Annotated in this window: 29 protein-coding genes, 3 tRNA genes and 1 pseudogene; 15 read left to right on the top strand and 18 right to left on the bottom strand. The window is 68.4% G+C overall.

The window, feature by feature from the left end; all coding sequences use genetic code 11:
- Nucleotides 1-345: 345 nt before the first annotated feature.
- Nucleotides 346-1,329 carry a helix-turn-helix domain-containing protein gene (locus E1285_RS08565; protein WP_132149875.1) on the bottom strand — a complete coding sequence of 328 codons (984 nt, stop codon included), beginning with the start codon at nt 1,327-1,329 and terminating at the stop codon, nt 346-348.
- Between the two features lie 98 nt (nt 1,330-1,427).
- On the opposite strand from E1285_RS08565, the gene E1285_RS08560 reads away from it, so the two are divergent.
- Nucleotides 1,428-2,459: a saccharopine dehydrogenase NADP-binding domain-containing protein gene (locus E1285_RS08560; protein ID WP_132149873.1), complete on the top strand. Its 1,032-nt coding sequence runs from the start codon at nt 1,428-1,430 to the stop codon at nt 2,457-2,459.
- 88 nt (nt 2,460-2,547) lie between these two features.
- Nucleotides 2,548-3,054, top strand: a complete 507-nt coding sequence (locus E1285_RS08555; RefSeq protein WP_132149871.1) for a hypothetical protein — start codon at nt 2,548-2,550, stop codon at nt 3,052-3,054.
- Here the strand turns inward: E1285_RS08555 and E1285_RS08550 are convergent.
- The 4 genes from E1285_RS08550 to E1285_RS08535 form a co-directional block, all read right to left on the bottom strand.
- A complete protein-coding gene (locus tag E1285_RS08550; protein WP_132149869.1) occupies nt 3,051-4,190 on the bottom strand; it encodes an acetyl-CoA acetyltransferase in 1,140 nt (379 codons plus the stop codon). The two genes, E1285_RS08555 and E1285_RS08550, sit on opposite strands and share 4 nt — an antisense overlap.
- Nucleotides 4,187-4,477 carry an OB-fold domain-containing protein gene (locus E1285_RS47195; RefSeq protein WP_279509928.1) on the bottom strand — a complete coding sequence of 97 codons (291 nt, stop codon included), beginning with the start codon at nt 4,475-4,477 and terminating at the stop codon, nt 4,187-4,189. The genes E1285_RS08550 and E1285_RS47195 overlap by 4 nt, the downstream gene beginning before the upstream one ends.
- 131 nt (nt 4,478-4,608) lie before the next feature.
- Nucleotides 4,609-5,586, bottom strand: coding sequence for a cyclase family protein (locus E1285_RS08540; protein WP_132149865.1), 978 nt, complete (start codon nt 5,584-5,586; stop codon nt 4,609-4,611).
- A gap of 57 nt (nt 5,587-5,643) precedes the next feature.
- Nucleotides 5,644-7,203: a long-chain fatty acid--CoA ligase gene (locus E1285_RS08535; protein WP_132149863.1), complete on the bottom strand. Its 1,560-nt coding sequence runs from the start codon at nt 7,201-7,203 to the stop codon at nt 5,644-5,646.
- 390 nt (nt 7,204-7,593) lie between these two features.
- On the opposite strand from E1285_RS08535, the gene E1285_RS08530 reads away from it, so the two are divergent.
- Together E1285_RS08530 and E1285_RS08525 are read left to right on the top strand one after the other, a co-directional pair.
- Nucleotides 7,594-8,778 carry an alpha/beta fold hydrolase gene (locus tag E1285_RS08530; protein WP_132149861.1) on the top strand — a complete coding sequence of 395 codons (1,185 nt, stop codon included), beginning with the start codon at nt 7,594-7,596 and terminating at the stop codon, nt 8,776-8,778.
- A gap of 16 nt (nt 8,779-8,794) precedes the next feature.
- Entirely contained in the window at nt 8,795-10,474 is a 1,680-nt protein-coding gene (locus E1285_RS08525) for an AMP-dependent synthetase/ligase (RefSeq protein WP_132149859.1), read from the top strand.
- Between the two features lie 96 nt (nt 10,475-10,570).
- Here the strand turns inward: E1285_RS08525 and E1285_RS08520 are convergent, their stop codons facing one another.
- The gene (locus tag E1285_RS08520; protein ID WP_132149857.1) at nt 10,571-11,440 is read right to left on the bottom strand and encodes an IclR family transcriptional regulator; all 870 of its coding nucleotides are present in this window, start codon (nt 11,438-11,440) and stop codon (nt 10,571-10,573) included.
- A 208-nt stretch (nt 11,441-11,648) separates the two neighbouring features.
- Between E1285_RS08520 and E1285_RS08515 the strand changes: the two genes are divergently transcribed.
- Nucleotides 11,649-13,232: an AMP-binding protein gene (locus E1285_RS08515; protein WP_165966518.1), complete on the top strand. Its 1,584-nt coding sequence runs from the start codon at nt 11,649-11,651 to the stop codon at nt 13,230-13,232.
- A gap of 195 nt (nt 13,233-13,427) precedes the next feature.
- The gene (locus tag E1285_RS08510) at nt 13,428-14,888 is read left to right on the top strand and encodes an MFS transporter (RefSeq protein WP_132149853.1); all 1,461 of its coding nucleotides are present in this window, start codon (nt 13,428-13,430) and stop codon (nt 14,886-14,888) included.
- 694 nt (nt 14,889-15,582) lie between these two features.
- Here the strand turns inward: E1285_RS08510 and E1285_RS08505 are convergent.
- The 6 genes from E1285_RS08505 to E1285_RS08480 form a co-directional block, all read right to left on the bottom strand.
- Entirely contained in the window at nt 15,583-17,130 is a 1,548-nt protein-coding gene (locus E1285_RS08505) for an MGMT family protein (RefSeq protein WP_165966517.1), read from the bottom strand.
- A 141-nt stretch (nt 17,131-17,271) separates the two neighbouring features.
- Nucleotides 17,272-18,093, bottom strand: coding sequence for an IS21-like element helper ATPase IstB (gene istB / locus E1285_RS08500; protein WP_132149849.1), 822 nt, complete (start codon nt 18,091-18,093; stop codon nt 17,272-17,274).
- Entirely contained in the window at nt 18,093-19,358 is a 1,266-nt protein-coding gene (gene istA, locus E1285_RS08495; RefSeq protein WP_132149847.1) for an IS21 family transposase, read from the bottom strand. Before istA ends, istB begins: the two co-directional genes overlap by 1 nt.
- 52 nt (nt 19,359-19,410) lie before the next feature.
- Nucleotides 19,411-19,737: a hypothetical protein gene (locus E1285_RS08490; RefSeq protein ID WP_132149845.1), complete on the bottom strand. Its 327-nt coding sequence runs from the start codon at nt 19,735-19,737 to the stop codon at nt 19,411-19,413.
- A gap of 427 nt (nt 19,738-20,164) precedes the next feature.
- Complete coding sequence (locus E1285_RS08485; protein WP_132149843.1) at nt 20,165-20,752, bottom strand: TIGR03086 family metal-binding protein; 588 nt, start codon at nt 20,750-20,752, stop codon at nt 20,165-20,167.
- A gap of 126 nt (nt 20,753-20,878) precedes the next feature.
- The gene (locus E1285_RS08480) at nt 20,879-21,550 is read right to left on the bottom strand and encodes a hemerythrin domain-containing protein (protein WP_132149841.1); all 672 of its coding nucleotides are present in this window, start codon (nt 21,548-21,550) and stop codon (nt 20,879-20,881) included.
- A gap of 77 nt (nt 21,551-21,627) precedes the next feature.
- Here E1285_RS08480 and E1285_RS08475 point away from each other — a divergent pair, with 77 nt between their 5' ends.
- Complete coding sequence (locus E1285_RS08475; RefSeq protein ID WP_132149839.1) at nt 21,628-22,089, top strand: MarR family transcriptional regulator; 462 nt, start codon at nt 21,628-21,630, stop codon at nt 22,087-22,089.
- Nucleotides 22,090-22,101: 12 nt separating this feature from the next.
- A complete protein-coding gene (locus E1285_RS45425) occupies nt 22,102-22,257 on the top strand; it encodes a hypothetical protein (RefSeq protein WP_165966516.1) in 156 nt (51 codons plus the stop codon).
- 193 nt (nt 22,258-22,450) lie between these two features.
- On the opposite strand, the gene E1285_RS45420 is transcribed toward E1285_RS45425, so the two are convergent.
- Nucleotides 22,451-22,588: transfer RNA gene (locus E1285_RS45420), tRNA-Ser, on the bottom strand.
- Between the two features lie 406 nt (nt 22,589-22,994).
- Complete coding sequence (gene ltrA, locus E1285_RS08470; RefSeq protein WP_132149837.1) at nt 22,995-24,464, bottom strand: group II intron reverse transcriptase/maturase; 1,470 nt, start codon at nt 24,462-24,464, stop codon at nt 22,995-22,997.
- Nucleotides 24,465-25,398: 934 nt separating this feature from the next.
- Between ltrA and E1285_RS08465 the strand changes: the two genes are divergently transcribed.
- The 5 genes and pseudogenes from E1285_RS08465 to E1285_RS47190 all read left to right on the top strand — a co-directional run.
- Nucleotides 25,399-35,154 (top strand): neuraminidase-like domain-containing protein, encoded by a 9,756-nt coding sequence (locus E1285_RS08465; RefSeq protein WP_132149835.1) that lies wholly within the window; start codon nt 25,399-25,401, stop codon nt 35,152-35,154.
- Between the two features lie 78 nt (nt 35,155-35,232).
- Entirely contained in the window at nt 35,233-36,894 is a 1,662-nt protein-coding gene (locus E1285_RS08460; protein ID WP_132149833.1) for a hypothetical protein, read from the top strand.
- Nucleotides 36,891-37,412 carry a hypothetical protein gene (locus tag E1285_RS08455; protein ID WP_132149831.1) on the top strand — a complete coding sequence of 174 codons (522 nt, stop codon included), beginning with the start codon at nt 36,891-36,893 and terminating at the stop codon, nt 37,410-37,412. Before E1285_RS08460 ends, E1285_RS08455 begins: the two co-directional genes overlap by 4 nt.
- An 83-nt stretch (nt 37,413-37,495) precedes the next feature.
- Nucleotides 37,496-44,908, top strand: a complete 7,413-nt coding sequence (locus tag E1285_RS08450; protein ID WP_132149829.1) for a SpvB/TcaC N-terminal domain-containing protein — start codon at nt 37,496-37,498, stop codon at nt 44,906-44,908.
- A gap of 157 nt (nt 44,909-45,065) precedes the next feature.
- Nucleotides 45,066-45,221: pseudogene (locus E1285_RS47190) on the top strand (IS701 family transposase); the annotation flags it as partial.
- Nucleotides 45,222-45,301: 80 nt separating this feature from the next.
- Here the strand turns inward: E1285_RS47190 and E1285_RS08445 are convergent.
- The gene (locus E1285_RS08445; protein WP_165966515.1) at nt 45,302-48,316 is read right to left on the bottom strand and encodes an AAA domain-containing protein; all 3,015 of its coding nucleotides are present in this window, start codon (nt 48,314-48,316) and stop codon (nt 45,302-45,304) included.
- Nucleotides 48,317-49,136: 820 nt separating this feature from the next.
- Between E1285_RS08445 and E1285_RS08440 the strand changes: the two genes are divergently transcribed.
- Both E1285_RS08440 and E1285_RS08435 read left to right on the top strand, forming a co-directional pair.
- Nucleotides 49,137-49,484, top strand: coding sequence for a hypothetical protein (locus tag E1285_RS08440; protein WP_207946478.1), 348 nt, complete (start codon nt 49,137-49,139; stop codon nt 49,482-49,484).
- Between the two features lie 770 nt (nt 49,485-50,254).
- Entirely contained in the window at nt 50,255-50,485 is a 231-nt protein-coding gene (locus tag E1285_RS08435; RefSeq protein ID WP_132149825.1) for a hypothetical protein, read from the top strand.
- A gap of 49 nt (nt 50,486-50,534) precedes the next feature.
- Here E1285_RS08435 and E1285_RS08430 read toward each other — a convergent pair whose 3' ends face one another.
- The 3 genes from E1285_RS08430 to E1285_RS08420 all read right to left on the bottom strand — a co-directional run bounded on the left by E1285_RS08430 (nt 50,535) and on the right by E1285_RS08420 (nt 51,736).
- A complete protein-coding gene (locus E1285_RS08430) occupies nt 50,535-51,479 on the bottom strand; it encodes a tyrosine-type recombinase/integrase (protein WP_132149823.1) in 945 nt (314 codons plus the stop codon).
- A gap of 85 nt (nt 51,480-51,564) precedes the next feature.
- Nucleotides 51,565-51,638: transfer RNA gene (locus E1285_RS08425), tRNA-Phe, on the bottom strand.
- A gap of 20 nt (nt 51,639-51,658) precedes the next feature.
- Nucleotides 51,659-51,736: transfer RNA gene (locus E1285_RS08420), tRNA-Asp, on the bottom strand.
- Between the last annotated feature and the right edge of the window lie 149 nt (nt 51,737-51,885).

The following is a 51,885-nucleotide window of genomic DNA, read 5'->3' as shown; positions in this document are numbered from 1 at the left end:
CGGCCACCATCGCCATCAACGGCACCCACCAGACCTTCGCCCCCGCCATCCCCGACAAGCAGCAAGCCATCCTCAACGCGATCCAGAACCCAGACCCTCACGCACTAAGCGAATGAGCCAACTCAGGCCGTACGCAGCTGACCGTCTCCGGCTCGCCCAGGTACTCATGCAGTACGTGGCCTGTTCCCCACCGCATCCAGAGGCATTCCACGGCGGGCCGTGTCGAGCAGATCGGTGGTGAGAGGGCAACGGGGTTGGGGCTCCTGTCGGCTCCCACGAACTGGCGTCCGTCAACACTTCAAGGTCGTCAGCGAACGTCCCTTCTGCCGACTTTCGGATGATGGCTCAGGGGCGTTTGTCGGGTTGTCCGTTGCCGTCCGGGTAGGGGCGGGTCTGCGTTCGGAAAGTGCGGCGGTAGGTGTCCGGGGGGACGCCGAGCGTGCTTTTGAAATGGCGGCGCAATGTCGTGGCGGTGCCCATACCGGTGGTCGCCGCGATGGTGTCGATGCTGTCGTCGGTCTTCTCCAGCAGTTCCTGTGCATGGCGGATCCGCTGGGTCAGCACCCATTGCAGTGGGGTGGTGCCGGTCACCGCTTTGAAGTGGCGTCCCAGGTGGCGTGAACTCATTCGTGCCTGGCGGGCCAGGTCCTCTACTGTCAGCGGCTGGTCGAGCCGGTCGATGACCCAGGGGAACAGGGCGCCGAGCGGGTGATGGTCTTGGGCGGGTACCGGGCTCGTGACGAACTGGGCTTGGCCCCCGGCCCGGTGCGGTGCTACCACCAGGCGTCGAGCGACGGTGTTGGCGATCGACGAGCCGTGGTCGAGTCGGACGAGGTGCAGGCAGAGGTCCAGCGCCGCGGCCTTGCCGGCGGAGGTGAGGACGCTGCCGTTGTCCACGTAGAGCACGTCCGGGTCGACATCCACGCGGGGGTAGCGGGCGGCCAGGGCGTCGGTGTGCGCCCAGTGCGTGGTCGCGCGCTCTCCGTCCAGCAGGCCGGCCGCGGCCAGCACGAACGCCCCCGTACAGAGGGAGACCACGCGCGCCCCGGCCTGGTGGGCCGCGCGCACCGCGTCGACCAGGTCGGCGGGTGGGTCTTCGTCGACGTCGGCCCAGCCCGGGACGATCACGGTGTCGGCCTGCTGGAGCCGGTCGAGTCCGAGGTCTGGCTCTACCCGCAGCAGGCCCACGGATAGGGCGGCCGGCCCGCAGACGGCGACCTCGTACCAGGGGACCGTTACGCCTGCCGGGGCAGTGGCGAAGACCTCGAACGCCAGGGACAACTCGAAGTGCAGCATCCCGGTGGTAACGGCCAGCGCGACGGTCTTCATGTCCGAAATTGTACGGGTCATGGCGTTCTGGACACTCGCTGTCGGGTGCCCGCCGCGGTCAGGATGTCCGCATCGGATCATTCGAGCAGGGAGCGCCCATGGGGTCGGGACAAGTGGTGGCGGTGTTCGGCGCTTACGGCCACACCGGACGGTTCGTGGTCACGGAACTGCGGGAGCGCGGGTACGTCCCGATCGTGTCCGGCCGCGACGCCGGCAAGCTGCGGACGCTGGCGGCGTCCGATCCCCGGATCGAGGCCCGGACGGCGGAGATCGACGATCCGGACTCGCTCGACCGCGCGCTGGCCGGTGCGGCAGCGGTGATCAACTGTGCCGGGCCCTTCGCCGCGACCGTGGGCCCCGTGATCGACGCGGCGCTGCGCGCCGGGATCCCGTACGTGGACGTGGCCGCCGAGATCGAAGCCAACGTCGACACGTTCGCGCACTACGCCGCCCCCGCCCGCGCCGCGGGAGCGGTGATCGTCCCCGCGATGGCCTTCTTCGGCGGCCTCGGCGACCTGCTGGCCACCGCGGCGATGGGCGACTGGACGGCGGCCGACGAGGCGCACATCGCCTACGGGCTGAGCAGTTGGCACCCCACACAAGGGACGCGCGCCTCGGGCAAGGTCTCGCACGAGCGGCGGAACGGCGGACGCGTCCGCTACGCGAAGGGGCAACTGGAGTACCGCGCCGACGAACCGCCCACCCTGGAGTGGCCCTTCCCCGACCCGATGGGCACCCGGGCGGTCATCGGCGAGTTCACGATGGCCGACGTCGTCACTGTTCCCAGTCACCTGAACATCCCCGAGGTGTGCACCTACATGGCGATCGAGGCGGCCAGGGACCTGTCGGCCCCGGACACACCGCCGCCGGCCGCTGCCGACGAGAACGGACGGTCCGCGCAGACCTTCCTCGTCGACGTCGTCGTGCGCTCCGGCGACGGTGAACGGCGTGCCGTGGCAAGCGGCCAGGACATCTACGCCATCACCGCACCGCTCGTCGTGGAAGCGGTCGACCGCATCCTCAGCGGAAGGACCAGAACCGTCGGCGTCGCCTCGGCAGGCGAGATCTTCGACGCCCCGGACTTCCTCCACGCGCTGTCATCCCACATTTCCCTGCAACTACATCCGTAGCCGACAGGTCCCCAACGCTTTACTGGCGTAACGTGCCGTGACCTCCACTCGCCGCACCTGGCCGACCACCCTTGGCGTGTGGTGCGGCGTGAGCCTCCTTCTCCTGCTCGGACTGACGGTGGGAGGTGGCCTACTCGTCAACGGCATCGACGCCTACCGGGCCATTGAGGGCGGCGTACCGGGAGTCTTCGCGGCGGAGCGCATGGACGGCGGCGGCAGGGGCGACCGCTGGTGGGTGGGTGACTTCACCAGTGACGACGGCTCCGTGCGGTTGGAGGACGTCCGGCTCGCAGGAGTCGAACCCGATGCCGGAGCCCGGCCGCCGTCGCCCCTGAGCGCGGTCGCCAGCGGCGACGCAGATGCCGACCGCGTCTACCCGACCGGCAGCCGTCCGTGGCTCAAACCCCTCATCGGTGCCGTGCTGCTCCTGCTGTTCTGCCCGATCGGCTCTGTCCTGCTCGTGCGCAACTTCCGCACCTGGCGGCGGAGGCAGGCCGCCGTGCAGGCGTCTGGTGTCGGTGAGAAGTCGGACTCCAGGCGGTGTGCCCGGTCAGCGTGTCGTTGGCGACACGCGTCAGGCAGATCGGATCGTTAGGGCTCGAGCGAGAGGACGGCCGTCGCGTGGGCTGCCAGGGTCATGCCCATGCCGTGGACCAGCGAGTGGGCGGCGCCGGGTATCTGGCGCTCGGCGGCTGTGCCGCGGAGCTGCTCGATAGCGTCCAGGAGCAGGTACAGGCCCAGCATCCCTGGGTGGAGATGGGACAGGCCTCCGCCACTGGGGTTGACGGCAAGCGTGCCGCCCGGGGCGATGTTCCCGTCGGCGAGGAAGGGCCCGCCCTCACCCTTGGGGCAGAATCCGATGTCCTCGAGCAGGATCAGCAGGCTGATGGTGAAGGCGTCGTAGATGTGCGCGGTGTCGATGTCGCTGAGGTCGAGTCCAGCCATGCGGAGCGCGCGGGACGCTGAGACCCCTGCGCGAGTGGAGGTCAGGTCGGGCATGGCGAGGATATTGCGGTGGTTGCTCTCCTCAGCGACCCCACGCACGTAGATCGGGTGTTGGGGCAGGTGCCCGGCACGCGCCGCCGAGGTCACGATCACGGCCGCGCCGCCGTCGGTGACCTGGCAGCAGTCGTACTTGTGGAGCGGTGAGGCGATCATGGGGGAGGAGAGCACGTCCGCGACGGTGATCGGGTCGCTGAAGCGCGCCTTCGGGTTGCGGATCGCCCACTCCCGCGCTGAGACCGCGGCGGCGGCGAGATGCTCGCCGGTCGTCCCGAACTCGGACATGTGGCGATGCGCGATCATGCCGAAGCTCCCGACCGGGTGGATCAGGCCGTACGGCTCCTCGAACACCAGCTTCTCCGACATGCTGATCAGTCTTCCGCCGTCCGAGCGCTGGGTGCTGCCGTAGGTCACCAGGGCGACCTCGCACAGCCCTGCGTCGATGGCTGCGGCCGCGTGGGCCAGATGGGCGATGAAGGAGCATCCGCCGATGTTGCTCGAGTCCAGGTAGCGCGGTTGCAGTCCCATGTACTCGCACACGCTGAGGGCGGGAAAGGCATGGTAGGCGGAGGCGACGAAGACCGCGTCGATGTCGTGCTTGCGCAGCCCGGCATCGGCGATCGCGCGCCGGGACGCTTCGGCCGCAAGGCCGAGGGGTGAGCGGCCGTGGCCCGGCGCGATGTCCGCTTCGCCGGCTCCGGCGATGGCCGCGAGGCTGCGGACGCTCACGTGGTCTCCTGTGCGGCGGGGCGGAATCGTGGCAGAACGACGTTCCCGGGGCCGGGCTCGAAGCGGGCCTTGACGCGCATGCCGACGGCGAGGGCGCCCTCTTCGTAGTCACGCAGGTCGGCGAGTACGCGAACGCCCTCGTCGAGGTCGACGAGGACCAAGGTGTAGGGGACCTCGTCCGCGAATCCCGCTGCGCCCGGACGGTGCTGCACCGTGAAGGTGTGTATGACACCGCGGCCTGAGGATGTCCTGTTCACCAGTGCGGTTGACCAGCATGAGGGGCACATCGTCCGCGGGTAGGACGGGACGGCGCCGCACTCGGCACACTGCTGGTAGAGGATGGCGCCGCCTTCCGCGGCCTCGAACCAGGACTCTTCCTCGCCACGTGGAAAAGGGACGGGTTTGGTCTCAGCCATGCTCAGAACACCGCCACCGGGGCCAGTGGCGATCCGACCGCCCTGGTGATGCGCAGTGGCGGACCCGAGAACATGAACTCCCACCGTCCCTCCTCGGAGCATGCCTGCGCCAGCGGCTCGAGGTCGAAGATCTCCCCTACCCACAGGCCCATGTAGACGAGAAAGACGATGTGGAGCGGCTGGTTGGTGTCGGGGGTCTCGTTGGGCCGCACCTCCATCCCCCATGTGTCGGTGGCCAGGGCGGCGATCTTTCGGTCGCCGACCCAGGGCACGGCGTCCAAGCCCAGTCCCGGCGCCGCGCCGCCGGCGTAGTCACCCCATGAGCCTCGGTCTCGGACCTCGGCCATCTGGCCGGTGCGGACGAAGACGAAGTCGCCGCGCCCGACGGAGACGCCCTGCCGGCGCTCGCACTCCTCCAGGTCCGCAGAGGTGACGGCGTAGCCCGACGGGAGCCACCGGACGCCCTTGGCTGCGGGGACGTCCAACAGCACACCCCGACCGATCATCCGGGAACACCCGCCGGTGATGTCGTTCTTCAGCGCGCCCTTGCTGCCCACCTGGTCGGCGGTGAAGCCGTTGTACATCTTGCCCTCGAAAAAGATGTGGGCCAGGGCGTCCCACTGCGTGCCACTCTGCAGCGGCATGATCAAGATGTCATCGGTCCCACGCATGTGGCGGTCCTGCCCGCCGTAGAAGTCGCGGACCATCGTGCCGGCCGCCACGTCCCCTCCGTCACGGATCATCAGATGGATGGGGTTGAAGCGGCCCAGGCCCCCGCCGCCCGACTGCGGCCCCTGATCGTCGATCGGCAGTCCCATCTCCGCGATCCGGCCGGTGCGTACCAGTCCGGCAGCCTTGACGACGTCCTCGGGCTTGATGTGGTTGAGCGTGCCGAACTCGTCGTCGTCACCCCATTTGCCCCAGTTACCGTACTTGTCGCCAAGTGCCCGGACGGTGGCAATGTTCGGTGTGGTGTTCACGGTGCTCCTATTGATGAGACAATGTCTCGCTAGAGTTCGATCTCGACCGGGTGTTGATCAGGTCTGCGCAGCGGCCGGAGATTCCGGGTCGGCGGCGGTCGTCGACTCCCCGCCCGCACCGAACCGGCGCAGCTGGGTCTTGAGGAGCTTGCCCGACGCGTTCCGGGGGAGCGCCGACACGAATCTGTACTCGGCCGGCTGCTTGAACCGTGCGAGGCGCCCGGCCGCATGACGACGGAGGTGCTCCGCGTTCGCCGCCGAGGCCGGCTGAAGCACCACGTAGGCCAAAGGCACCTCCCCCCACCTCGGGTGGGCCGTGCCGACGACGGCGGCGTCAGCGACGTCCGGATGCTCGAGCAGGCACTGCTCCACTTCGGCCGACGAGATGTTCTCGCCGCCGCTGATGATGATGTCCTTGAGGCGGTCGACGACCCGGACGTAGCCGTCCTCGGTCAGCACTCCGCCGTCACCGGTATGGAGCCAGCCGTCGCGGATGGCAGCCGTCGCGTCCGGGCGGTTCCAGTACTCCCGGATCACGTTCGGGCCGCGGATGATGATCTCGCCGTGCTCGCCCGCGCGGAGTTCGCGGCCCGCTTCGTCGACGACACGGACGTCCACGAAGAGCCCCGGCTTCCCGGAGAAGCCGATCCGCTCGGTGACGTCCTCGGGCATCGTCAGGCTGATCATCGCCGCCGCCTCGGTCATGCCGTATCCGTTGCAGACCGGGACACCACGCCGGGCGTACAACCGGATGACGTCGTCCTTGACCGGCGCCCCACCGCAATACACCCAGGCGACCGAGCTGAGGTCGGCCTCGTCGAATCCGTCTTGGGCGGCGATCATCTCCAGCATGACCGACGCGCCGAAGAACGAGTTCACCCGGTAATCCGGAATCAGCGCGAGGATCCGGGCGGGATCGAATCCGCGTTCCAGGACGACCGTCCCCCCTTTGAGGAACGTGTTGAGGAAGTTCACGTTGATCCCGCCGATGTGGAACAGCGGGGCGGCTACCAGGGCGACGTGATCCGGTCCGTACGCATGCGTGCAGTCGTGCGAGACGACGGCCGCGATGATGTTGTCGTAGGTGATCATCGCGCCCTTCGGGCGGCCTTCGGTGCCTGAGGTGTACATCAGGACGGCCAGCTCCGTGCCGGCGGTCGCGACGGGCGGCGGGTTCGACCCGTCGCCCGCCAGACCAGCGAGCAGGGGTTCTGCGTCCAGATCGTTGGGAATGAGTTCCGTGCCCGGGAGGTCGGCCGCGATGCTCTCGACGGCCGGCCCGAAGGCGGTGTCGTACACCAGGAACTTCGCCCCGGAATCCTCGACGATGAACTGGATTTCCGGGCCGGTCAGGCGCCAGTTGATCGGCGTCATCACCGCACCGATCCGGGCGCAGCCGAAGAGCACGGCGACGAACGCGGGGTGATTCACGCCCACGTAGGCGACCCGGTCTCCGCGAGCGGCACCGAGCTCGCTGAGTGCCGCCGCGACCCGTGCGCATTCCGCGTCGAGTTCCGCATAGGTCCAGGTCTCGCCCTCGAAGACCAGGGCGACGCGGTCGGGCATGCGCGTGGTCTGCCGCCAGAGCCATTCTCCGAATCCGGGAAGGTGCGACATGGATGGAACCTCCGGCTGTGCCTAGGGAATCGGTGTACGCCGTGCGGCCCGGACCGTCAGCGCGACCTTGCCTGGCGCGAGCCGCTCATCCAGCTGCCGCAAAGCCTCGGCGGCCCGTTCCAGTGGAATGTGATCGCGCCCGGAGGCTCGGCGTCCTCGCGTTGCTGAAAGAACTGGATGAGACAGTGTCTTAATTCGTGACCGTAGATGACGTGCGAACCACTGTCAACGGCCGCCCTCATTGGCCGGCGGCCGAGGTCACCCGAGGCGGCAATGCTGAGACGTCGTCTCCGCCGCGACCTGGCGACCGGAGCCGGAGGCCGTTGACGCCGCCCTGCAACGGGTGCCAGTATGCAGGAATAAGACACTGTCTCATTGGAGGTATCTCGCATGACGACCAGCGTGGCCACCGACGCACCCGCCTACGAGCCCCCGTTCGGCGCGTTCGAGTACTTTCCAGACAACCTCGAGTGGTCCACTCAGATGATCAGGCTCTTCTCCTACTGTTACGTGAGGGGAGCCGACTTCAGCGAAGTGCACTCGGTGGCCAAGTCCCTGCCAGTCGGTGACAACGCGGCCTGGGAGGCCGGCTTCGGCGCGTTGGCCGAGCGCATCGAGAGCGACGCCCGAGCCTCGCTGGCAGCCGGGCACACGGTGTCGGCACGCGACTACTTCCTCAGGGCGACGATCTATCACCGGATCTCCGGGCAGATGGCCGACATCGGCGGCGAGCACGAGGTCGCTCCCGGGTTGGAGGGGTCGATCCGGTGCTTCCGGGAGGCGGCCGCCCTCATGCATCCTGCCTTCGTTCCGGTCGAAGTGCCTTATGAGGGCGCGTCGCTGCCCGGATATCTCTGCGTGCCAGAGGCGGCGGATGGCGCGAAGGTGCCCGCGGTGATCGACTTCGGCGGTATCGACGCCTGGGCCGAGGAGCAGTACTTCAAGATCGGTGCCGCTCTGGTCGAGCGGGGCTACGCGGTCCTGCTGCTGAACGGCCCTGGCCAGGGCGAGGCCAAGACGCGCGGCATCCATGGGCGCCACGACTTCGAGGTCGCCGCCGCGGCCGCGGTGGACTTCATCGGGGCACGGCCCGGCGTCGACGCCGACCGCCTCGGCCTGATCGGGTCGAGCTTGGGCGGCTACTTCGCCGCGCGTGCGGCGGCGTTCGAGCCGCGGTTGAAGGCGACCGTCATCTGGGGGGCCGTGAACGGGAACTTCGCCCGGGTCTTCGATGAGGCGGCGGTCGCCGGACGCCGCGGATCACGGGTCCGGCAGCTTGAGCGATTCCTCGGTGTCGAAGGGCGGGGAGCGCTGATCGAGACCGCGTCGCTCTTCCAGCTGGGGCCCGACGTCATGCGCAACGTCTCGGCGCCGATCCTGATCATGCACGGAGAGAGTGACGCCCTGGTCCCGCCGTCCGATGCGCAGGCCGTCTACGACGACGTCGTCCACCCCGACAAGACACTGCTGATCTACCCGGCAGGCACGCCGGGCAGCGCCCATTGCCAGCTCGATTCCCTGGGAGTCGCCCAGCGCGACATGGGCGACTGGCTCGACGACAAACTCAGCGGGTGACCCCGGAGGCATGAGGATGACGACGAAGGACTCACCGGCGGCGACCAAGGTCCAGGCGCGCCTGGAAGAGGCCCGCACAGTATGCGACGTGCTTCTCAACGTCGTCGCGAAACACCCGGACCGGGTCGCGTTGCGCTCGTATGAGTCCGGCGCCGAGTGGACCTACGCCCAGGCGTACGCCCGGATCGGGGCGATCGCCGGACGGCTCCGGTCGCTGGGGGTGGGCCGGGGCGATGCGGTGGCGCTGATGATGCGCAATCTTCCAGAGTTCCACGTCGCCGACGCAGCGGCGATGGTCCTCGGCGCGGTGCCGTTCAGCGTTTACAACACCTCTTCGCCCGACCAGGTCCGGTTCCTGTTGTCCGATGCCGGGACCCGGCTTGTGGTGGCCGAGTCGTCGTTCGTCCCGGTGCTTCGCCAAGCGCAGTCCCTGGGCGCACCGATCACGCAGATCCTGGTGATCGACGAGCTCGTCGACGGCTGCGAGGACCTTCTGCGAGAGCTCGCCTCCGACGAGACGACGTTCGACTTCGGCTGCGCCGCCGACCTTCAGCCGGACGACCCGCTGACCATTATCTACACGTCGGGAACGATGGGGCCGCCGAAGGGCGTCGAGCTGACCCATGCCGGCATGCTCGCGCAGCTGCGTGCCGTGCACGCGGCCATGCCGCTGGCCGGTGGCGGGCGACAGGTCGGGTTCCTCCCGGCAGCACACGTCGCCGACAGGTGGAGCTCGCACTACTCGTCGTTCATGACGTACGGCAACACGTTGGTCACGGTCGCCGACGTCTCGAACCTCCCCGCCGCCGTCGCATCGACGCGTCCCACGTTCTTCGGTGCCCCGCCGCGGGTCTGGGAGAAGTTCAAGGCCGCGATCGAGGCGTCGTACTCCGGTGACCTGCTGGCCGACGTGGCGGCGGACCCGGCCATCGCCGCGGGAGTACGCGAGAGGCTCGGGCTGGCCGACACACGATGGATCATCACCGGCTCGGCGCCCACGCCGATAGCGGTGGTCGAGTTCTTCACCGCACTGGGACTGCCCCTCTGCGAGGTGTTGGGCATGTCGGAGACGTCAGGTTGCCCGGCGGGGAACACGCCCGACGCGATCCGTCCCGGAAGCGTCGGCCGGCCTTTCGCGCAGGTCGAAACCGCCATGGCGCCGGACGGTGAGCTGCTGATCCGGAGCCCGCAGGTCATGCGGGGCTACCGCGGTCTCCCCGAGCGCACGGCGGAGACGATCGATCCGGACGGCTGGCTCCACACAGGCGACATCGTCCGGATCGATGAGGACGGCTTCCTCTGGATCATCGACCGCAAGAAGGAGCTCATCATCAGCGCCGGCGGCAAGAACATGTCCCCGGCCAACATCGAGCTGGCGGTGCGTTCGGCGGGGACCTTGATCGGTCAGGTGTGCGTGATCGGTGATGGGAGACCGTACAACGTCGCACTGATCGTGCTGGAACCCGCGTCGATGGGCGGGCGGCCGGTCGTTGACGCGGGGCTGGCCGAGGAGGTACGTGCCCAGGTCGAGCGGGCCAACGTGAATCTCTCCCGCGTCGAACAGATCAAGAAGTTCACGATCCTGGCGGAGCAGTGGTCGCCGGGTGCCGAGCTCACGCCGACGATGAAGCTCAGGCGCCAGGTGATCGCCGAGCGCTACGCCGATGAGATCGACCGCCTGTACGAGGCCGAGTGACGGGGGCGCGCCACGGCGCCGCGGCCCCGCCCGGCCGCGAGGAGTGCGACCGTGGAGATCACGCAGGGAGGGCGGCCGCGGTTCTTGAGCCGCCCGTTACGGCACAGCGGTGTCAGCGTCCTCGTCGGCCGTGTAGCCGAGCCGGCGCGACAGCGTCTCGGCCGCCGCCCGTACGGCGGGGCCGATGACCGCCGCACGGTCGGCGCCCAGTCGATCGATCGGCGCGCTGAGCGTGATCGCTCCATGGCACCGGCCGCCGGCGTCGAAGAACGGGCTCGCCACGCCGCCGCCGCGGGCGACCCAGCCGCTCTTGGAGTAGGCGTAGCCCAGCTCACGGTCATGAGCCAGCTGCGCTCGGTAATGGTCGGCTTCGGTGATGCTGTCCGGCGTGTAGGCCGTCAGGCCCGCTGCGAGGATCTCGTCGACCTCGGAGTTCGGTAGCGCCGAGAGGATCGCACGTCCCGACGCGCCGGTCGTCAACGGGAACGGCTCATTGAGTTCGAGGATGTAGCGGATTCGCTGCGCGCAGTCGACCTTGTCTCGGAAGACCACCTGATGATCCTGCCGTACGGCGAGGTACGTGGTCTCGTCGAACTGCTCGGTGAGGCTCTCCAGAAGCGGCTTCGCCGCCCGCCACAGGGAGTCGCGCTGACGCACGGCGGCCGCCACCGCGAAAAACTCCGGCCCGACGGTGTAGGTCCCACGCTCCTCGCCGTGCTGCACCCATCCCAGGCTCTCGAGCTGGCGGAACAGCCGGCTGGCCGCGGACCGGTCGATGCCGGTGATGCGCTCGGCCTCGCGAGGTCCCACGCCGTTCTCCCGCCGACCGACAAGGTCGAGCAGGGCGATTACACGCGAGGCGACACTCGGCCCTTGGGGCGCCGCCTCGACGGCCCCGGTCGGCGTCTCCGAAGCCGCCGACCGCGGTCGGGCGCTGGTCGCCTTCTGTGGCCGCTCTGCCTTCATGACCGCGGTTCCCTCTCGACTCGTGCCCTCGCTCTTATCCGGCTCGTGCCGCCGCACCAGTCGATCATATGTCTCTCTGGCCAAGACATGCGATGTGAATGCCGCGTCACCGGACGCGTCGGACGCTGCGCGCCGGTACGAGGCCGTGTTGCCGCCACACAGACCCGACGGTACGTTGAATAAGACACCGTCTCACTCAGGAGAGTTCATGGACCTCGCCACTATGAACTTCCGTTCCTTCTTCGAGGAAGCGGCCGCGCACGTCCCAGAGCGTCCCTACCTCATCTGGACCGGGGACGACTCCGCCATGACCTACGCGGAGTTCGACACGGCGACCAACCGGGCCGCCAACGCCTGGACCGAGCTGGGCGTGAGGCCCGGCGACCGGGTCGCCTTCATGCTCGACAATTCACCGCAGTTCCTGGTCGCCTGGCTGGGGCTGGCCAAGATCGGAGCGTGCCTGGTCGCCATCAACACAGGTTTCCGCCACGACGAGGCGTCCTACCTGGTCGGGGACTCCGAGGCGCGGTTCGTCCTCACCAGCCCCGCCTACCTCCCCGTGCTCGACGGAGTACAGCGGGAGCACGCCACGCTCGGCAACGTGCTGACCCTGGAGGAGCACCCCGGCCATGACGCCTTCGCCGCGCTCCAGGCCGCGGCAGACACCATCGCGCCGAAAACCACCCCCCGTGGCGACGACCTCATCAGCCTGATCTACACCTCGGGCACGACCGGGCACCCCAAAGGCGTCATGCAGACGCACTCCAACTTCGTGCTCACCGGCCAGAGTTACCCGGCCTGGATGGGGATGGCGGACGGTGACCGCATCTATGCCTGCCTGCCGCTGTTCCACATCAATTCCCAGGCGTACTCGACCATGGGCGCCATCGGGGCGCGCGGCGCAGTCGTCCTCGCGCCCCGCTTCAGCGCCAGCCGGTTCTGGCCCGAGGTGCGCCGGCACCGGGCGGCGGCGTTCAACTACATCGGGGCGATGGCCGCCATCCTGTCGAAGAAGGAGCCCGCAGCCGACGATCGCGACCATTCGGTCCGGGTCGCCTACGGGGTCCCGGCCCACACCCACGAGACGCGCCTTGCTCTCGAGAAGCGGTTCGGCATGACCATCATCTCCGGATTCGGCATGAGCGAGACCACGTTCGGCCTTGCCGAGTCGTTGACCGGCGAGAGACGGCCGGACTCGATGGGCACGCCGCGTGACCACCCGGACCCGAACCTGCCCCGAACCGAGGCGCGCATCGTCGACGACGACGGCAACGATGTGCCGCCCGGCACCCACGGGGAGCTCCTGCTCCGGAACGCCGCCATGATGCGGGGCTACTTCAACGATCCCGCCAAGACCGCCGAGGCGCTCGACCCTGACGGATGGCTGCACACCGGCGACAACGCCTGGATGGATGAAGACGGCTTCTTCTACTTCGTCGACCGGAAGAAGGACATCGTTCGCCGCCGAGGCGAGAACATCTCGTCCTTGGAAGTCGAGCGTGTCGTCGAACAGCACCCCGGGGTCCTGGAAGCGGCCGTCATCGGAGTCCCTTCCGAGCTGTCCGACGAAGAGGTCCTCGCGTACGTCGTGCGCCGCCCCGGTGCGTACCCGGGACCCGAGGAGATCGTGGAGTGGTGCGCCGACCACCTGGCTCCCTTCAAGATCCCGCGATTCATCGAGTTCGTCGACCAGATGCCCAAGACACCCACCTCGAAGATCCAGAAGGACAAGCTGCGCCGGCTGCTCCCCGGCGTCCGGTACGACCGCGAGGCCGCCACCTCTACCGGCTGAATCGGCACATCTAGGCTGGGTGCCGGTCGTTCTGATGGGGAGCTCGGCGACACCGTCCTCAGGTGTCTCTCCTGGAAAGACAGGAGTTGAACTATCGCGACACCTTCATTGACGCGGCCTGTGGGCAGTGCCACACTAGCTCGACAAGACGCTGTCTCATTGTGTGCGACGGCCGAGTCAGTGATGGAGTAGCCAATGGAGCCCAAGGCAGAACCGATTCCTCCGGAGCGGCCGGGGACCGACTCGGACGAGAACTCCGCATCAACCCCGAGGGCAGAGGTCGCACGACTGACCATCGCGCTGGTCGCGGCGGCAATCTCCCTCGGATTCGGCGTCGGCACGTTCCTGGCGATGCTCCCGGGCTTGGCCGCCCTCGTCGGCCTGAACGCCGGACAACTCATCTGGCTCAGTGCGGCTCAACTGCTGTGTACGGTGGTCGCCGTTCCGATCGTGGGCCGCCTGGGCGACATGTTCGGTCACCGCCGCATGATGTTCCTCGCCGTGGCCGTCACGGGACTCGGCGGGTTGCTTCTGGCCACGGGCACGAGCTTCGCCGTCCTCCTCATCGGACGCGTCATGCAGGGCCTGATCGGAAGCATTTTCCCCCTCGGCGCCGCCCTGGTGCGGGATCGGCTCAGAACCTCGCGTGGTAACACGGTCATCGCGGCGTTCACCGCGTCGATGTTCCTCGGGTCGGTCGCCGGGCTGCTCACCGCGGCCGGACTCAGCGACGCCGAGAACGGGACGAGGTTGGCGTTCTGGATCGCCTTCGGGGTGTTCGCCGCAGCCGCGGCCATCACGCTCGGCGCCCCCGAGTCCGTCGTGCGCGCCAAGCGGAGCATGGACGTGCGCGGTGCCGTCGTGCTCGCCGTCGGACTCGGCGGCATCGTGCTCGGATTGAGCGAGGTCGAGCGCTCAGGGTGGGGCGACGCGCGCACCGCCGGTTACCTGGTGATCGGTCTGCTCATCCTGGTCGGATGGGTTCGGCTTCAGGCGAGCACGCGCCACCCGCTCATCGACGTCCGCGGAATGGCCAACCGGCGGGTGCTGCCGGGCGCCGCCATCGCCCTCGCCTACGGTGTCGCGCAGTACGGAGCGACGACCGCGACGGTCACGTTCATGGCCAGCCCGGCGGACAAGCTGGGGTACGGCCTCTCCATGTCGATCCGCGAGATCGCCCTTCTCCTGGCGCCCTGCGCGGTCGTGGCCTTCCTCTCCGCCGTCTGCGCGGCCCGTCTGGCCGCGCTGGCCGGCGCCCGGGCGGTGCTCGTCGGCGGCGGTGCACTGATCACTCTCGGCTTCATCTCGATGATCGCGTTCCACGACTCGACGACTTCGTTCACGGTGGCGCTGGTGATCCAGTTCGCCGGGCAGGGCATCGTGCAGGCGATGTGGCCCACCGTCCTGAGCGCCGCGGCAGAGGCGACGAAGCGGGGCGCCGTCACCAGCGTCGGCCAGTCGCTCGAGACTCTGGGCGGCGGACTCTCCAACGCCATCTTCGCCGCGATCTTCGGCACGCTCGTCATCGCGGGCACCGACGTCCCCACCGAGAGCGCGTACGAGTGGGTCTGGATCACCTGCGCGGGGATCACGGCTTTGATCATCCCGCTGGCGTACGTGCTGCGCACCATGCGCCGGTCCGCGACAGCCGAATAGCGCGACGAAGTCCTGTGGTTCGGCACCCGAACCACAGGACTTCATCGCGTATTGCCGCAGTACAACCGTTCGATGGGCGATGATCCGCTCATAGGGACGCCTTTGGCACGAACCCGGCCGTTCCCGGTGGATGGCGAGTGCAAGACTCTTCGCGCACTGAAGCTGGACGTCTCCGGCAGTGCGTCCACGTACTCATCGAGCGAACGGACCAGGTCCCAACTTCCTGACTGCATCCGGAACATGCCCAGATCAGGCGCGGCGAGCAGACGGAATGTGATGCAGGTGTCGGCCCTGGGACCCCGGCCGCACTTCGCCATAGCATTCCGATCCACCAGAAGGCCAGGGCACCCGCACGGCTCGCCCCTCCGGCCGACATCCAGGAACCGTACGCCATCACAGTGATGAATGAGCCGGCCGCCCATGCCCCAGAGTTTGAGTTCTGACGCAATCGCAGATGCGCCAGCAACGATGACGTGTACGGAACTGGCCTCGGTCAACACTTAAATGTTGTCTTAGCCTTGGGCCTCCCACTCCTGAACGTCGCCGCCCAGAACGTTCGCGACCGCGTCCGCAACTGCTGGGTCACCGGCCGTCACGCGCCACTCGTCTAGCGCGACGGGGATTCGGCCCTCTATAGGACCCGAGCGGAACCGCCCGACGACATCCCAGCCGATCCGTGCCCTGAGTTCTCCGCTCATGGCCTGTCGCTCACTGACGCTAGAAGGGCGTTGAACGCCTCAATGACGACGTTCGCCGTGTTGGGATCAGCCAGCACAGCGGACTCGACCGAGACACGTGCGCTGTAGTTCGCTCTCCGCATTTGATGGGGCACATCGGTCCAACCGGGAAGCCGCGAGAGGCTGACTGCGAGCTGAGAGAGTACTTGGGACGAGACTCCGTGGTCCCGCAGTTCGGCGAAGTTGATCGAGAGTAGGGATTTTGTTATGCCGACGTAGATGCTCCAAGCCGCCGCCTCGTCAGTGCCGACGCTGAACCGGGCCGTGACGGAGGGATACTCGCCTTCCCCGTAATGGTAACCGCGAAACGCCGCATGCCGTTCAGCGTGCCGGTACACCGCTAGAAGGGTATGTGCAACCTTGCCAGGGCAGTATCGCTTGATGGTTTGGAGGAGGCTTTCCTCGTCCCACCCAGGTTCCGCATGCGGTGTGTCGTCGCGGCGTCCGCCGGGGGGCTCCGGCGCGGGCCCCAAAGTGCCTGCCTCCGCCGGTGCGGAGTTGTAATCGATCGTCGGCGGCGCGGGGTCGCCAAGAGCCTGCTGGATGGCGAGCGCGATCGACTCGAGAAAGGCGATTGTCTCTTCCGCCTCATCGGCGGTGATCGGCAGCTTCTGATCGGGTTGATCAGGGTTGTGGTCAGCGGTGTGGGCGATGTTGTTCCTGCGGCGTGCGATCTCTCGCATCCTTGCCCGGACCTCATCGGAGGTCACCGGAGATGTCGGATCCTGATCTGTAAGTATCTCCGCTACCTTCACCCAGAGCTTGACCTCGCTGACGTGTGCGAACCCCTCCTGGATCTTCTCAGGGCTTTGGAAGGTCTTGTACTCGAACTCCCGCTCCAAGTGCGCCCGGAAGACCTCGGCCAGTGGCTCGGAGTGATGATGGATCTTCTCGAAGAGCGCCACAGGCATGGTCAGCTTGTCGAACTTGGCGGGGCGCGGTACGCCGGGACGCAGCGCAAGAACGACGCCCCGGTCGACGATCTCCCGGGTGACCCAGTGATCGATCGCCGCTACGGCCTGACTCCAGGCCGCCCGGTAGAGGTCGGTGACATCGAAGGCGCCCACCTTGAGATGTTCGAGGTTCTGGCCACCTTGGATGAGTTGGCGTGCATAGCTGATGTTCCGCTGGAACTGGTCGAAGGGCGCCGGAAGCTCGTTCGAGTCCTCCTGAGACTCAGAGAGAGGCGTGAGCACCTTCGCGTCCGGAAACATCTTTCGAAACTCGTCGACGGTGATCCGCCTTGTGCGATCTGCGCGGCCGGCGTCATCGAACGTGAGTCCCTCTTGCTGCAGGACATCCCGGGGGTCGTCAGGCCGCTCCGGGTCCGGCCAGCGGAATCCCGGTGAGATCTTGCCGTTCGCCTGTAGAACCCGGTGTGCTCCCTGGGCTCCCGACTCGGCCATAAATCCGCCCACCGACTGGGCCGCCATGCCAACCAACTCGGCGAGGTCTCCGTAGGTCGTCCAAGACCCGGGCGCCACCTGGGCGAGCGCCTCACGCACACGCCTCCAGCGAGGATCAACGTAGGTCCTGGTCTCGCTCGCTTGGCGCCGGGCACGGTACTCTGTCAACGGCGGCCGAATTCTGACCCCCTGGGGACGTCTGAAAGTTGACCCCCTGATGTTGTTGCTCGTTACGTGGTGTTACTGCTCGTCGTTGGTGGTGTTGGCCGCGGGGACGCGGCCCAGGTCGCGGTTCTTGAGGCGGTAGCTGTCTCCTTTCAGGCTGATGACCTCGGCGTGGTGGACCAGGCGGTCGATCATGGCGGCGGCGACGACGTCGTCGCCGAACACCTCGCCCCAGCGTCCGAAGGGCTTGTTGCTGGTCACGATCAGCGAGGCCCGTTCGTAGCGGGACGAGACCAGTTGGAAGAACAGGTTGGCGGCCTCGGCTTCGAAGGGGATGTAGCCGACCTCGTCGACGATCAGGACGGGGATGCGGGCGAGTTTGGTCAGCTCGTCCTGCAGGCGTCCGGCGGCGTGCGTGTCGGCCAAGCGGGCGACCCACTCAGCCGCGGTGGCGAAGGCGACGCGGTGGCCGGCCTGGCAGGCGCGGATGCCCAGCCCGATCGACAGGTGGGTCTTGCCGGTGCCGGGCGGGCCCAGGAACACCACGTTCTCGCGGGCGGCGACGAAGTCCAGGGTGCCCAGGTGGGCGATGGCCTCGCGTTTGGCCGAGCGCTGGTGGTCGAAGTCGAAGTCTTCCAGGGCTTTGCGGGCGGGGAAGCGGGCCGAGCGGATGCGGGCCTCGCCGCCGTGTGCCTCGCGGGCGGCGACCTCGCGTTGCAGGCAGGCGGCCAGGAACTCCTCGTGCGTCCAGGACTCGTCCCGGGCCCGTTCGGCCAGCCGCCCGGCGGCCGCGTGCAGCGACGGCGCCTTCAGCACCCGGGTGAGGTAGGCCAGCTCGGCCTCGACGTTGCGGCCGCTGGTGCTCACCGCGCCGGCTTTGGTGCTGCCCGACGCCATCACGCCACCCCCTCGATGTCCCTGTCGCCGATGCTCTGGACGCTGCTGTTGTCGATGCCGAGCAGGGTGTCGTAGTCGGCCAGCCGCCGCTGTTCGACCTCGGTGTCGGCGGGTGGCCGCGCTCTGTGCAGGCGTATCTGCCGCATCGCCGCGGCGGCCTGGGCGTGCGCGGGGTCGGTGATGGTCTGGTGCACGGCCCAGCACCGCGGATGGGTCGCCACCGGCTGCCCGCCGCAGGTGACCCGCACCTGCTCGGGGTCGGCGACGACCTCGACCAGCCGCCCGATCGCCGAGGGGTGCACCGAGTAGTCGTTGGAGGCGATCCGGACGTAGTGGTCACGGGCCAGCCGGGTCGAGGTGCGCCACCCCACCACCGGCGCGACCGGCGGCAGCGCCACCATCGCCGCCATGTCGGCCACGATCCGGTCGGCGGGCCGACACCCCAGCCGCCGGTGATGACGGACGTTGGCGCGATGCGCCAGCCAGCCGTCCAGCTGGGCGTTGAAGTCATCGGGGCCGGTGAACGAGCGGCCCGGCATGAACGAGGTCTCCAGGTACTCGTTGGCCCGCTCGACCAGGCCCTTGGCTTCGGGGTCGGCGGGGCGGCACTGCACAATCTTGATGCCCAGGGTGCCGCGGAACGCGCTGGCCTCGGCGGTCAGGACCGGCCGACCGCCCCGCCACTGCCCGATCGCGCCCTCGTTGTCCCACACCAGCGACCGGGGCGCCGCGTCCAGCATCCGCAGCAGCGCCCACATCCCGGCGAACAGGTCCCCGGCCGCCCGCGAGGGCAGCATCCGCGCCAGCATCCACCGCGAATACCCCGACACCATCACCAGCACCGGCGGGCTGGCCTGCTGCCCGGCCCCGACCGGCACCTTCGCCGGCGGGAACCACAGATCACACTGGGCCAGCTCACCGGGCTGATAGGCCGTCCGCGACGCCGGATCGGCCGGCCTGTACTGCGGCCGCAGCTGCCGGACCCGGTCCTTGAGCACCGTCATCGACCGCTCCCACCCGATCCGCTCAGCGATCACCGTGGCCGGCATGTCCGGGAACTCGGCCAAAAGCTCCCGAATCTGCGGTTCGGCCGCGTCCACGATCGACCCCTTACTCATCCGCCGGTACACCGGTGGCTCATCGGCCGCCAGCGCCCGCTTGACGGTGTTCTTCGAGATGCCCAGCCGCCGAGCGATCGCCTTGATCGGCATGCCCTCGGACCGGTGCAACCGGCGGATCTCCGCCCAGTCCTCCACCTTGATCACCCTCCACAGAGTGGGAGGGGTCAGATTTCGTCCGTCGCCTGGGGGTCAGTATTCACACGCCGTCGACATACTCACGCCCCAATGCCCGATAGAGTTCGTCCCCCGGAAAATCCTCCAGGGCCTGGATCCCGGTCTCAGTGATCGCCCAGCCGTTTCTCTTGGTCATCCAGCCGATCGACGCTGCCTCCCCGGTACGGAACCCCAGCTGCGAATGCCAGCGAATCTGACCGTGCGCGTTGGGCGCCTCATGCTCTGGGGCGATCGTGACCCGCGCTTCGACCGCATCGCGCACCTCGGCGGGCTTCAGCGGCCGTTCCTCGTCCCGCAATATCTCCATGGCCGCGCGGAAGATCGGCGCGATGTGCTCGGCGAAGGACATCGGGGGACTCCTTGACGTCGGGGGCCAGCTCTTCGGCGCATCGACTGGCCCCGCTCTGAGGCTTCCGTACTGACGCGACCACGGGCTGCTCGCCACCTATATTCGTACGACTTAGGGCCACGCGTGGCCAGGCCGAGGAAGAAACCAACGGCGATCAAGATCGAGTCCTGGGTGCTTTGTCCACCTCCGTTGTGGTGGCGCGGGTCAACTTTGATCGCGCTGCCGTACCTCCGCGCTTCGCGCGCATCTCACGACCGTGATTCCTGGTGTGGCCCTCATACCGCATGCCGGCTGACCCCGGCCACCTGCGAGGAATCGCTCGTGATCGCCGCTCAAGACGCCTTGAGGGAGCGTCCTCTTCTGCCGAGATGAGTGTGCCGGAGCACGTGACGTCCGGGCAGATAGAAGTCGGCGCGGCGAGCCGCGATCAGCGGGGCGTCGTCCAGGACGGGGGCTGTCGGCCGAGGAAGGCGACGAACCTGCTGATCGCCGGTGCGTGTGCCGGAACAGTCGCCGCGTCGGCCATCATGCCTTCTGCCCGAAGGGTCTGTTCGCCCAGGCCGTGTGCCGTGGTCAGTGCCGCTTCGGCGAGGTCTGGGGCCACGTTGATCGGCTGACCGGCCGCGACCGCCAGGTCCCAGCCATGGCCGAGCGTCTCTACGATCATGTACTCGGTAATGCCGGTACCGCTGGTCTCACCGAACGGCAGCGCGTAGGTGTCGGCCAGGTGGACCGGTGTCCAGGTACGGCCGGTCGTGGATCGCGCCGCGTCGAAGGCGTCGGCGTAGGGGACTCGCCGCAGGTCGGGGCCGGTAGCCTCTCGAGGGTCCGTCGGTCCGCCGGCGGGCAGCTGGCCGTACCAGGTAAGACCGTCGATGAGATGCGCTATGAGACCCTCGACGGTGAACTCCGGACACGGCGTGGCCGCGTCGCGTTGCTCCACCCGGATCCCCGCCACGACGCCACCCGCCCAGTCCATACACCCGTCAAGCAGGTCGAGCGTCGCAATCGGCACCAGCGGAGGCTATCGCGCCCGTGTCGAATGACACCACCCGGCGATCCATCCTCTTCTGCCGCCGACCGGATGCCCGCCACCGATCTTGAACCAGCTTCCGGACGTGCCGATGAGCGGGCAGCCGGCTCAAGCTTGAGGGGTATCGATGTCGTCATAGAGCCGGGTTCGGTCGGCCGGGGCGAGGGCGGCGGTGAGCTGGTTTAGCGTGTGCCTGGCCTCCGTTGCGGGACCGGCCCCGAGGACTTGGCGGGCGATGGATGCCCGAGAGGCCGGGGGTAGTGCGGGCAGCATTCGCTGCAGATCCGTCATCTGCTGCTCAGGCGTCCGGGACGCCTGGAAGTCGTGCATAACGCGCTGTAGTTCCTTGTCGCTGCATCGTTCATGTAAGGCGGGCATCGCGATCGTCTCCTCGGTGTCCAGATGGGTCAGGTAGGCGGAGATCAGTCCGTTCAGCGCCAGGTATACGCGGTGCTGGGCCTGGTCTCGCTGTTCGGGTGGAACGTCGGTCAGATGGCGGGCTTGTGCGTCCAGATCGTCCAGCGCGATCTCGAGGTGTTCGTGCTCGGTGTCGAGAGCCTTGGCGGCCGCCGGCGCTTGTTCGCGCAGCAGTGGGTGGATGAAGGAGTCCTCGTGTTCGGCGTGCTCGCGTAGCTCTCGCGTCATGTCCAGGCAGCGGCCGGTCAGCACGGAGAGTTCGGGGGTGTCGTCGGCGTCCGCGGAACCCAGCTCGATCGCCAGGGTGAACAGGCGTTGCCGCTGGCCCATGTGAACGTTGCGGTACAGATCGATCTTCGTCATGGCGTTTCCTTCCGTCCGACACCCGAGTAGACTGACATTAGGTTGCCATCATGCCAATATGTTGTCAAAGGGTGGAGATGTCCGACGAGATCGCGCTGCTGACCGCCGACGTGTTCGAGACGGCCGGAGCACTACGTCGCCTTGGTGAACGCACCGCCCATACCGAGGGGTTGACCCAAGCGCGCTGGCAAGTTCTGAGTGTGGTGTCCGAAACGCCGCTGACCGTGCCGCAGGCGGCCCGGCGCCTGGGAGTGAGCCGGCAGAATGTGCAGCGCGTCGCCAACGACCTCGTCACGCTCAAGCACGCGGTCTACGAAACCAACCCGGACCACCGTGGTTCTCCCCTGCTGGCCCTGTCCGCACACGGCCGCGAGGCCCTGAGCAAACTCACGGCTCGTGCCGAAACGGTCAACAGCACCCTCGCCCAGGCTCTCCCGCAGGACGGCGCCGCGACCGCCCGTGCCCTCTTGCGTCAGCTCCTTACCGAACTAGACCGCTTGGAAGGACAAGACGGCAGGCAAAGCGATTCTGAGTCCTGAAGGACTGGCCGGGTGTCTTATCTGGATGCGCCGGCGGACCGGACGGAGGTCGAGGAGATCACCGCAGAGCCCTACCTCATGATCGCGTTCAAGAAGCTGGTAGCCGAACTCGCGAAGCAACTCACCGACCAAGACACTGACCGACCGAACGCACTCTCATGCCGCTGAGCGGTCCTTGTCGTGTCGTCGCGCGTTACTGGCGTGAGCGTGGCGGTCGTGGAGATCGAGCCAGCGGATGGCATTGGATTTGGTGTGCCGATAGGCGGAAGGTGTTCGAGCGGTGTACATCCGCTTGAGGCCGCTTCGGGGCCGGAAACTAAAGCGCCTCTGACCGTATTTGTGCTGGTCAGAGGCTTGTAGGTGGGCAGGGGCGGGGTCGAACCGCCGACCTTCCGCTTTTCAGGTCACAACGTCTGAGCGCTGTACTGACCTGCGAAAACCCAGGTCGCTCACGAGCGAGTAGCCGATAAGCGGATTGTGTTCCCCGCCAAGCTACCACGTAGCGCTACAGGGTAACTACCCAACGCGTGCCAAGGGCAAGACTCCCGGAAGCTGCTGGTGGGCGGCTTGGAGCATGCGTGTGTACTCGGCGGGGGCGAAGCCGGCGCGTTCGTCTTTGCGGCGGCGGTAGCGGTAGATCAACCTGGATCGGTGGCCGGGCCGGAAGCAGACCATCCCGGCGATTGAGACCCGCGAACCGTGCTCACCGCCGTGCACCCTCACCTGCGGGCGGTGTCCCCGGCGGCTCCAGGAGCGTCCTTTGGGCGGCCTGAGCCCTTGGCCGGCCTCGTCGCTGAGTAGGCCCGGGGCGCGGTGCCGGGATTGCTCCCGGCCCGTTTCCCCGGACCTCTCGCCGAACCCGCCGTGCCCATTACTGGGCAACGGGCTCTCCACGGTCTCTGCCGTCAAGCGTTCTCGGGGACCCAGGGGTTGGGGATCTTGCTGCCTCGGTAGCGATACCGGGTGACCGGTATCTTGCTGATCTTCCGCAGCTCGATCTCGCCCGCTGTGATCGGCAGCCACCGCCCGTTGGGGGTGGTGAACCGTCTGCGGACGTCCTTCCAGCTCCAGTGATGCCGTTCGCGCAGCATGTTGACCACACGCCACCAGACGAGGGTGTCGATCGTGGTGAAGACGTGCTTTGCGACGGCGTGCCTGAAGTAGTGGGCCCATCCGACCGTGGCTCTGTTGAGATTGATAAGCACCACGGCCAGGTCTTGCTGCGACGTTCTGTGGGTGAGGTGACGGATCTTCGCCTTCAGCGACCGGAGCGGCCGGTCACCGATGAAGGTGTAGACATACCACTTGTCCGTCCCGTGCTTGCGGCGCCACTGGATGCGGAACCCCAAGAAGTCGACGCCCTCGCCCAGATGCACCACCCGGGTCTTGGCCGGTGACAGCCGCAACCCCATCGGTGCGAGCACCCCAGCGACCATCTCGCGCAGTGCCTCGGTGTCCTGCCTGGTCCCGTTGACCAGCACGACGAAATCGTCCGCATAGCGGACGAGCCGCCACGACGGCAGGCCCTTGGCCCGGCGCCATTCGCGCTTGCCGCCGGTGGACAGTTCCCCGCCCGGCTCCCATGCCCGGTGCAGATGCTCATCGAGCACCGACAAAGCGATGTTGGCCAGCAACGGGGACAAGATGCCCCCTTGCGGCGTCCCGGTAAAGGTGTCCTGCAGTTCGCCGAGCTCAGTCATCAGCCCGGCTTTCAAGAACTCCTTGACCAGCGCCAGTACCCGCTTGTCCTTGATCCTCTTCCGGACGCGGTCCATCAAAGCGGCGTGATCGATCTCGTCGAAGCACGCCGCGATGTCGGCGTCCAGCACCCAGCGATAGCGGTGGGTGCCGAAGTAGTGGATCTCAGCAATCGCGTCCTGAGCTCGCCGCTTGGGCCGAAACCCATAGGAGACCGGTTTGAAATCGGCCTCGAAGATCGGTTCCAGCACCAGCTTCAGCGCGGCCTGGACGACCCGGTCGGCGACCACGGGAATCCCTAGCCGCCGAACCTTTCCCGCCCCTCCCGGCTTGGGAATCTGCTTCTCCCGCACCGGAAGCGCACGGAACGCACCCGCCTTGAGCTGGGCACGCAGGTCCTCCAGGAACCCGGGAACACCGATCAGCTCTTCCACGTCGGCGGCCGTCAGACCGTCCACGCCAGGCGTCCTGGCACCCCGGTTGCCGGCGACCCGGTCGAACGCCACGATCAGCGTCGCCGGGTCATGCACGAGATTGAACAGATCATCGAACCGGCGGCCTGGATCAGCCGCCGCCCAACGGTGAAGCTTGGCCTGCATCTCCGATACCCGCCGGGACGGCCCCGACGGGGCCTCTTCCGGCAGAGCGCCGCTGTTCAGCGGTGCATCTTTCGGCATTGCAGCGTCCTTCCCTTCTCGATACCGCTGCCGCCCTTCCCCATGCTCCGGGCTCTCCCCGGCTCGGAGTACTACGGCGGCTCCGCCCCATCCGGCCCGTTCGGCGGTCGGTGCGCCTATCCCCACCGGTGGACTGGTGGCCCACCAGCGGGGAACCGCGACCGGATGGTTCCCGTGTTCACTGCGATTCGCTCGTCGGAGCAGGAGCCCGGCTGTGTCCCTGCGGCCTCACCACGAGTACGCCGTAGTCCTTCCTCGTGGCCTCCCGGACGGCTTCGAAAGACCGGCCAAGGAGTTCCCCACCGCCCACAGCGGGGTGGGTGCGCACCGCTTCCGGCCCAGATCCACCAGGTTCGAGCCGGTGTCTTCTTTAAGAGACGTAACGACGCCGGTTCCTCGCGTACTCCTCTCCGTCCCGCTTGCCGGACCCGCACCATCTGGCAGTACTGACACGTCCCGGCTTTGTCAGGGCCGCTCCCGCCCTCCCCGGCACCACCCGGATCAGGCTGCCCTCAGCTCCGCTGTCCTGCTACGACAGAACAAACGGCGAAGGTCTCTCACCTCCACTCGAACCACAGCGCCTCACGGCGCAATTCGAAGCAGATCCAGGCGCCCAGGTCCGCCGCGGTGTTTCCACGTGCGGCCACACCTGCTCTTTCCACACCTCGATGGCCTCCTCGTCGCGGCCGACGGCGGTCATCCCGCCGCCCCGGGGGTATCTGGCCATGTCACCGGCATACGCCCACACCAGCGGTCCGTCGACTTACCCGACCGCCATCACCCAATAACTCTGGTTAGGTCGAGGTTCGTTTGCCCTGGAGATGTTCCCGGCCTGGCCGAGCGGGATGCATCGTGACCAAAAAACGACCGCGCATGGGCGAATCGCTGATCATCGGCGGACGATGCTGTAAGGGTCGGAAGGAGTGCCGAGGGCATGGTTCAGGCAGACACGGCTCAGGACGTCGACTATTTCGAGAACCTGTTTTCACAGCACGATCTGGCGAAACTGCTGCACGTCGACTTTCACGATCCGGAGCTGCACGCGCGGTTCGTTGAGACGACGTCCGTTTCCGATGCGGACGTGGAGTCGCTCAAGGCGGCCCAGCGGCTGGCCCGGCTCGTCCCGCTCTCGGATCCCGTCGCCCGCGTGGCCGGGCACCTGCCGCATCGCGCCGTGGCGCGGCTGGCGGCGCGCGGCCTGACGTCCGCGCACCACATCGCCGAGATCCCGGAGTCCGGATTCGTCGGCGAGCATACCGACGCGTTCGGCGGGGACCGGCGGCTGGCCCGGGAGACGCACCGCCGCGCCGTCCAGGTGCGAGCCGCCGTCCGCCACGCCGCGGCGAACGTGCGCGATATCGCCTCGCCCTATTTCCAGGCCGTCCACGGCAATGTGGTCGATTCTGCGTTGACTGACTACGTCGAAAGCATTCCCGGCTACCAGGAATTGTTCGGGGGGCTCAACTACGTCGCGTGCGAAGAGTGTGGATCGATCTTCGGCCCCGCGGCCTACTTCTTCGACCTGTTGCGGATTACCGAGCGCTACATCACGAAGGAGAGCCCGGGCATTCCGCCGGAGTACAAGTTGCGCGAGCGCCGGCCGGATCTGTTCTCGCTTCCGCTCACGTGCGACAACACCAACTCCACTCTGCCCTACGTGGTGCTGGTCAACGATGTGCTCAAGCAGAACCTCGGGCCGGGCGTCGTTCGTGAACTGGCGACCGCCGTCTTCCCGTTCAACGTCCCCTATAACGAGCCTCGGACGCAGTTGACGAGCGCGCTCGCACGTCTGGGCACGCCCTTGGTGACGGGCGCGGCGGCACTGCTCGCGCGGGACCCCGAACGGCCGGTGCTGGACTCGTCCGCTCTCGCGGCCGCCGCGCTCGGCCTGTCGCCCGAGACCGTTCGGTTCGTCACCACTCCGCGTACCGCAGATGCCGACGTCGCGGCGGAGTACGGGCTCGCGGGGCTCGCCGAGCACCTGCCGGCGCGCGGTCCGGGTTCGATCACCGTCCGGGCCGCGGGCACGAGCGCGGCCGGCGCGGAAGGGCGGCTCGGCGAAGTCCTGCGGGTGGGCCAGCAGTTCGGCCTGACGGACGGGTCCCAGATCCGCACCGTCACGGAGATCGTCGACCAGGCCACGGTCAAGGTCGACGTGGCGTGGTCCGCCGACGCCATGGACTCGCCCTACACGATCTACCCGCTCCAGGATCTGACGACCGTGCGAATGTTCCGCGACCGTGCGGGCATCGCCGCCTTCGACGACCTGGCCGCCCTGTTCGGGCAACGGCTGAGCCCCGAGGAGCGGGGAACGGTCGGGGACCTGCTCTGGATCAACGCCACGGGCGAGTCGCCGAACCTCGAGGTCTCGTCGAACACGGGCGGGGACGAGGCCGATCCGGTATGGCGCATCGTCGGGCTCTCCGCCAAGCGACTCGATCGGCTGAGTCGGCTGCTGCGGTTGTCGCGGGCGATCGACGTCCCCATCGACGTCCTGGACTGGCTGATCGTCCAGGACGGGCCCGATCCGGCGGGCGCCGAAATCACGACCGGGCTCGTGCTGCGCATCGCGAGCCTGCGGCGGCTCGCCGAAGCGGTCGGCCTGCCGCTCGTGCGCGCCGCCGCGTTCGCCTACCCGCTGAAGACGATCGGCCGGGAGAGCGCGAGCGCGCTGGCCGACCCGTTCGACGAGATCTTCAACGCGGCGTCGGTGCGCCGCGGCGCGGACCCGTACGCCCCGGGCCCGCCGATCCCGTTCGACCCGGCGCGCCCGCTCGCGTGGGCAGTGGGGGCGGGAGACGACTGGTACGCCGACAAGGGGACCGTCGTCGCGGCCACCGAGACGACCGTGACCCTGGCGCAGGGCGCGTCGAGCGACGACGGCGCGTACGTCGGCCTGGCCGTGCGCATCACGTCCGGCACGGGGGCGGGGCAGCAGGCCGTCGTGAAGGCGTACGACGGGGCGTCCCACGTCGTCACCCTGTACGCTGCGTGGTCGACCGTTCCCGACACTTCGTCCGCGTACGTGGTCACGGCGCTGCCCGACGTCGCGAACCGGTTGTCGGCCGCGCTGCGCCTGCGGGTCGCCGACCTCCGGCTGCTCGGTGCCCATGTCGGCGGGGGCGAGGACGCGGTCGTCCTGCTCACGCTCGAGAACCTGACCGTGCTCTGGCGTCTGGCGACGCTGGCCGCGTGGACCCGGCTGACGACCGACGCGTTCCTGACCCTGCTCCGGCTCCTGAAGCTGCCGGTCGTACCGCCGACCCCCGAGGACGGGCTCGCGCAGCTCGAGACGATCGTGCAGGTGTCCACCTGGCTGTCGCGGATCAACCTCACGGTGTACGAGCTCGATTACGTGCTCACTGGCACGCGTAGCCGCTACCTGCGGCTGAGCTACGACCCGGCCGTCCTCCCGGCGGACGTCACGACCATCGCCCGCGATGGGGCGGGCACGCTGCTGACCGCCGGGACGCTGGAACAGGCGGGCTGCACACCGGAGGACGCGGCGCGGCTCGTCTCGGCGCTCCGGGCAGACGGCTTCATCGACGGCCGCGGCGTCGTGCTGCCGGCGCGCGACCGCTTCACGGCCGCGGCGGCGCGCTTCCCGATCGAGACGAGCCGCTTCGTGCGGGGCGGGATCGACGCCGACCAGGCGCATGCGGCGGTGGCGGAGCTGCGCGGGCAGCGGCCGCCGTACCTGGCCGCGTTGAACGCGGACACGAGCACGCTCACGTGGGACTACACGCCGGGCACCGGCCTGCCCGGACTGTTCTCGGGGATCGAGGGGACGGACGCCAAGCGGGCGATCGTCTCGGAGGTCCTGGAGGCCACCGCCCGGCGCATCTCGTTCACTGAGCTGGCGGGCCTGGCGCCGGTCCAGGCCGACGGCTTCGTGCGCGGCGACATCGGGGCCGCGCAGTCACGAGCCGTGTACGACGCGCTGGTCGCGATGCGGCCGCCGGTCCTCGAACCGACGGCCGTCGACGGCGTGGCGCTGCTCAGCGCCGACTATTCGGCACGGACACCGCTGCCCGGCCTGTTCGAGGGCCCGGGGACGGGGCAGCGGGCGACCGTGCGGGCCTACGACGGCTCCCGCCGGGTGGCGACGATCGACGGCACATGGCCGGACGTGCCCGACGCCTTCTCCACGTACGAGGTGCGTCGGATCCTCGCGACGGGAACCGCCAAGGGCGGCACCGGGGCGACGATTCGACTCGACGGCTCCGCATCGAGTGCCGACGGCGCGTACGTCGGCGACCACATCCGGCTGACGAACGGCCCGGGCCAGGACGAGCGCGGCCGCGTGGTCGCCTACGACGGTTCCACCCGTACGGCGACCGTGGCCCCTTCCTGGCGGGCGGTGCCGACGGACGCGACCGGGTATCAGGTGGATCGGGTCCTCACGAGCGGCAGCGCACGCGGCGGAACGCGGGACTCGATCACGCTGGCGGAGAGCGCCCTGCCCGAAGACTCGGTGTACAACGGCTGCGTCGTGGTGCTCGTCCCGGACGCCGACGCGACCCGGAAGGTCGCGGAGGTACGCGCCTCGCTGGAGTCGACCGCGACGCGCATCGGCATGGTGCGCGACGTGCTCGCCTGGGCGCGGATCGCGCAGCCGGTCTACGCCGCGCAGGCGCTCGGGTCGCTGCTGGCCGTGCCGCCGACTCGGCTCGGCCGGCTGCTGCCGCTCGCCACCGGGCGGTTCACGCTCGTCGACGACCTGCCGGGCCTGCTGACGCCGCCGACCGGCGGCACGGTCCCGGGCGATGTCGTCGCCCTCGTCGAGGATCTCAACAGGGCCGCGCTGGCGCGGGCGAAGGCGGGACTGGACGACGCCGCGCTCGCGGGGGTCGCGCGGCGGCCCGACCACTTCGGGCTCCATGATGGTGGAGACCGCACGCTCGCTTCGCTGCGGCTGCTGTCGGACATCCCGGTGTTCGCCGGGAAGGTCGGTACGGATGCGGCGTCACTCGTCTCCTATCTGGACGTCTGGACCTCCGTCGTCGGCGACGACGGCAAGCGTGCCTCCCTGTCGACGCTGACCGGGTGGGATCCGCGGCAGGTCGAGATCATCGGCCACCGGCTGGACGAGGCGCGGATCGGCTGGACGGGTATCTCCACGTTCCCGGGTCTGCTCCGCCTCCAGGTGCCGTTCGCCACCGCGGCCGACCTGTCTGCGGACGCGGCCTTCCTCGGGCGGATCGCGGAGGCGGCACGGCTGCCGAGCCTGGACGGCGGGGCCGGCGACGACGCCGTGTGGGCGGCGTATCTGTCGACCGCCGCAGAGGCGCTCGCGCTCGTCCCCACGCACTTCGGGGAGGTGGCGGCGCCGATCGCGGACGGGCTCGCACGCGAGCTGGCCGCCGCGACACGCGATGCGCTGCTCGGTTACGCGATCGTGGTGCTGGGCGAGACGCGGCCGGAGATCCGGACTCCGGCAGACCTCTTCGACTATCTACTGATCGACGTCGAGACGTCCGGCTGCGACACGACGTCGCCCATCGCGCAGGGCATCACGTCCATCCAGATGTACATGCAGCGCGTGCGTCTCGGACTCGAGGCGGGGGCGTCGGCGGAGAAGATCCGGGAGAAGTGGTGGGACTGGATCTCCACCTACCGGATGTGGGAGGCCAACCGGCGGGTCTTCCTGTACCCGGAGAACTACATCGAGCCGTCGCTCCGCAAGGGCGCCACGCCGGAGTTCCGCTCGCTCATCGACGAACTGCTGCAGGGACGTCTCGACGAGGAGCGGGTCGCGCAGTCGGTGACCAACTACTTCCACGCGTTCGAAGGGCTCGCGGAACTGGAGCACGTCGGCGCGTACAAGGTCGAGGACGATGTGCGAGAGGGCGGTCAGATCGACCAGCAGTCGTATGTCGTAGCCCGTACGAACACAACGCCGTACACCTACTATGTCCGCACTTTCACCCGCAGTCTGCTGGCGGACGCCAAGGCGGCGGACGGTTCCGCCGGCGAGTCGACCGTCTGGGAGCCGTGGTGGAAGGTCGACGCGACGATCGAAGCGCCGGAGGTGACCCCGGTCGTGGCGTTCGACCGGCTGTTCCTCTTCTGGAACGACGTCGAACCGACCAAGAGCTCGCGCGTCACACCCACGGACGGGGGCGGTGCCGCGACGGAGACCGAGTCGAGCTGGACGGCCACGCTGCGCTACACGTTCCGCGGCGCCACGGGTACGTGGGTCTCCTCGCAGGAGTTGGAGGAGCCGCTGGCGATCCGGGCCATGCCCAACTCCTACGGGCCGGTGTCCGACCCGCTGGTCGCGAAGGCGTACGGGAGGACGCAAGCCTATTGGACCCGGCCGTACGCCCAGCGGATTCCCCGCGGGCTGCCTGCGGCCGGCACCCTTTCGTTCATCGCGGGCTTCAACGCCGCCAAGGGAACCGACACCGTGCTCGAACGGCAGGTGAAGGCGGGAGACTCCATCTGGGTGGGCGGCGAGACCCGCCGGGTGGTGAACGTGACGGTGCCGAGCCAGCAACTCCTGGTCGACCCGCCGTTCACGGTGCAGGCGCAGAAGGCGCCGTTCAAGGTCATCCCACGCGACGAGCACCTCTCCTCGTTCCCCCCCTTTACCGGGCCGGGGCGGGTCCAGATCACCGCGGGGTTCCCGCAGGTCATCGGAAACTCGGAAACGCGATTCGAGCGCGATTTCACCGTGGGCGACGGAATGCAGGTGGGCGAGGACACCCGCACGGTCGTGACTGTTCTCAGCGCGACATCGCTCATCGTGGACCGCCCCTGGACGGTCTCGAGCGGCAAAACGGGTACCGGCCAGATCACGATCTTCGACGGCATCAGCAACGTCTCCGGGGAGGGAACGCATTTCACGACCGAGCTGGCGGCCGGGGACGACATCATCGCGGACGGCCAGCGGCGTTCCGTCTACAAGATCCAGAGCGATACCACGCTGATGGTGACCAAACCGTTCTCGGTATCGGGCGGCAAGAAGACGGTCCCGTACACGATCGCGGCGGAGCTGAAGTACACGGCCATCCCGCGCAACCGGGGCGACGAGCGGCTGATGGTGTTCTACGGGCCGAACCTGGACGTGAAGTCCGAACTGCCGAAGCCCGGCAACGACGGGCACAAGAGCAACCCCGGAGACGACCCGTTCATCGGCCGCCTGAATCAGTTCAACGCTGGGCTTTATTCCGCGCTGACGCTCGCGAGCAGCGTCAAGAGATCGTTCGGAGACGTGCCGGGAGACGTGACCGGCCAGCCGACGCTGCTGCTCGGCCAGGCGCTCGACCAGCAGACGGTGCGTCTTTTCGCGCCGGGCGCGAAGACCGAGGTGGCGAACACCACGACGCCGATGCGGGCCGCGCTGGACCGCGAGAACGACGTCCTCTTCGTCCGCGAAGAGGACCGGCCGCTCATCGCGCTCTACTGGGGCAACAGCACGCCCGGGACGACGCAGAACCAAGCCACGATGGGAAATCCGGGGGATCGCGCACTGGCCTATCACCTCGGCAGCGACTCGTCATTGTACGGCTACGGCAACCAGATCGGCTGGTATCTGTTCAACGCCGCAGGGCAGTCCTTCTGGATCGCGTGCGACGACGTGAAGGCGCGTACCGTCGCGCCGTCCACGTTCGTACGCCCCTTCCTGCAGCCGGCCGCCGAGTCCGACATGCTCGTGGAGTTCGGGCCGTACACGACCGCCGACGCACCGCTCGGCGACGCCGAGTACCGTTTCAGCCGCCTCACGACGGGCGTCGTCCCCGCGCTCAAGGCGCGGCTGCTGGCCGGCGGCTTCGACCTCCTGCTCTCACTCGGTTCGCAGTCGCTGCCCGAGCCGCCGTTCTCGCGTTTCTACCAGGTGCCGAGCAGCGACACACCGCCGTCCGCGGTGGACGCGGACCACCTGCCGCCACCACTCATGGACTTCGACGGCGCGTACGGCGCGTACTTCTGGGAGGTTTTCTTCCACCTGCCCTTGCTGGTGGCCGAGCAGCTCAAGTCGAATCAGAGCTTCGCCGACGCCAAGCGCTGGTACGAGCACATCTACAACCCGCAGGCGCAGCCCTCGAACGGGGACGACGGCGAGACCCGCTACTGGCGGTTCCGCCCGTTCCGTGAGGGGATGACGCTGCCTGGGCTGCGCGAGATCCTGCAGAACCGGTTCGAGATCACGGCCTACAACGACGACCCCTTCGACCCGGACGCCATCGCGCGGCTGCGCATCTCCGCCTACGCGAAGGCCACGGTCCTCAAGTACGTCGACAACCTGATCGAGTGGGGCGACGCGCTCTTCCGCCGGTTCACGCGCGAGTCCGTGGCCCAGGCGACGGACCTGTACGTCCTCGCCTCGCGACTGCTCGGCCGCCGGCCCGAGGTGGTGGGCGACCCGCCCCCGCGGCCGCCGCAGTCGTTCGACGACATCGCCGCGCGTTACCCGCGCGAGATCCCGCAGTTCCTGCTCGAGCTCGAGAACAGTTCACTCGTCCCGGCGAGCGGCGAGGGCCTGCGCTACGCCGACGCCCCGATCAACGACATCAACGCGTACTTCTGCGTACCGGAGAACGCGGAGCTGACCGGCTACTGGGATCGTGTCGACGACCGGCTGTACAAGATCCGGCACTGCCTCGACATCGACGGCGTCAAGCGCGCCCTCGCGCTGTTCGCACCGCCCATCGACGTCCACGGCCTGGTGGCGAGGTACGGCGCCGAGGGCGCGGTGGGCGGCGGCACCGGCCTGGCGGGCGGCCCGATCCCGCTCTTCCGATTCTCCCGGCTCATCGAGTACGCCAAGACGCTGACCGAGGACGTCATCCGGCTCGGCTCGTCGCTGCTGTCCGCCCTCGAACGCAAGGACGCGGAGGCGCTGGCCACCCTCCAGGTGACGCAGGAGGGCCGCGTCCTCGACCTGACGAGCGCCATTCGCCGGCAGCAGCTCGACCTCGTCGACAAGCAGCGGGCGGCGATCCAGGAGGCGCGCGACAGCGCGGCCTACCGCAGCGAGTACTACGACGATCTCATCGGCGCCGGCTACAACGCGGCCGAGATCGCCCAGATCGCCTATCTCATGACGGGGATGGCCTCCCAGGGAGCGGCGACGGTCGTGCGGTCGGCGTCGGCCATCGCCTACGCCGTACCGCAGGCGGGATCGCCGTTCGCGATGACCTACGGCGGCCAGCAACTGGGGAACAACCTCGAGCAGGCGTCGGCAGCGCTGGACAGCCTCAACCAGTTCATGGGCGTCGGCGCCGAGGTGTTGGGCCTGTCCGGGCAGTACACGAGGCGGTCCGAGGACTGGGAACTGCAGAAGTCGCTGGCCGACTTCGACGTCGCCCAATTCGACGCTCAACTCGCCGCCAACGCGACGGACAAGACGATCGCCCAGAACGAGCTCGACCTGGTCGCGACGCAGGCCCGGCAGAACGCCGCGGTCGGCGACTTCTACCGCACGAAGTTCACGAACGAGGCGCTGTACGCGTGGATGGCCGGCCGACTGTCCACCACATACTTCCAGTCCTACACGCTGGCGCTCGACCTCGCCCGCATGGCCCAGCGCGCGCTGCAGTACGAGTTCCGTACGGATACGACGTTCGTCAACGCGGGCACCTGGGACGATCTGCGCCGGGGACTCACGGCCGGCGAGTCGCTGATGCTGGCGCTCGACCAGCTCGAATCCAGCTACGTGACCGGGATGACGCGCACCTTCGAGATCACCAAGACGATCTCGCTCGCCGGTATCGACCCGGTCGCCTTCCTGCGGTTCATCCGCACGGGCGAAGCCACGTTCAGCTTCGACGAGGCTCTTTTCGACGCCGACTTCCCCGGCCATTTCCTGCGGCGCATCAAGACGCTCTCCGTCTCGATCCCCGCCCTCGTGGGCCCGTATGAGAACGTGCACGCCACGTTGACCCAGACGGCCAACCGCGTGCTGCTCGAACCCGACCTCCAGGCCGTGCGGTTCCTGCTCGGCGAGGACGTGGACGTCGGCGCGCACAAGATCGAGCACAATGTCCGCGCCAATCAGAGCATCACCGTCTCGCTCGGCCAGGGGGACAGCGGAGTCTTCCAGGTCGACCACGACGACCCGCTGCTGCTGCCCTTCGAGCAGACCGGCGCGGTGTCGAACTGGCAGCTGTCCATGCCGCCGGCGAACAACCCGATCGACCTCTCCTCCGTAGCGGACGTCGTCATCGAGCTGAAGTACACGGCCGTGGACGGCGGCGCCGCGTTCCGCTCGGCCGTGGCGGACCTGCCACGGCTCCACCGGCGCAAATGGAGCTCGACGACGCGGGCGGCGCAGCAGGACGCCGGCGCCTGGCACCTGTTCATGACCGGGCCCATCGAGGACGACACACAGACGCTCGCCCTCCGGCTGACCGGCCTGGGGCTCCCCAACGTGGCGCGGTCGCAGGTGGCGGGCTTCTTCCTGCGGCTGCTGGTCCCGGACGGCACGACGACCACGTCCCGGAACCGATACATCACCCTCTCGCTCGGCGAGGCGCCGCCCTTCGAGTTCTCCCCCGGTGCGCACGGGGGCGTGCTGGTCGCCTTCGACACCCCCGTCCCCCTCGGGGACGGCGCTTTCCCGGTCGACATCGGTTTCAACCTCGCGACGGGCTATACCCCCACGGCTCTGCTCGAGAACGGCCACCTGTCGGCCACGGTGCTTCAGGACATCGAAGTCGTCCTGTTCCTGGCCGGTGATGTTTGACCCACATTACGACCTCTTCCAAAACGAAAGGAACGAATCAGCGTGGTAACACAAGCATGCCTTAATAACATCGAAAAAATGAAGCCCCCCATCTACTGCGACAAAATTTCGCCGGGGTGGTGCGGTCACGTTCAAGGCAAAATCAACGAGTACTGCAAACACAACGGCCTCGGCGGCGACGTGCCCGTCCCCCAGTACAATCCGAGCACGGGGGATGACTGCTACTGCTGCTGCTCGTGCTTCGCCTATGGCACGCCGATCGAGGTGGCGCCGCAGCTCTACAAGCTCGTCCAGTCCATTCAGGTGGGCGAGCCGGTGCTGGCGACCGGAACCGACCTGAACGGCTGGCAGCCGCGAACGGTCACCGAACTCGGCGGCATCGCGCCCGAAGTTCAGGTGGACTTCATGCTCACCTCGAAGTTCAAGCTCCAGAACGGCGAGGAGCGGTTCCTCATCACGACCGCCGACCACCTGTTCCTGAACGCGGACCCGGACGGTCCCACGCTGATCCCCGTCCAGTCTCTTCGGCCGGGAGACGAGGTGCGGCAGGCGGACGGCGGCACCGCCCGGGTGTCGTTCGTCACGTGGACGCAGTTCTCGGGCGGCGTCCGGCACTTCATGCTCGGCGACTACAGGCCCGGGCAGCCCCTCGATGGGCATCTCGTCAATTCCAACGGACTCGTCACCGCCGACCTGTCCGTCCAGCTTGAGCACTACGGCGGCCGGCTGCCCGAGCACACGGTGCTCCGCCATACCGAGGAGGATCGCCCGCCGATCGGCACCACCGCGTTCCACGCCAGGTACGACACACGCGAGTACAACGAGTTCGTGATGTCGCCGGAGCTGTGGCCCGCGGGCATGCGGCCCATGACGCCGACGCTCATGAACATGCCGCCCTCGGCGCTGGCGTACTTCACGCAGGACCAGGCCGACGACATCCAGGACCACATCGGTGAACAGGAACTTGGCAACTCGGCGCGGCTGGCGCTCACCCGCTACCTGTTCACCACGCACGGAGCGTACGCACCGAACGTCTACCTGATCGTCGACTGGGCGAACGAGAGCCCGAACGCCTGGTACTTCATGGACTACAAGCAGCGCTTCATCGTGCTGACGGGCGGGCTGGTCCGCGTGCCCGTGCTGCGGCGAGAAGGGCTGTCGATCATTCTGGCGCACCTGCTGGCCCAAAACGGCGGCGCGGGCTGCACCGCCGAGGCGGACTACACCGGCATCAGCCTCTACCTTCGGCAGGTGTGGCCGGACGATCTTTTCTTCGAAACCTTCAGGGAGGGCTTCACCCAGATCGAAGAAGTCTTCACCATGGTCTCTCCCGACCATGGCCACGGCGACCCGGACAACGTCTGCCGCGAGCCGTCCCTGGACTGCCGCAAGCAGTCGATGATGGCCGGTGCGGCCTTCGGTGACCTGCCGAGCTGCGCAGTGCCGCCACCCGACTTCGGCGTCGCCGGCGCCACCGCCTCGGACCTGTCGGAGGTGACGCTGACGTTCGTCTCCGCGTTCAACCAGCCCTCGGCGTCGAACCCCGACAATTACGAGCTGTCCAGGGGCGCGAACGTCCTCCAGGTTCGATTCGACGAGAACGACCCGAAGGTCCTGTACCTGACCACCGAAAGGTTGGAGGCGTCCACTAGGTACACCCTCACGGTGTCGGACGTGTACAGCGCCACGGGCAAGCCGCTGGCGCCCGGCTACGACGAGACGGAGTTCGAGACCCCATGACGACGTCCGGTATCGAGGAGCTCGGGTGGCTCGAAGACTGGGACGAGGTTCGGGCGCGTCTCGGCGAGCTGGCCGGGCTGGACGGTCCGGCGCCCGCCGCGGTGACGCGGCGGGCCCTGGAGGACAGGGCGTTCGGGTTCTACCTGCTGTTCGCCCGCGAGTCCCCGACGCTGAAGAAGGCGCTGCTGGAAGACCCGCGGAACGCCGCTTACGAACGGGCCGCGGAGAAGGCGCCCACGACGTCGCTGCTCGGCACGGCAGCGAAGGCGTTCGCGCGCTGGGGCGCGGCCGGATTCAAGCGGCTCGACGCGGCGGCGTACGACGCCCGGTGGCGGACCTGCCTGGCGTGCCCGGAGCTCGTGGAGGCACCGGACCGGCTCGTCTATAACGGGCTCACCATCCTGGCCGACGACAGCCGGGTCTGCTCGGCGTGCGGGTGCGTCGCCGCCAAGAAGGCGGCGGTCCCCACCGAGGGCTGCCCGCTCGGCAAGTGGCCGCACCCGGAACAGCGCGACTGAGAGGCGAATGCGCGTGGCGACCCGGTCGATGCATCACCCGCGACCCGGCCGACCCGCTTGGGCCGAACGCGCGGGGAACGACCATGAGCTCCGAGAGCCTCGGCGTCCAGAGCGTCGACTTCGCGTCCAGCGCGGGCACGCCCACCGGGGTCGGCGAGACCTTCCACTCCGACGAGTTCACGGGCATCGCTGGCCTCACGGTGCCCATCGCGTCGTCCGAGGCGCGCGGATTCGCGCCCGAACTGGCGCTCACGTACAGCTCGCTCGACGGCCCGAGCCCGTACGGGCTCGGGTTCTCGTTGACACTGCCGAGCGTCTGGCGCCGCACGAGCCACGGGGTGCCGCGCTACGCCGACGACGATGTCTTCGTGCTGAGCGGCCACGGCGAACTGGTACCGCTGGACGGCGAGGTGCGAACCGAGCACGTCGGTTCGCACACGTACACCGTCGCCGCTTACGCCCCCCGCCGGAACGAGACGTTCGACGTGATCGAGCGTTGGACCGACGAGACCGGTGACGCATTCTGGCGCACCGTCAACGGCGACAACGTCACAAGCCTGTACGGTCGCACGGCCCTCAGCCGCATCAGTGATCCGCACGCTTCGCGGCGCGTGGCCGAATGGCTGCTCGACGTGTCGTCCGATGCGGAGGGGAACGCCATCCTCGCCGAGTACGTCGCGGAGAACACCGAAGGCGTGCCCGACGCCGTGTACGAGGTGGGACGCGAGCAAACGGCCAACCGGTACCCGAGTCGGCTGCGCTACGGGAACACCGTGCCGTACGCCGCGCCGCCTTTCGGCGTCGGGCCGCTTCCCCAGACGGACTGGCTGTTCGACATGGTCTTCGACTACGGCCAGTACGACGTCGCGCCGTCCAACCCGGACCCGAGCGTGCCCGTCCGCACCTGGTCGGCCCGGCAGGATCCCTTCTCCAGCTACACGACAGGGTTCGAGGTGCGGACGCATCGGCTGTGCCGCAACCTGCTGACGTTCCACCACTTCCCCGAGCTGGGCCCGAAGCCGGTTCTGACGCACGACGTGCGGCTCACCTACGACGAGACGCCCGGCATGACCACGCTGGTCCGCGTGGACAGCATCGGCTACACGCCGGACGGCGCGGAGGGCGCGGACGGCGCGGAGGGCGCGGAGGGCGCGGAGGGCGCGGAGGGCGCGGTGACGCACTACCGCACGGCCGCGCTCCCGCCGCTGGACTTCCACTACATCCCGTTCCGGCCGGCCGAGCAGCACTTCGCACCGGTGCTCGACGAGCGGGACCGGCCGCTGAGCGGGCTCGGCCAGGCACCGTCGGTATGGGTGGACATGCTCGCGGACGGGCTGCCCGGCGTCCTGTACGCCGATGGCGAGAGCGTCCTGTACCGCGCTCCCCGGTCCGCCGGCGGCGGGCCGGTGCGGCTCGGCCCGCCGCAGGAGCCCGGCTCCTTCCCCGTGGAGCGCGCCGTCGAGTCGAGCACGGTCCGGCTGCTCGACCTCGACGGCGACGGACGGCTCGAACTCCTCACCGGTGCGGACGGCGGGACGGGCGTCTACCGGCAGCGCGAGAACGGGGACTGGGCGCCGTTTACCCCGCTTCCGGGCGTGCCCACCGAGCTGGCCGCCGCCGGATCGGCTCTCGCGGACCTGTCCGGCACGGGGCGCAGGGACCTCGTCGTGCTCACGCCGGACCGCGTGCGCGTCTACCCGTTCAAGGGCCGCCGCGGGTTCGGCGCCCCCGCCGACGTCGAGAACGACGCGGTGGTGGATCCGCTCGTGCCGAGCGCCCCCGGCGCGGTCGTCTCCTTCGGCGATGTGCTCGGCGCCGGCGGCACGCAAGTGGTGCGGATCGCGGACGGCAGCGTGGAGTGCTGGCCGAGCCTGGGCTTCGGCGCCTTCGCCCCGAAGGTCACGCTGGCCGACGCGCCGCGGCTGGGCGCCGGCTTCGACCCGTCCCGCGTGTTCCTCGCCGACCTGGACGGCAGCGGCGCCTCGGACCTCGTGTACGCGGCCGGCTCCCGCCTGCGCGTCTGGATGAACCAGTCCGGCAACGGCTTCGCCGAACCGATCGAGATCCCGTTGCCGACCGCGGTGATCTCGGGAGGCCAGGTGCGTTTCGCCGACGTCTCGGGGATCGGGGCGCAGAGCGTGCTGGTGTCCGACGTCCTCGGCGACCGCACGTGGAGCTGCACGCTCGCCGGCGATGCCCGTCCGTCCCTGCTGGACGGCATCGACAACCACCTCGGGGCCCGGACACGGGTCACCTACCGCAGTTCGGCGGCGTACCGGCTGGAGGACGAGCGGGCGGGCGTCCCGTGGCTGACGTTCCTGCCGTTCCCCGTTCAGGTGGTCGCGCGGATCGAGCAGGTCGACGGAGTGTCGCGCACCAGGCTCGTCACCGACTACCGCTACCGGCACGGCCACTACGACGCCGTCGAGCGGCGGTTCCGCGGCTTCGGCCTGGTAGAACGCCGCAACGCCGAGCGCCTCGATCTCGCGGACGCCGATGCGGAGACGGCGGCGTTCGCCGTGCCGCCCCTGCTGGTGAAGACCTGGTACCACGTCGGCGCCTGGCTCGGCGGCGAACGGCTCGAGGACGCCTACCGGGCCGGGTTCTTCCCGGGCGACCCGTCGGCGTATCGGATGCCGGGCAGCGTGCACGTCTGGGACGGCGTCCCGCCGGACGATCCCGAGGCGCATCGTCAGGCGACGGCGGCGCTGGCGGGCCTGCGGCTGCGCACCGAGCGGTACGGCAAGGACGGGACCGCCGACGCATCGGTGCCGTACGACGTTGCGGAGCAGAACTACGAGGTCGTCCTGCGGCAGCAGCCCGCAGCGCGACGTTATGGCGTGTACTCGGTCCGCGAGCGCGAGACGTTCGAGACCGATTACGAGCGGAACGCCGCTGATCCGGTGATGACGCAACGCGCCGTCCTGGAGTACGACGCGTTCGACAACGCCACGCGGAGCGTGGCCGTGCACTATCCGCGGCGCCCGGGCCGCACGGGCACGCTTCCGGAGCAGCGGATCCCGCGCATCCTTGTCGACCTCGACGACTTCGTCAACGAAGGGGGCGGTGAGCCGCATTTCGTGGGTCTTCCGTACCAGGAGCGCTCGTTCGAGGCGCTCGGAGTTCCCGCGCCGAGCGACTACTTCGATTTCGCCGGCCTGGCGGAGGCGGTCGCGGCCGCGCTGGACGGCCGGGACGGCGCCGAGGCCCGCCTGTACGACTGGCGCCGCCTGTACTACGACGCCGCGGACGGATCCGAGGCCCCCCTCGGATCCAGCGGGCCGCAGCGGCTCCTGCGGCGCGACCCGCGGGCGTTCGCCGGGCGGGCCTGGCTGCGCTCCGTCTTCGCCCCCGTACTTGACGCGGCGCAGCTCGAGACGATCCTCACGCGGGAAGGGCGGTTCACCGAGGAGCCGGGCACCGGGTACTGGTGGCGGCCGGGCACGGTGCGGACGTACGCCGCGTTCCAGGACTTCTACGTGCACACGCGGAGCGTCGATCCGCTCGGGGCCACCGTCGCCTATGCGTACGACGCGCATTGCATCGCCATCACCGAGGCCACCGAGAGCGGGCCGGGCCTACGGGACCAGCGCGTGCGGGTGGACTCGTTCGACTACACCAAGCTCGTGCCGACAAGGGTCACCGACATCAACGACGATGTCAGTGAGGTCTTGCTGGACCCGCTGGCACGCGTCGTCCGCACCTCGCGTTACGGCGAGGAGGGCGGCGTCCGGGTGGGCTTCGAACCGCTCGTGGGGCGGGCGTGGCCCGAGCCGGCGAGCCTCGCGGAACTCGTCGGCGACGCCGCGGGCCTGCTCGGCGGAGCCGAGAGCCTGTATTACCACGACCCGGGGCGGTGGGACGGACCGGACCTGCGCCCCGCGGCCGTCGCCCGCGTCGTCGCGCAGGAGTATCCGGGGACGGCCGTCCCGCCCCCGTGGCTGACGATCGAATACGGGGACGGCTTCGGCCGGGTCTTCGAACGGAAGATCGAGGTCGAGCCGGCGGCTCCGGACGGTCCGCGGCGGTGGATCACGGCCGGGCGCACGCGCTTCAACGCCCAGGGCTCGCCTTACAAGAAGTACCGGCCGTACTACAGCGACACGTACCTCAGCGGGAACGACGCCGACCCCTCGCCGGCGGACGTCGCGGTCCTGCTCACGCACGACGCGCTCGATCGGCTGGTGCGCGTCGACGCGCCGCTCGGCGTCCACGCGACGCTGGCGCGGTCGGCCTGGAGCGAGGTGGAGAGCGACTTCTGCGACACTGTCCGCACGTCCCGCTACTGGGCCGAGCACATCGTGGACGGCCGTCCCGTGGGGCTCGGCACGTTCGCCGGCCAGGCCCTGCTCAAATCCGGTCTGGCCGCGAACACGCCCACCACCCGAGCGTTCGACGGCCGTGGCCGCGTCATCGCGGAGACGGTCGAGGACAACGCGCTCGCCACCACGGAGGCGTTCGCCGCGCTCGGCATGACGGAAGAGATGGCCGCCGCGCTGTTGCCCCTTCTCCGGGCCGAGGGATTCCTCGATTTCCGCGGAGCGCTCACCATCGCGTTCCAACCCGGGCGACCGGGGTTCAGCCTGCGCCTCCCCGCCGAGTACAAGCCGTACGAGACGGGCATCCTGCACACCCTTGCGGGCCTGCGCGAGCACGGAACGCCTTTGACCAGCCGCTTCGACTACGACGCCGGAGCCAACCAGGTCTTCGCCGTCGACGCGCGCCTCGCGGCGCTGAGCCCCGAGACCGCGGCGAACTTCCGCCGCACATTCGCGCTGGACGGGAGCGCCCTGCGCACGGTCGGCGCCGACGACGGGACGCGTTACGTCGTGCCCGACTTCCGGGGGCGGCCGGTGCTGTGGATCAACGGTTCCGGCACGGCCACGCGCTGCGTCTACGACGCCCTCGGCCGCCTGAGCACGGTGGTGGTGCACGAAGGGACCAGCACCGGCGCGCGCGCGTGGACGGCGGAGCGGTGGGTGTATGGCGACACGGTCGAGACAGGCGACGCGGCGTCGAGCTCCGCGAACCTGAACGGCCGCCTGTGGCGCGCGTTCGACGAAAGCGGGTTGGTCGAGTACTCCGGCTACACGCTCACGGGCGAGGCGAAGACGGAGAGCCGCCGATTCCTGAAGGAGTCGGCCTCCCCCGATTGGACGCCCCGCGATTCCACCCCCGACTCGCCGCTTCTCGAGACCACCGCGTACACGCTGAACCGCCGGCTGGACGCCCTCGGCCGCGTGCGCGCGCAGGAGGTTCCGGGCGGTGACCGCCTGGAGACGTCCTACCTGCTCTCCGGCCGGGTGGGCGCCACGACGCTCGTCACCGCCGATGCCCGGACGCTGCCGTGCGTCGTGTCGGCCGCGTACTCGGCCAAGGGCGAGCCTGTGGAGATCGCGTACGGCAACGGCGTCGTCACGGGCTATGGCTACGACCCGCTCACCGCGGCGCTCGCAACGATTCGCACCACGCGCACCGCCGACGGGGCGGTACTCCAGGACCTGACCGTCTACCGCGACGTGATGGGTAACGTGACCCACGTGACCGACGCCGCGTTCGGCCCGCTGTTCAAGCTGCCGGCCGGTTTCGACGCCGGCTCCGACGACGACTACGACGCCCTTTACCGGCTCGTTCGCAGCCGTGGTGTCGAGCACGCCGGGCGGGGCACGGAGGCGGACCGGGAGGGCGGCTACGCGGGGCTGGTCGTGCCGTGGGCGGAATCCGGCGTCGATCCCGCCGACCTCGCGCGGTACCGCCGCGAGTTCGCCTATGACACCGGCGGCAACCTGTACGCGGTGGTACACGAGTCGGAGACGAACCCGTGGTTCGAACAGCTCGTGCTCTCCGCCGCGTCCAATCGCGCCGTCGAGGCCGCGATCTTCGGCGGCGAGTCCGCGGACCCGCTCGTCGAACGTATCGCGCCCGCCGGTCAGGTGGACGCGTTCTTCGACCCGAACGGGAACCAGACGCGACTGCTCGGCATTGAGGCGGTCGCATGGACGTACCGGAACCAGATCGAACGCCTGACCGCGGGGACCGACCGCGACCGCTACGGCTACGACGGGCTGGAGAAGCGCGTCCGGACGATCGCCGAGCACGGCGTCGTCCGGCGCGAGGTGCTCGAGGTCGGGCCGGTGCGCGTGGAACGCGAGACCTCGGCGGACGGCGCCGTGGTCGAGCGGCGCCGGGTGCGCGTGGTGAGCGAGTCGCTTCCCGTCGCCGAGTACCGCACCGGCGGCGGACCGGGACACCTGGTCTTCAACCTGAGCGACCCGCTGCGCTCGATCGCCCTCCAACTCGGAGACGGTGGGACGCTGCTCAATTACGAGGCATACATTCCCTATGGCGGGACGGCTTTCGCAATCGCTCCGGACGCGGGCGCTCTCGACGCGAAGGTGGAGCGTTACAGCGCTCGGCCACGCGACCGATCCAGCGGTTTCGTCTACTACGGCGCCCGCTATCTGGCGCCGTGGAGCGGCCGCTGGGCGAGCCCCGACCCCGCCGGCCCCGTCGACGGCCTGAACCTCTACTCGTTCGTCACGGGGAACCCGACCAGCGCCATCGACCTCGGCGGCACGGTGAAGATCAAGCTGGCGGACGGGACGATGGTCAATGTCACCGAGGATGAGATAATCGGAGCTTTCCATAAGGCGGCGGACCAGCTCGCGGAGAACGCGGTGAAGCAGCCCGTCACTTCGACAGGGACCACCCGCTCGGGCTTGCCGATCTTCGATGTCTCCAAGCGCGGCCAGCTTTTCGCCCTGGCCTACCAGCAGCGCGGTGACTTCCTCAATAGAGTGGTCGCCAAGCCATTCCGGCTGAACTTCGGAAACCTCGAAAGTACGATGAAGAAGGCTGGCCGGGAGGTCGGCGTCCACCTCGGGATCACGGTCGGCAACAAGAAATACGACTCGGACGACAAGCCCAATTACGACCGGCTGGAGGGAACGAACAAACCGGCCGACGAGGCGAAACGCATGATCCACCTGATGAAGGTCAAGGAGACACCGAGCACCACGTCGTATAACAACACCATGATGCCGATCATGGCGATCTCCGAAACGGATCGCTCACGCATCGGTGGACTGCTGGCGATGACCGAGCTCTACAATATCAAATACGGATCGAGCACGTTCCACGAGGCTTTCAAGAACAACGGCGATCCGCATTTCGTGGGCGCGAAGACCAATGGCGGAGCGAAGGCGCTGAAGCACCTCGACAGGGAGCGCCTGAAGGTGCCCATGAAGCCGGGTCAGAAGATGACGGGACGCCAGCGCACGAGGTTGCACGATAGCGTGTCGCGGTTCGTCAAGCACCTCGGGGGCGCACGGGGGGGCCGCCCGTCGAAGTTCGCGAAGGCGGCGACGAAGGAGGAGGCGCTGGGCGAGCTGGTCAAGACCCTGGTGCGTCGTGCCGGGTACCCGGCGGGGAAGCCCGCGGGTTCCAGCACGGCGGCCGCGAGCCGCGAGAGCAAGAAGAAGAACAAGAGCAAGTAGTACGGCAGTCCGAGATCGTGATCTGAGCCGGTAGCGGCTGGCCCGTAACGTAGGACAGCCGCCCGGTGATCTTCGAGTTGTGACCCAAGAAGAGTCTTGGGCGGCTGCTGCCGCCATGGTAGAGGCCGGGGCCGTCGGTGGTCATCTCGATGAGTTGATGGGTTTGATGGCCGGGTGTTTCGGCAGGTGGGAACCCCGCGCCCAGGCCCGCAAGTACGTGCGCGCGTTGATGAGCGATCTGCCGCGCAAGAACTGCTGGAGCATCGCCGAACACGCCGGGGACGCCACCCCGGGCAGGATGCAGCACCTGCTGAACAGCTTCAGTCTGACGCACCGGCTACTGCCGTGTGACCGATCGGCAAGCCTTATGAAGACGGGGGCGACTTGCGCGTGTCACGTGTCTTCGGGAAGCCAGCGGCTCAGGCGGGTCCTCGGTACGCTCGCCGCTACGTGCCAGAGTTGGTGCCGGGGGTCCCATCGCGCCTCTACCAGACGTTTTGCCTCGTCTTTCTCCGCGTACGGAACGCGCAGGTAGAGGCGGCCAGCGACCACGTCGCCGGGGGAGATCCCATCTGCCGGTGCCGTCTTCGCGGATTGATGGGTCGCCTGGGGCCAGGGACGGGCGGGCCGATCCATGCGGGCGCGGTCGACGATGCGCCGCACGCGTTCACAGGACGTCGGGTCGGTGATCCGCATCATCAGATCGGTCGAGCCGCCGTGGGCCAGCAGGTTCAGGGAGCCGTGCCAGAGGACGGTGTCGTCGACGATCAAGACCTTCTCGTGCATGCGCTCGCGGGCTTCGATCTGGCAGCCGGCCGACCGCAGCGTCGCGACGAGGTCGGCCTCCTTCGTGCCGGGTTCGTGCTGCCGCGTGTGCACGGTGACACGCGCGCCGGCGGTGATCCGCGGTTCGAGACGCCGGAGCCAGTACCTCACCGGGTTCGCGGCAAGGAAGGCGCAGTAGATGTCGATACTGCGGCGGGCGCGCGCGATGTCCCATTCGACGCCGCGGGAGACCTCGTCGGCGGGGAAGAACGCGGGCCGCGCCAGTTCTTCAGGGGCCAGGCCGCTCAGGTCGGCTGCGCTGCGCACCGGGACGAGTTCCTCGACCGGGAGCCGCTGGGCGTGCTTCTCGAAATGCCCGAGCATCCGGGCTGCCTCGCTCGCGGGGCTGAGCCTGCGGCGCATGAACTCGGTGTTGGCGACCAGGACGAGATGGTCCTGTGCGCGGCTGAGTGCGACGTTCAGCAACCGGCAGGTGGCCGAGGACAGCCCGACACCCTCGTAGAAGTAGCCGAGCCGGTCCCCGGATCCTGCGACGGTATCGATGACCACGAGCGGGCGCTGGCTTCCCTGGAAGCGGTGGACGGTGTCCACCACACCGTCGTAGGTCTCGCCGAAGCGATGGGTCAAGCTCGTGTTCAGCGCCTTCTTCTGGTTCTTATATGGGCAGATGACGGCGAGCCGGTCGGCCGGTCCTTCCCCTTCAGCGTGCACGGTGTGCTTGCGGGCGGGCAGAACCGTGTCGTGCTGCAGGCCCCGGATCAGCTCGTGGATCACGGCTTCATGAACGGCGTTGGTGGTGTGGGCGTTCCTTCTTCCCCGGTCCGGGACCCGGCTGGAGGTGTCGATGAGCACCAGCGGGCCGTCGATCAGGGGTGAGGGCGGCAGTCGCGTCGCCTCCTCCCGGCCGGTCAGCAGCGGCGCGTCCGGATAGGCGACTTCGTTCACCACCGCGCAGATCGCCCGGCGCATGCGGTACTGCTCGTTGAGCGCGACCATCCTGGAGTCGCCGACGCGGGCGCCGCCCTGCGGATCGACGAGCCCGGCGGCGTGGAACGCGTCCCGGTCCATCCACAGCCGCGAGTGCTCGGTGTCCTGGGCGCGTGCCTTGCGGTTGTTCGAACCGCGTGTGACGGCGGGCAACTGCCGGAAGTCACCGGCCAGCACGAGCCGCTTGCGGGCCAGGCTTGCCGTGTACCAGGCGGACGGCAGATTCACCATCCCCGCCTCGTCGATGACCACGACATCGGTTTCGTCCAGCAGCCGGCGGGTCTGAACCGCCTTGGATACCGTCGTGCCCAGCACCCGGCAGCGGCTCCGCACCGTGTCCGCGATCTTCTGGCGTTCCTTTTGCAGGTCGTCGAGTCGCTGCTGCAGCAGGCCGGCGTCCTCCCGCAGCCGCGCCGCCGGAGCCAGCCCCTGTACGCGGGCCAGGATGCTCGGCATGGCCGAGTCGATGGCGGTCAGTTCGGTTTCGCAACGCCGATGGTCCGTCCGAGCGACTCCGAGTCGCTGCGAGCAGGCCTCCCAGGCACAGCGGTGTTGATACAGCTCATTGTCGAGCGCATCCAGCTTCGCCTGCTTGCGTTGGGCGAACATCCCGGAAGGGATCCCGGTGCGGGCCATCTGCTCCTGGACCCACGCGATCTGCCCGGCGGCGGCGTTCACCCCCGCCTCGGCATCGAGGATGGACCGGCCGGCGGCCGCCAGCCGCCGCTCGAGTTCATGGCGTTCGGTGGTGGCGCGCGCCGCTTCCTCGTGGCGGACGATGCCGTCGCGCACCGCGGCGAGGTCGGTCGTTACCCGCGCGATCTCGGCGTCCAGCTCGCCGGCCAGCCGGTCGGCGATGCGGCTCCGGTCGATCTGCTCCCCGTATTTGTCGGCGAGCGACGCTACGGCGATGTCCCCGGCGCGCTGCACCAACCCCGACTCGAACTCGGGTTCGCGGGCCAGCAGGTCGCACATCCGCAGCAGCGCTTGGTCGACCGCGACGTGCGTCGGCGCCAGAAAGAGCACGCGCAAGTCCTGCCGGTAGCAGCCCTCGACGATGCTCGCGACCACTTCGGTCTTCCCGGTGCCCGGAGGCCCCCAAACGAAGGTCAGCTCGCTGCCGAGCGCCTGTTCCACGGCGCGTCGCTGCCGGGTGTTCAGCTGGCGGTCCCGATACCCCGGGACGAACCGTTCCGTGTCGGTGCACCGGCCGATCTTCGGTTTGCCCTGACCGACCAGCCACCCCGCGGCGGTGAGATTCATCGCCGGTGGGCCAGCGCCCGGCTGCTCTAGCCGCTCGGTCAGAGCCACGAGGCCCGCGGTGTCGTCCTCGACCAGTTGCGCGTTCGCCGGCGCGGTACCCAGGTCGGCCTCGGTGGTCACCCGGATCTTCCCATCCGGCGACCGGGCCGCTTCGGCGCGTTCCCACGGGTCGCGGGATCGAGACGCCCGGATCAGCAGGTCCTTGCTGCCGAAGGCGCTCTTCCACCCTTTGCAGGAGAACAGGTACTCCCGCTCGGCGCCGGACTGCTGGATGAGCCGACCGTCACGCAGCGACACCTTTTCGGCATTCGTCATGTCGTCGTGCAGGATCGCCGCGATCTCCAACTGCACCGCACGGTGCAAATGGGCCATGGGGTAAGGTCCGGCTTGCTTCTCCGCCATCGATTCCTTCCCGAACGCCGTGGAACGTGACGAGCGCGACCGAACCGCGCCTCGTTATGGGCTTTGGAGAGGGCCGCCCGCCCGATCGTGTCTCGCTGTCGCTGCGGCCTGCGGAACGTCGTCAGCCTGTGCGAGTCATACGCCTCCGTGCCTGCGCATGCACATCCCAGGCGATCGGTACTGGTCAGCCCGATATCTGAAAAGGGCCAACCATAACCCCCTACATGAGCCTTTGTTGGGTGTCGAACGGTCTGCAGTGTGCCAGAAGTCGAGTTGCATGCCGACGCACTTTGACCGCGTGTTGACTTGAGTCCAACAGGCGGGGCCCGCCTCACCGGTGAGGGCGCTCGATGATCATTGCCGCTCAAACGCGCCCGCCCCCTGGTCACCTCAAAAGAGGGTGGCGCGAGGGCGGGGGCGGGGCAGCGGCAAGTCATACAAAGAGGTGAAATTCGGTGATTCGTACTGCCCGGGCGTTCCTCCGGTGCTAACACTGTGGTCATCGTCAGGACGTTGCAGGGACGACGGGGGTTCTGTGCCCGGCGATACTTGCGGGCATGGGGAGCGAGACGATGGTGGCGACGGAGAGCGGTGCGCCGGCGCAGGGGCAACTGGTGACCGTCCGCAACCGCCAGTGGGTGGTGGCCGACGTCGCCCGCGGGACGGTGGCCAGCAGCGACCCCTACGAGCTGACGGGTGAACCCCAGCACCTGGTGACGCTGATCAGCATCGAGGACGATGCACGCGACGAGGAGCTCCGCGTCGTCGGGGACTGGAGTACGGCGCCGTCGTGCACGATCAGGCGCTGCTGCCCGATCCCGCCGGCGGCTTCGACGACCCGGCCGAGCTCGACGCGTTCCTCGACGCCGTCCGCCGGGGCGCGATCGCGTCGGCCGACAAGACGGCCCTGCAGGCGCCGTTCCGGTCCGGCATCCAGATCGAGGACTACCAGCTCGACCCGGTGGTCCGCGCCCTGTCGATGCCGCGCACCAACCTGCTGATCGCCGACGACGTCGGTCTCGGCAAGACGGTTGAGGCCGGGCTGGTGATGCAGGAGCTGATGCTCCGCCACCGCGCCCGCACGATGATCATCGTGTGCCGGCGGGCCTCACCGTGCAGTTCGCTGGGTGTCCGGTAGAGCATCGACTACGGAACCGCGCTCGGTTCCGTTGCATATCCTTAGGATTTCCATATCTTGCTCCGCCCGGGTGCGGCGGTGATGCTTGCACGATTGCGGGGATGACTGATGTCCGCCCGCCGCCGGCTCCGCGGGGCAAGATATGGATATCGTTCCCTTTTCGTGAATGGACCGAGCGCGGTCCAGTGCTGGGAGGCGTGGGATCGGGCGCGATCCCGGACGCGATGGCGTCCGCAGGTGGGCAAGCCAGCCTCGATACTGGCGGCAGGAGAGGGCGCTGAAAGTTCCGTTCTTCCAAAGCAAGCGTGATCGCAGCCGATGCGGAACAGAGACGTGGCGGCGTCCCTCTGCGAAACCTCGCAGACCAAGCTCCGCCGCAGTGCGAACGGGAGGCCGAGCCCTCCGCCATCGCCCCGTCGGCGTCCGGACTTACATTCGCTCGCGCGGACGGCCGTCCGCCGCGCGGCGGACGAGCGGACGGAGCCCGGCCCACTCGCGGACGGCTCGGCCGCCGCCCCGGCAGGCCAGGCAGACGATGACATAAAGGGCATGTCGAATAGGCATCCATCGGTGATGACTGCAACACGCCTTGACGATGAGGCAATTGACTATCACTATTGTGCAATGCATCGTCGAGAGAATGGCTTGAAAGTGACGACATTTCCGTCAGAGTAGCCCGAAGCGATGCAAGTATATTACGTGGCCATGAAAAGAGTGTAGCGGCAAGAAGGGCAACGATCTGGGCATCACCGACGTTAAGCAGGGGGACCGTGGCGGAGATCGACAAGCGGATCGCTGTGCTTGTGTCATGGAGCAAGACTCGGGATCGGAAGCGGCGCACGAAGCCGGGGAGGGACGCGTTCCTGGCTCGGTTCGAGCGCGAGGTCGACCCGGAGGGCGTACTCCCGGCTGAGGAAAGGCGGGAGCGGGCTGAGTTGGCCAAACGGGCCTACATGTTGCGGCTGGCCAAGCGGTCGGCGCAGGTGAGGAAGAAGGGGTGAAACATGGCGAGGTCCCGGCGCGATGCGCCGGGACCTCGCTGGGATTTGGTTAGTCCTCCATGATGCGGTCGTAGGTGCGGCGGGCTCGGGTGCTGGCGGCGCTGCGGCCGTAGCGGCGGAGCATCTGGGGTGAGGACCAGCCGTTGAGTTCCATCAGGTCCCCTTCGGCCCCGCCCTTGTCGAGCCAGGTGTGGGAGAAGTGGTGACGGAACTTGTGGGGGTGGACGGTTACGCCGCACTCGGCACCACGGCGGACGACCATCTGGTAGATGCCGTTGGAGGTCATGGGCGGGCGGTTGTTGGTGCCCAGCCACATGTGGCGGCTGGAGTAGTAGGTGTGTTTGTTCCGGGCGCGGATGTAACGGTCGATGGCGCGAGCCGACGGATGCCCGAACCGGACGATGCGCTGCTTGTTGCCCTTCCCGGTAACGAGGAGTTCGCGACGCATCAAGTCGATGTCGCTGCGGTCTGGGTCCTCGGGGTCGAAGGTGATGGCGGCCAGTTCCGAGAGGCGTAGGCCCGTGGCCTTGAAGAGGGTGAGGATCGCGTAGTCGCGGCGTTGGGTGAAGCTCTTGCCTTCGCAGCGCTTGAGGAGCTTGGTGAGTTCCTCGTCGGTGAAGACGGGGACTACCTTCTCGCCGACCGAAGGCGGGCGGAGTTTGCCCATCGGGTCGGGCAGTTCTTCGTCGGTGGACCACCACTTGAAGAACTGCTGCAGGGCTCGGTACTGGTTGTTGGCGTAGCTGTCCGAGTAGTTGTTGAGGAGCCAGACGATCCAGGCGCGGACGTCGTCGGCGGTGACGTCTTCCCAGTCTGAGTGCTCGGTCTTGCGTCGAAGATGCTCGGTCGCGAACCACTGCGCCGCTTCGGCGTAGGTGCGGACGGTCTTCGGGGACTTCCCCTCGGCGTTGAGGTGGAGGGTGAACGAGTTGATTGCGGGCTGGAAGGTGCCTGCTCGGAGGTCCTTCGGACGCCGCGTACGGGCGGTACCCATCGGGAGATAGTTTTCCTCTGTTCAAGCGGTGTACACCGACGGTGATCAACCCGTTATCGACGTTTCCGCTGGTCAGAGAACCAGGTGGGCAGGGGCGGGGTCGAACCGCCGACCTTCCGCTTTTCAGGCGGACGCTCGTACCGACTGAGCTACCTGCCCAGGGCGCGTGGTTGGGCGCCTGGCGGTCCTGACGGGATTTGAACCCGCGGCCTCCACCTTGACAGGGTGGCGAGCACTCCTAACTGCTCCACAGGACCTTGCTGCTCCGAGCTTAGCGGCTCCGGAGGGTGTCTTGGCCGGGTTGCCCGGCGCTTGGCGACGTCCGAGAGCATACGCGATGGCCGAGGTGGTCGCCAACTCGATATCGCGGGGGTCCGTTGGGATTGTGGGGGTCGTTCCGGGGTGG

This window comes from Actinomadura sp. 7K507, from assembly GCF_004348425.1.
Lineage (GTDB): Bacteria > Actinomycetota > Actinomycetes > Streptosporangiales > Streptosporangiaceae > Spirillospora.
The sequence above is the reverse complement of the archived record's forward strand: the minus strand, read 5'-3'. Positions and strand labels throughout refer to the sequence as shown.

What these genes read in the sequence shown, in the direction of transcription:
- E1285_RS08565 (WP_132149875.1), bottom strand. Translation starts at nt 1,329, where the DNA reads ATGAAGACCGTCGCGCTGGCCGTTACCACCGGGATGCTGCACTTCGAG.
- E1285_RS08560 (WP_132149873.1), top strand. Translation starts at nt 1,428, where the DNA reads ATGGGGTCGGGACAAGTGGTGGCGGTGTTCGGCGCTTACGGCCACACC.
- E1285_RS47195 (WP_279509928.1), bottom strand. Translation starts at nt 4,477, where the DNA reads ATGTGCCCCTCATGCTGGTCAACCGCACTGGTGAACAGGACATCCTCA.
- E1285_RS08535 (WP_132149863.1), bottom strand. Translation starts at nt 7,203, where the DNA reads ATGTCGCACCTTCCCGGATTCGGAGAATGGCTCTGGCGGCAGACCACG.
- E1285_RS08530 (WP_132149861.1), top strand. Translation starts at nt 7,594, where the DNA reads ATGACGACCAGCGTGGCCACCGACGCACCCGCCTACGAGCCCCCGTTC.
- E1285_RS08525 (WP_132149859.1), top strand. Translation starts at nt 8,795, where the DNA reads ATGACGACGAAGGACTCACCGGCGGCGACCAAGGTCCAGGCGCGCCTG.
- E1285_RS08520 (WP_132149857.1), bottom strand. Translation starts at nt 11,440, where the DNA reads ATGAAGGCAGAGCGGCCACAGAAGGCGACCAGCGCCCGACCGCGGTCG.
- E1285_RS08515 (WP_165966518.1), top strand. Translation starts at nt 11,649, where the DNA reads ATGGACCTCGCCACTATGAACTTCCGTTCCTTCTTCGAGGAAGCGGCC.
- E1285_RS08510 (WP_132149853.1), top strand. Translation starts at nt 13,428, where the DNA reads ATGGAGCCCAAGGCAGAACCGATTCCTCCGGAGCGGCCGGGGACCGAC.
- istB (WP_132149849.1), bottom strand. Translation starts at nt 18,093, where the DNA reads ATGGCGTCGGGCAGCACCAAAGCCGGCGCGGTGAGCACCAGCGGCCGC.
- E1285_RS08490 (WP_132149845.1), bottom strand. Translation starts at nt 19,737, where the DNA reads ATGTCCTTCGCCGAGCACATCGCGCCGATCTTCCGCGCGGCCATGGAG.
- E1285_RS08480 (WP_132149841.1), bottom strand. Translation starts at nt 21,550, where the DNA reads ATGACGAAGATCGATCTGTACCGCAACGTTCACATGGGCCAGCGGCAA.
- E1285_RS08475 (WP_132149839.1), top strand. Translation starts at nt 21,628, where the DNA reads ATGTCCGACGAGATCGCGCTGCTGACCGCCGACGTGTTCGAGACGGCC.
- ltrA (WP_132149837.1), bottom strand. Translation starts at nt 24,464, where the DNA reads ATGCCGAAAGATGCACCGCTGAACAGCGGCGCTCTGCCGGAAGAGGCC.
- E1285_RS08465 (WP_132149835.1), top strand. Translation starts at nt 25,399, where the DNA reads ATGGTTCAGGCAGACACGGCTCAGGACGTCGACTATTTCGAGAACCTG.
- E1285_RS08460 (WP_132149833.1), top strand. Translation starts at nt 35,233, where the DNA reads ATGAAGCCCCCCATCTACTGCGACAAAATTTCGCCGGGGTGGTGCGGT.
- E1285_RS08455 (WP_132149831.1), top strand. Translation starts at nt 36,891, where the DNA reads ATGACGACGTCCGGTATCGAGGAGCTCGGGTGGCTCGAAGACTGGGAC.
- E1285_RS08450 (WP_132149829.1), top strand. Translation starts at nt 37,496, where the DNA reads ATGAGCTCCGAGAGCCTCGGCGTCCAGAGCGTCGACTTCGCGTCCAGC.
- E1285_RS08445 (WP_165966515.1), bottom strand. Translation starts at nt 48,316, where the DNA reads ATGGCCCATTTGCACCGTGCGGTGCAGTTGGAGATCGCGGCGATCCTG.
- E1285_RS08430 (WP_132149823.1), bottom strand. Translation starts at nt 51,479, where the DNA reads ATGGGTACCGCCCGTACGCGGCGTCCGAAGGACCTCCGAGCAGGCACC.